The sequence below is a fragment of the Vibrio chagasii genome, assembly GCA_041879415.1.
Lineage (GTDB): Bacteria > Pseudomonadota > Gammaproteobacteria > Enterobacterales > Vibrionaceae > Vibrio.
Genome location: CP090851.1, coordinates 2,016,468 through 2,074,138, shown reverse-complemented (window position 1 = coordinate 2,074,138; position 57,671 = coordinate 2,016,468). Strand labels below are relative to the sequence as shown.

Here is a 57,671-nt window from a genome sequence, read left to right as displayed (position 1 = left end):
GAAGATTTTAACGCGCATCCCTGCGAACTACCCGCACCCGATTGTGCTAGTTCAGCATATGCCTGCGACTTTCACTGCGGCTTTTGCTAGTCGCTTGAACACCTTGTGTAAGATCGAAGTTCGCGAAGCTCAAGACGGAGACGTGTTGAAGCCTGGTGTTGCTTACCTTGCTCCGGGCGGCAAGCAGATGATGGTTGATGGTCGTGCAGGTTCGGCTCGCCTAAGAATTATTGATGGCGGCGATCGCATGAATTACAAACCATGTGTCGATGTGACTTTCGGCTCTGCAGCTAAGATCTACGGCGACAAAGTGTTGTCTATGATACTGACTGGCATGGGCGCAGATGGTCGTGAAGGTTCACGCATGTTGAAAACTGCGGGCTCGACTGTCTGGGCGCAAGATGAAGATAGCTGTGTTGTATATGGTATGCCTCAAGCTGTAGCAAAAGCTGGCATTTCTACCGAAGACCTACCTCTGGACCGCATCGCGGAACGGATCTTGGTTGAAGTTGGGTTAGCTTAGGTAAATCGCGATGATTGTTTGGAGTGTTGCAAACCAAAAAGGTGGTGTTGGTAAAACAACCACGACTGTGACCATGGCAGGCCTGCTTGCTCTAAAAGGGCACCGTGTGTTGCTGGTTGATACGGACCCACATGCATCACTGACCACCTATCTGGGTTACGACTCAGATACGGTGGAGTCTAGCTTGTTCGATCTGTTTCAGCTTAGTGAGTTTTCTGCGCAGACGGTTAGACCATTGACGTTACAAACCGAAGTTGAAGGCATCGATATCATTCCAGCACATATGTCACTGGCAACACTTGATCGTGTGATGGGAAATCGAAGCGGCATGGGATTAATCTTGAAGCGTGCTTTGGCCGCGTTGAAAGGTGATTACGACTATGTGTTGATCGACTGTCCGCCAATTCTTGGTGTGATGATGGTGAATGCCTTAGCGGCGAGTGATCGTATTTTGATTCCGGTACAGACCGAGTTTCTGGCGATGAAAGGTTTAGAGCGCATGATTCGCACGCTAACCATTATGCAGAAGTCTCGTAAAACACCGTTTAAGGTGACGATTGTCCCTACCATGTACGACAAACGAACCAAGGCATCGCTGCAAACTCTCACGCAGCTGAAAGATGATTATCCAAACCAAGTTTGGACATCAGCTGTACCGATTGATACCAAGTTTAGAGATGCAAGCTTAAAGCGCTTGCCAGCCTCTCACTTTGCGTCGGGTAGCCGAGGTGTATTTGCTTATAAACAGCTGCTTATTTATCTCGAAAGGTTGGCGATAAATGAGCGAGAATAAAGATTCAACAATAGCGAGACCAGGTCTATCGAGTGAACAAGCACTAGATGACTACTTTACTGCGCTATTAGGTGATGAAAGCTTTGAAACTGAAGAGTTTTTAGTTGACGAATCTGATGATGAGTCACATTCTGAAGAGCCAGAGCCAGAGCCAGAGCCAGAGCCAGAGCCAGAGCCAGAGCCAGAGCCAGAGCCAGAGCCAGAGCCAGAGCCAGAGCCAGAGCCAGAGCCAGAGCCAGAGCGTCAATTAGCGAGTCATCACTCAAGCTACGCCGAAATACGTGCAGCTGAGTTTGAAGTACCTAATCTAGAGGACGTTCAGAAGCTTCTGAGTCGGCTAGAGGCAACCAATGTTGTTGAGGACCTGAACCTCGATGAACTGATGGACCAGAACACGCAGAAAATCGCTCAGCAAGCAGACATGCAAATGTTTGATGCAGCGGTCGAGTCGGTTCAAGTCTCATTAGAACCAGAGATTCAAGACTGGAATCTTCCGGAACCAGATTTATCGATAGCGACAGAACCTCAAGTGGAACTGCAGCCAATCGAAGAACCAACAGCAGAAGCAGAGCTTCTAGTCGTTGAGCAGCAAGTTTCTGAAATCGAAGCCGATGCTCCTGACATTGAGTCCGCGACTGAGCCAGAAACACAAGCGGGCGGTGCAGGGCATTTTACTTCTTGGGAAAGTACGGCTCGAACAGAAGACTTCCAAGTTTTGTATTTCGATGTCAATGGCGTGACCTTCGCGGTACCGCTAGATGAACTGGGTGGCATCCATCGCCTCGAGGAGGTCAATCATATTATTGGCAAACCATCTTGGTACTTGGGGTTACAAACCAACCGAGATAGCCAGTTAGATGTGGTCGACACCGCAAAATGGGTGATGGCTGAGAAGTTAGCCAGTGACGAATACAAAGAAAACTATCAATATATAGTGATGCTTGGAGAAAGCTTATGGGGGCTTGCAAGCACTGAGCTTAAAGGCACCGAACTGCTGAATACTGACAAAGTACGTTGGCGAGAAATGGCAGGAAAACGCCCATGGCTCGCTGGTATGGTAAAAGAAAAAATGTGTGCTTTGATCCATGTCGAAGCATTAATCGCCATGCTAAATGCAGGGCTAGATGTAAAAGCATTGAGCTAGTACCACGATTGGTACAACAAAAGCATTAAGTTAATAATAGTGGTCGGTAACGACGGCAAGAGGATTATCTATGTCTCAAATGAGTGAAGTTGAAGTAAGAAAAGATCAAACGAATGACGAAGTACTTCAATGGGTAACATTCCAGCTAGAAGAAGAAACTTACGGCATCAATGTAATGCAAGTTCGTGAAGTACTGCGTTACAGTGAGATTGCTCCGGTACCAGGTGCTCCTGACTACGTTCTAGGTATTATTAACCTACGTGGTAACGTTGTTACTGTTATCGACACTCGCTCTCGCTTTGGTTTGATGCAAGGTGAAATCACGGATAACACTCGTATCATCGTTATTGAATCTGAGCGTCAAGTTATTGGCATCCTGGTTGATAGCGTTGCTGAAGTGGTTTACCTACGTTCTTCTGAAATCGATACAACACCAAGTGTTGGTACTGATGAAAGCGCGAAGTTCATCCAGGGCGTAAGCAACCGCGATGGCAAGCTGCTTATCTTAGTAGATTTGAACAAACTACTAAGCGAAGACGAATGGGATGAGATGGCTCACCTATAATGTTTGAAGCGCTTCCTTTAAGCCCTGCTGCACTGATTGCTGGAGTTGGGTTTTTTACGTTATTCATTGTGATTTTGATTAGCAAAGTAAAAAGTGCGATTCAAAAGCAATTGGATCAATCACGTCTGCAAGTCCGAAACTTGGACAAAGAGCTACAAAAGTCGAGTAAGCAATTGCTAGAAGTTCGCTCTGTTGTGGTTGGCCTTGGCCAGAAAGTGACTGAACAACAAGATCTAATCAAACACCTGAATGAACGTATTGTCGAACTGGAACATGCGGATACCGATGGACGTTTGTACACTCGTGCAACGAAAATGGTTCAGCTTGGCGCTGGGATTAACGAGTTAATTGAAGAATGTGAATTACCTAAAGCTGAAGCTGAGCTTATGATGTCTCTGCAGAATAAGCTTGCCGGTAAAGAGAAAATTCCTTCATTACGAAGCGACCCTTCCTCGTTTGATGAGCATCCCACCGCCTCTCGTGATCGCAGGGATCCACCTCGACGCCGTTAAATTGAGCGCTACTCGTGATAAACACATGCTGTTTGTTACACACTCCTCTAAAAAGAAGCTTCGGCTTCTTTTTTTGTGCCTGAGTAACTGTTTATAGAACGATGTTTATAAGTGCTTGTTACTATTGCAATATCTCATTTTTGGTCAAAATGTGTAAATTGTGATGCAGTAGTAACAGTTTCTTACCGACTTTGTTCTACTGAAAACGCCTAGTCCTGTTTTGTCACCATATTGGTGTGCTACTATACCCCTCTCATTACTCGACTAAATTTACCTATGCTAGAAGTCTCAAATTTAACTGCTATTCGTGACGAAAGGGTTCTGTTTGAATCGTTGTCTTTTCAATTGAAGCCAGGAGAACTGGTTCAAGTTGAAGGTCGAAACGGTACAGGAAAAACGACACTCCTTAGGATTATAACTGGTTTAGGTGATCGTGACGAAGGCACTATCTCTTGGGATGGCGAGCCAATCGAATCAAGTCGAGATGTGTATCATCAAAATCTGCTTTTTCTTGGCCATCAAACTGGCGTAAAACGTGAGCTTAGCGCTTATGAGAACCTCAGTTTCTACCAGTCAATCCATTGTGGAGAAACGAACAAGGAAGAGCTTTATCAAGCGCTTGCTCAGGTAGGGCTTGCAGGCCGAGAAGATGTGCCTGCGGGTCAATTGTCTGCTGGCCAACAGCGTCGCGTAGCTTTAGCTCGTCTTTGGTTGAGTAAGCAGATGTTGTGGATTCTCGACGAACCGTTGACTGCGATTGATAAGCAGGGCGTGAAGGTTCTAGAATCGCTTTTTTCTCAGCATGCGGATAACGGTGGGATTGTGCTACTCACTACCCACCAAGATATGTTTGCTGATAGCCCGAAACTAAGAAAAATAAAGTTGGGTGAGTAATATGATCTCTTCAATGACCACGATTATCCGACGTGAGCTGCTTATCGCTTTTCGACGCCAGGCGGATATCTTTAACCCGCTGTGGTTCTTCATTATTGTTATCACGCTTTTCCCTTTGAGTATCGGCCCAGAGCCAAACCTACTTGCACGTATTGCTGCGGGTATTGTTTGGGTTGCCGCGTTGCTTTCTGCATTGCTCTCTCTTGAGCGCCTATTTCGTGATGATTTTCAAGATGGCGCCCTTGAACAGATGATGCTGATGCCCATCCCGTTGCAGTTGGTAGTATTGTCCAAGGTCATAGCACACTGGTTATTGACCGGGTTACCATTAATTTTAATTAGCCCATTGTTGGCTGTTTTGTTGTCATTGGATTTTGACACTTGGCTCTCTGTTGTGATGACTCTGCTTGTCGGAACGCCTGCCTTGAGCTTTATTGGGGCGATTGGTGTTGCTTTGACGGTTGGGTTGCAGAAGGGCGGGGTGTTACTGAGCCTGCTAATTTTGCCGCTGTACATCCCTATTTTGATTTTCGCAACGTCAGCGATTGACGCTGCGGCGTTGGGCGTTGCATACAATGGTCAATTAGCGATTCTCGGCGCCATGTTGATGGGCGCAATGACGCTAACTCCTTTTGCGATCAGTGCCGCACTTCGCGTGAGTGTGAACTGATAACGGTACCAATATCGTATAGCTAAAGTGAACCAAAGTGTTCGATGAGACTCATAGAGTCAGCAAAACAAATAGCAGAACAAATATATTATTATAATTATAGCTTTAGTAGCTGTAAGCAATATGAAGTAAGAGTGAGATTACAACATGTGGAAATGGCTCCATCCCTATGCCAAAGCAGAAACGTCATACCAGCTTGCTGGTAAACTTCTGCCGTGGTTCTCAATCCTAGCGCTATTGTGTCTATCCGTTGGTACGGTGTGGGGCCTTGCGTTCGCACCTTCTGATTATCAACAGGGTGATAGTTTCCGAATTATCTACATTCACGTTCCTTCTGCCATTTGGTCGATGGGCGTATACATGTCGATGGCGATCGCAGCATTCATTGGATTGGTATGGCAGGTAAGACTATCTGACATGGCGGCGTTGGCGATGGCACCGATAGGCGCTGTGTTTACCTTTATCGCACTACTGACTGGTGCAGTTTGGGGTAAGCCAATGTGGGGCGCTTGGTGGGTTTGGGATGCACGCCTAACCTCAGAGTTGATTCTTCTATTCCTATACCTAGGTGTAATTGCACTGCACCACGCGTTTGATGACCAAAAAACAGCAGCAAAAGCGGCTGGTATTTTGGCTATTGTTGGCGTGATTAACCTCCCTATCATTCACTTCTCGGTAGAGTGGTGGAACACACTTCATCAAGGTGCGACGATCACTAAGTTCGCAAAACCTTCGATTTCAAGTGACATGTTATGGCCGCTTCTTCTTAACATCTTCGGCTTCGCTTTTTTCTTTGGCGCTCTGACCATGATTCGTTTCCGTAACGAAATCATCAGCAAAGAAAGTCATCGTCCATGGGTTCGCAAGCTTGCGGCTGATAAAGCGTAGTAGGGTAGGTAATTATGTATTTTGAATCTTTGAGTGATTTCTTTGCCATGGGTGGTTACGCCTCATACGTATGGAGTGCATTTGGAATCACATTTCTCTCGATGATCATCTTACTCGTGGTAAGCGTTCGTCGTGGTAAGCAATTACTAACTGAAGTACAAGCTAAGGTTGACCGTCAAGCTCGTATCGATGCAGCAAAAAATATGGAGAACACTCTATGAACCCAAGACGCAAAAAGAGGCTGGGCATTGTCTTAGCGATCTTTTTTGGTATCAGTGCAACTGTTGGATTGATTGTTTATGCACTTAACCAGAACATGGATCTGTTCTACACACCAACTGAACTTGTTAATGGTAAAGATGGTAAGAAACCTGAAGTTGGTCAACGCCTACGCATTGGTGGCATGGTTGTCGTTGGTTCTGTGAGCCGTGATAACGAATCATTGCGAGTTAGCTTCGATTTAGCTGATGTCGGCCCTAAAGTAACAATCTTATACGATGGTATCCTTCCTGATCTTTTCCGTGAAGGCCAAGGTATTGTTGCTCAAGGTGTCTTAAAAGACGCAACGACAATCGAAGCGTTTGAGGTGTTGGCAAAGCACGATGAAGAGTACATGCCTTCTGAAGTTGCGGAAGCAATGAAGAAAACACATGAGCCTTTGCAATACACGACTGAACAAAAAGAAGGAAAAGCTCAATGATAGCCGAGATCGGCCATTTTGCGATGATCCTGTCCTTGGGACTTGCATTGCTGCTAAGCGTGCTCCCACTGTATGGAGCCGCTCGAAATAATACATTACTGATGAACAGCGCACGACCTTTGTCGTGGGGTATGTTCGGATTCTTAGCGATTTCGTTTTTTATCTTGTGTTACGCGTTTTACACAAATGATTTTACGATTCAATACGTTGCAAGTAACTCAAACAGCCAACTACCTTGGTACTACCGAATTACGGCCGTTTGGGGTGCACACGAAGGTTCATTGTTGCTTTGGGTACTTATCCAAGCAGGTTGGACGGTAGCAGTAGCGACATTCAGCCGTGGAATGCCTCAAGAGTCTGTGGCTCGCGTATTGGCTATCATGGGTTTGATCACTGTCGGCTTCTTGCTGTTCATTATCGTAACGTCTAACCCATTCCTACGTACACTGCCTTTCTTCCCTGTTGATGGTCGTGACTTGAACCCGCTACTGCAAGATCCGGGTTTGATTATTCACCCACCGATGCTTTACATGGGTTATGTAGGTTTCTCAGTAGCATTCTCTTTTGCTATCGCTTCTCTAATGAGTGGTCGTTTGGATACGGCTTGGGCTCGTTGGTCTCGTCCTTGGACAATTGCGGCTTGGTTGTTCCTAACAATTGGTATCGCTCTAGGTTCTTGGTGGGCTTACTACGAACTTGGCTGGGGTGGCTGGTGGTTCTGGGATCCAGTAGAAAACGCATCGTTCATGCCTTGGCTGGCAGGTACAGCGCTAATGCACTCGCTTGCGGTTACAGAAAAGCGCGGCACGTTTAAAGCTTGGACAGTACTACTTGCAATTTCTGCATTCTCATTGAGCTTACTAGGCACTTTCTTAGTTCGTTCGGGCATCTTGGTATCGGTTCACGCGTTCGCGTCGGATCCGGCTCGCGGTATGTTTATTCTAGGCTTCTTAGTCTTCGTTATCGGTGGTTCACTATTGCTGTTCGCAGTGAAAGGTGCATCAGTACGTGTTCGTGGTAACTTCGATCTAGTCTCACGTGAAAACGCACTACTAGGTAACAACATCCTGTTGATTGCTGCGCTAGTGGTGGTGTTAGTTGGTACTCTGCTACCACTCGTTCACAAACAGTTAGGTTTGGGCTCGGTATCTATCGGTGCGCCATTCTTCGACATGTTGTTCTTCTGGTTAATGATTCCGTTCTCGTTCCTGTTGGGTATCGGTCCTCTTATCCGTTGGAAGCGTGACAACCTATCTAAGCTTGTTAAGCCAATGGTTATTTCGGGTGTATTCTCGCTAGGTTTGAGTGCGCTATTGGTGACGGTACTAGCTGATCGCTTCAGTGGTACTGCGTTTGCAGGCTGGGTGATGGCATTCTGGATCATCTTCATGCATGGCTTCGAACTGCATGAGCGTGCGACTCACCGTCATACGTTTATGAAAGGTCTGACTAAGCTACCACGCAGTCACTGGGCTATGGTGTGTGGTCACATCGGTTTAGCGGTAACTGTAATTGGTATCGCGATGGTACAGAACTACAGTATTGAACGTGATGTTCGTCTAGCACCGGGTGAGAGCTACCAGCTTGAAGAGTACGACTTCCTATTTACGGGTGTTCGTGACAAAGATGGTCCAAACTACGATGGCTACATTGCTGATTTTGACATCACAAAAGAAGGCAAGTACATCAACACGCTTCACGCAGAAAAACGTTTCTACACAACAGCTAAGTCTATGATGACAGAAGCGGCGATTGATCGTGGCGTAACACGTGACCTTTACATCGCTATGGGTGAACGTTTAGACGACAACAAATCTTGGGCTGTACGTATCTACTACAAACCGTTTGTACGTTGGATCTGGGCGGGTTCTTTGATCATGTCTCTTGGTGGTGCTATTGCTATCAGTGACCGTCGTTACCGTTTCCGTAAGCCATCTAAAAAGTCGGCTAAAGAGCAGGAGGCTTAACTCGAATGAACAAAAAGATTTTATTCATTCCATTGATTGCGTTCATGGTTCTAGCGGGAATCTTTGCAACGCAATTAGTGCGCAATCAGTCGGGCGATGACCCGACTAAACTTGAATCGGTATTAATTGGTAAACCAGTACCTCAGTTTGATCTAGAAGACTTAGAGCAACCAGGTAAGCTTCACGATCAAGCGATCTTCAAGGGCGAACCTCTACTGCTTAATGTGTGGGCTACTTGGTGTCCTACTTGTTACGCAGAGCACTCATACTTGAACAAGCTTGCTGACAAGGGCGTTAAGATCATTGGTTTGAACTATAAAGATGATCGTAATAAGGCTGTGGGTTGGCTAAAAGAGTTGGGTAACCCATACCTGATCAGTCTGTTCGACGGCAACGGCATGCTAGGTCTAGACCTTGGCGTTTATGGTGCTCCGGAGACTTTCCTAATCGACGCTAACGGTGTCGTTCGCTATCGACATGTGGGTGATGTGAACCCAACGAACTGGGCATCGACACTTGAGCCGATGTACAACGAGTTGTTGGAGGAAGCGAAATGATTAAGAAGGCTCTGATTACTTTATTTGCTACGTTTGCGATTTCAGCGACTGTGTCTGCAGCGCCTATCGAATTTCATGAATTCGATAACGCTGACCAAGAACAGCAGTTTAAAGAGCTGAGCAACACGCTGCGTTGTCCTAAATGTCAGAACAACACGATTGGTGACTCGAATGCTGAATTAGCGGTCGACTTGCGCCAGAAGGTGTACGAGATGACAAAAGATGGTAAGTCGAAGCAAGACATCATCGATTACATGATTGCTCGTTACGGTAACTTCGTGACTTACAATCCGCCACTAACACTTGCGACGTCGATCCTTTGGATTGGTCCATTTGCAGTGGTTGTGTTTGGATTTGGCTTGATCATTTTACGAAGCAGAAAGTCAAAATCACAAGCGGCAACAGAGTCAGATAAAGACTGGAATGCAGATAAAGAAGCACGTTTAAAAGCGTTACTCGACGAAGAGAACGACGGAGATAAACAGTAATGACTCTATTTTGGGTTTCGACCATTATTCTTTCGCTAGCGGCAATCTTGATGATTGTTCTGCCTTTTATCAATAAAAAGGCAAACAACGATGATGTGCTTCGCGATGAATTGAACAAAGCATTCTACAAAGATCGCCTTGATGAGTTAGAAGTAGAAGCAGAAGAAGGTCTTGTTGATAACCAACAGGAGCTGATCGCTGATTTGAAACAATCTCTGCTTGATGATGTTCCTGCTAAGCAAGAGATGAAAAAGACTCATATCTCGACGCTTGGCGTGGTTGTTCCGTCAATCATTTTGGTTGTTGCAGTTACCTACGGTATGTACTTTAAGTTTGGTGCGCTAGACAAGGTTCAACATTGGCAAGAGGTCAGCAATAACCTTCCTGAGCTATCCAAAAAGCTAATGTCATCAGAAGGTGGTACGCTAACTGATGATGAACTTGAAGATTTGACACTAGCACTACGTACTCGCTTGCATTACCAACCAAAAGATTCAACGGGTTGGTTGCTACTAGGTCGTATCGCGCTGGCTAACCGTGATGCACAAACCGCGATTGATGCGATGGAGCGTGCTTATAAGCTAGAGCCTAAAGACGAAGACGTTCAACTTGGTTTTGCACAAGCACTGATGTTGTCTCCAGATGAGGCAGAGCAAAACCAAGCTCGCTTGCTTCTAAGTCGTTTGGTTCAAAACGATTACGTTGATCTTCGTGTGTTCTCGCTACTCGCATTCGATGCATTTGAGCGTCAAGATTACCCAGGTGCGGTTAAGTACTGGAGCATCATGCAACAGATGATCGGTCCACAAGACAGCCGTTATGAAATGCTTTCTCGCAGCATCGAAAGTGCTCAGAAGAAAATGGGCGATGCAATGGGTGTTGACCAAGGCAAGAGTGTAGCAGTAACGCTTGATCTGTCTGCTGATGTGAACGCGGATCCTAATTCAGTGCTAGTTGTCTCTGTACACCGAGCGGATGGTTCGCCAATGCCTATCGCCGCAGCTCGTTACCCGTTGGGCTCTTTCCCTCGTACGGTTGTACTGGATGATGGTAACAGCATGATGCAAGGTCAAAAGCTGTCTAGCCTTGAAACTCTGATGGTTAGAGCTAGGCTTGATACAGATGGTAACGTTTCAACTCGCGATGGTGATTGGTACGGTGAGAGTGAAGTGGTTGAATTGGGTGAATCTGTGACCATTAATATCAATAAGCAATATTAATCATCATTTTGCATAGGTGTTAGCTATTCCGATTTATAAACAAACGGTATAGACTTACGCAAACAATTGAGGCCAGCGATTGCTGGCCTTTTTTATTATTCCTTATGGAAAAGGTGATATGTCTATCAGTGTTTTAAGACTCTCGAGTTTACTCTTTATCACAAGCTTAACGGTGGGCTGCTCTAGCGCGCCAGATGAAAGCAATAATGATAATCTCGAAACCTCTGAATACGTCGAAGAGTCCCACCCGAATGATCCTTTTGAAGGTTTCAACCGAGCGATGTGGAATATTAACTACGAGTATTTAGATCCTTATTTGGTTCGCCCTGTTTCTCTCGCTTATGTTGACTACACTCCTGTGCCGGTGCGTTCTGGTATCTCCAACTTTCTAGCCAACTTAGACGAACCATCAAGTATGGTGAATAACCTCATCATGGGTAATGGTGAGAAGGCGCTCGACCACTTTAACCGGTTTTGGATTAACTCGACATTTGGCCTGCTAGGCTTAATCGATATCGCCAGCGAAGCCGGGATCACCAAATATGATGATAAGTCCTTCTCTGATGCGATCGGTCATTACGGAGTAGGGAATGGTCCGTACTTTATGGTGCCAGGTTATGGTCCTTTAACAACACGTGAAGTGACTGAAACCGTTGATGGTCTGTATGTTCCTCTGTCTTTCTTGAACTTTTGGGCGAGCTTAGGCAAATGGGCTTTCGAAGGTATGGAAACACGTGCTCAGTTAGTTTCTCAAGAAGCGCTGCTGGACGATTCTCCAGACCCATACGCGTTAACACGTGATGTCTACATCCAACGTCGTGATTTTAAAGCTGAGATTGAACCAGAAGAGGTGGATCTTGAAGAAGAAGATTTCATCGATGGTTATCTAGAAGATTACTAGAAACACGATTTAGGAAACCGATAAAAGAAAGGCTCGATGTTGAAAACAACATCGAGCCTTTTTAATGCTTATGACTTTAGGTTAAGTCAATCAGATTAGAAGCGGTAGTTAGCTTGTACACCAACTAGCCAAACATTACCCGTTGTTGTACCAACAAATTGACCGCCAACTGCTTCTGCAGCGTCGTCAGATGCATAACCACGAGACTCAGTGATTGGCGCATCTTTAGCAATGATGTAAGTGAAACCAGCGTCTAATGAAAGTTGCTCAGACCATTGGTAACCAGCACCAATACTTAACCAAGTGCGATCTGTTTCTGGAATCGTGATAGTACGGTTTTTGTCACTTACTGCAGAAGTATCGTAAGCTACACCTGTACGCAGTGCTAGTTTAGGGTCAACTTGGTAAGTCGCGCCTAGAGCTAGTCGGTAGTTGTCTTCCCAGTTTTCTACTTTAACCGTTTGGCTACCGTAGTTGTTTAACTCTGCCTGCAGTTTCTCGAAAGAGCTCCAATCAGTCCAGTTGAAGCTAGCGTGAACGGCTAATGTTTCTGTTAGCTGATGGAAGCTCGCAAGCTCTGCCGTAGCTGGAAGAGCTAGCATCATATGACCGTTGTCGCGTTGACCTGGATTCAAGCCAAAACCAATACCTTCAGCGTGACCTTCTAGTTTAAACTCAACCTCTGATTTATAAGCGAAGCCGATACGGTTGTTCTCATTGATCTGCCAAGCGGTACCAACTTGCCAGCCCCAAGCTGTGTCATCACCTTCCATGTATTTAAGTGTTGTACCTGCAGGTACTGAGATTGGCATCTTGTTTGAATCAAGACCAATAGCATTTTTTGCTGGTGCAGTCGCGCCAAAGCTACCTTCGCCCATCACGTAGCGAATACCACCACCGATACTAACTTGCTCAATCACTTGGTAAGCAAAATTAAGGTTCGCTTCTTTAGTGATTACGCTTGCTTCATTACCGAAGTGAGAAGCATTGAAGTCGTCGCCTAGGTTAGTTTCCATGCCGTAGTTAGTACCAAAGGCAAAACCGATCGCAAACTTCTCGTTGTAACGATGAGAAATGTAAAGGTTCGGAATGATCGCGTCATCAGCGAAATCATTTGAAGATGCTTGGCTAGTACCTAGCGCTGGGTGTGCGTGGTTTACCTCACCTTTGACATCAATGTTTGGGTTTACGTAGATACCACCAACTGAAACTTGAGTACCTTCTAGATAAGTTAGCATTGCAGGGTTACGCCATTGTGCGTCTGCACCGTCAGCCATTGCTGCTTCACCAGCGTATGCACGACCTAGGCCTGTTGCTGAGTATTCTGCCAGTTGAAAGCCTGCTGCTTGAGTCACAGTAGAAGTTGAAAGTAGTCCAACTGCCACTGCAGTAGATAGAAGAGTCTTATTCATTTTCATTATTATGTTCGCTGAATCATAAGTATTTAGTGGCGTGATTCTACTTTTAGAGTCATTACTTTAAAAATGAAATTCGAGTAAAACAGTGTTTTAGGGATTAAATGACAAAATATGACTAATTATTAGGTTAATAGTCTGAATGTTTCGAGTGTGTTATCGGATTTGAGCGTACACTTGTAGCTATAAATAGCCTATGTAGGCTACAGCTGTAAGCTTAAATTGATGTTGGTCAGTAGTTTAGACAATAAAAAAGGGTCGCATAAAGCGACCCTTTGGGGATTTATAACCTAGCTTATATTAGAAGCTGCGGCTGTATTGTAGGCCTAGTAGGATTGCATCAGCGTGCGTTGTTGCGCTAACAGAAGTTGCGCCTAAGCTTTCTTCAACTTTAGTATCATCGCCTAGTAGGTAAGTGAAACCAAAGTCTACGTTAGAGTCGGTATTAATGTGGTATGTGAAACCAGCAGAGAACCACTGACGATCTGAATCTGGTACAGAGATAGAAGTTAGTGAATCTTGTGCACTTGTGTCGTACATGTAACCAGCACGAAGCGTCCAATCAGTGTTCAGGTAGTATGTACCACCAATAGCGTAGTGCCAACCATCTTGCCATTTGTAATCTTTCTGGTATGCACCTGTGCCGCCGCTTAATGCGTAAGCTAGTGTCGATTGAGTAGGATCTAACTTCTCGAAATCAATCGAGTCGAATGCACTCCAGCCAATCCATTGAACAGAGTAGTGAACAGCGAATTTAGTGTCTTCAATTTTGTGGAAACCAGAGAACTCTGCCATATCTGGTAGAGGTAATGTGATTTCTTGACCATTGTCATCTTCTGCAGTGAATTCAGGGCTGTAACGGTAAGATAAACCAAAACGGTTGTTTTCATCGAGCTCGTAAACTGTACCTACGTTGAAGCCAACAGCCCAACCAGTTGCACCATCTACGTCAAGTAGTTTTTGTCCTGCGGCTGGGCCAAAGCCTACACCAGCAGTACGCTTCATTGTGCCTTCACCGTAGATCAGGTCAAGACCTGCACCAAAGCTCCATTGGTCGTTTAGACGGTAAGAGCCTGCAAGACCGAAGTTGATGCTCATTACATCGGTTAAACCGCCATATTCGCTAGCTAGGTAATCATCTGAGAATTCAGTTTTAGTACCGAAGTTAGAGTAAGCGTTAACACCCCAAGCAAATTTTTCGTTAACAGGAACAATGAGGTGGATGTTTGGAGCCACTGAAGTATCACCAACATCATCAACGTTATCTACCGGCATAGCGCCGCCAAGAGTGTTGTAGCTAGCATCTTTTACTTCAATCATTGAAGTGATTGTTTCAAAACCAAGAGATAGCTCGGTTTTGTCAAATAGTGCCATTGCAGCAGGGTTACGTGCCATTACTGACGCGTTATCTGCGATTACTGCATCACCAGCGAAAGCACGGCCAATACCGGTTGCTGATTGTGCGTTAAGTTGGAAACCTGCTGCCATCGCTTGCGAAGACGCCAGTGTAATTGTTACTGCTAAAAGAGACTTTTTAAACAGACGCGTGTTGTTGGTAGTCATTCATTTATTCCTTTATATATCCGCCTCTACAGGGCGATTAATTTGAGCAATTGCTCAATGGTGGCTGATCCTATTCGCAAGTATACGATATACAAATCCGACCATTGGAAAATTTGAGTGGAAAATTATGGAAATGACGCCTATCTGGCACGAAAATGGTGCTAAATGCTGTTTTTTAGAGTTTTAACTCTAGAGTTATTTGTTTTGTGAATGGATTGGCGTTTTATTTATAAATAAAGCCCAGCAATATCAAGAATATAATTGCTGGGCCTTTAATTGAGGGGCTTTGAGAGCTGATTAGCTCATCGGTTTGATCATTTTTGTCAGCTTTTCTGAGATTTTAGAAACATCCTCGCCATTTTCACCAACGAGTATCAAACTGCTGTTATCAATTGGCGTTACCGAACCTGACATTCCTTTTTCGTCAAAGTCGACCGGTTTGTCTGTCGGGATGCTAGTTAGAAATAGCGTAACTTTGCCTTTTTCACCCTGGAATACCATGTGCACTGCGTTAGACTTCCCAAAACCACAATGGTTCAGGTAATAGACGTGGTATGGGAAAGCTTCATCAAACTGAAAAGCAAATGGGTTCATTTTTGCATTGATTTGCTGTGATGTAACTTGTTCATCGATGGTGCTCACAAAGCTTTTTTCATCGATAACATGTTTCATCGCTGTATCAGCCAAGCTTGCTTGTGCTGGAGATACTAATGCATTCCCCCAGTTTACTTGGCCAACCAATAGGCCAGCAACAAACGCTACAGAAGCAGCCATCGCCATTGCACGTCTCGCAAACGTAGGCCTTACGACTTTGCTCTCTTCGCTTGAGGTTTGATTGAACAGAATGCGATCGGCAAGATCATCTGGCACGTCTACATTCATTGCAGAGTGGATCTGTTTATCAAGCGATAGTACGTCATCTAAAAAGTTACTGTTAGCTTCACTGCTCGCGGCTGCATCAACAATATCTTGTGTGCGCTGTTTAGGTTCCGACAATACACGACGACGAAATTCTAAATCATCCATTATGTTGCCCCCTCTCTGCTTCTTCTGTATCCAGCATCTCTTTCAATTGGTTTCGAGCTCTGAATAAACGTGTCATCACCGTGTTTTTGTTGAGATCCAGAATATCCGCGATCTCGTCACCACTAAAACCACCAATCACTTGTAAGAAGAGAGGTTCACGGTAATCAATTTCAAGTTTCATGATCTGGACTTGCAACCATTGGTGTTGATGGTGCGGGTCATCACTGACACTAGCATCATTACCATGATCGTCGATATCAACCAGATCAAACTGTTTGCGTTCAAAACGTCGAGCATTCTCGCGGCGCAAGATAGTAATCAGCCAAGACTTCGCGGCTTTTTCATCTTGTAGGCTATCGAGTGATTTCCAAGCACGAAGGCAAGTTTCTTGCACTAAATCTTCGGCAATGCTTTTGTCTTTGCATAACCAATAGGCGTAGCGAAAAAGGTCACGATGATAGGCACGTACGAGTGCTTCGTATTTTCTTTGTTTGTCCATATCAGAGTTGACCGGACGCTTGGCTTTTTTCTTTCCAAACATTTTTATTATTGACACACGAGCCTCCATAATTGCTCTGCGTATAGCTGTCCTCTATACGTTGTGCTTCGTTTTATAATCTGTTTCGTCTTTAGAGCGAACGAGCGGCAGGAAATCGTAAAATCACATTAAAATTGATCTACTTCAAAATCTAAGACCCTGAAAAAGTTATAGTACACCTTGTCGTCTAGTTAGTCATTCGTGGCTAGCATGTTGAGCAAGACGGCACTTCCTTTTGAAGGCTGACTTTACTTTCTCCTAATCAGGAAACTGATTATTTCAATTGGCGTTAAGTTAATTGCTTTATACACATTCCGACCACACAGTATTGTGTGGTTTTTTTTTGCCTCAAGAAAACCAATCTCCTACACCGCTATAACAGTCTTTACTTACAATAGTTTAGTATCTTACGACAACCTTTCACCCCAAAAGGTTCGCCTGAATTTGCAGTTATATTTTCAGACAGTGAGATACTCGTATCACGTTTATTTAAACGCTCGTTTGATTTAATTAACAACTTCTTTACAATGCTTCAGGTCAGACCTCTTAACTTTAAGGAGAAACCATGGGCAAACAGGAAGTCAAAACGCGTTCTGGAGAACGTGTTGCCGTTGTCGCTGGATTACGAACCCCATTCGCTCGTCAGAGCACAGAATTTAGTCAAGTGCCTGCGGTCGACTTAGGCAAAATGGTTGTGAGCGAAATGCTTGCAAGAACTGATGTCGATCCTGCGCTTATCGAACAAGTCGTGTTCGGCCAAGTAGTGCAAATGCCAGAAGCACCGAACATCGCGCGTGAAATCGTGTTGGGCACAGGCATGGATATCAATACTGATGCCTACAGTGTGACTCGAGCATGTGCGACCAGCTTCCAAGCTGCAGTTAATGTGACTGAAAGCATTATGGCTGGCACGATTGATGTCGGTATTGCTGGTGGTGCAGATTCTTCTTCTGTATTGCCGATTGGTGTATCTAAAAAGCTTGCCGCTAACTTACTAGCGCTGAGCAAAACGAAAACCATGGGCCAAAAGCTGAAAATCCTCAAAACACTTTCAGTGAAAGACTTGATGCCAGTTCCGCCTGCGGTTGCTGAATACTCGACTGGTTTATCGATGGGCCAAACCGCTGAGCAGATGGCAAAGACACACGGTATTACTCGTGAAGCTCAAGATGCGCTTGCTCACCGTTCTCACTCTTTGGCTTCTCAAGCATGGAAAGAAGGCAAGATTAAAGATGAAGTAATGACGGCATTTCCGGCACCGTACAAAAAGTACCTAGCGGAAGATAACAACATTCGTCATGACTCTACGGTTGAAGGTTACGCCAAACTTCGCCCTGCGTTCGATAGAAAATACGGCAGTGTGACTGCTGCGAATGCAACGCCGCTGACTGATGGCGGTGCAGCTGTGATGTTGATGCGCGAAGGCAAAGCGAAAGAACTAGGCTTAGAAGTGCTGGGTTATATTCGTGGCTATGCGTTCTCAGCGATTGGTGTTGAAACGGATATGCTAATGGGCCCGACTTACGCGACCTCGCAAGTATTGAAAAATACTGGCTTAGAGCTATCGGACCTTACACTTATCGAGATGCATGAAGCCTTTGCAGCCCAAGTTCTAGCGAATGTGAAAATGTTTGCTAGTGATGAGTTCGCACAGAAGAATCTTGGTCGTGATAAAGCGATCGGTGAGATTGATATGGATAAGTTCAACGTGCTGGGCAGTTCAATTGCTTACGGTCACCCGTTTGCAGCAACTGGCGCGCGTATGATGACTCAAACATTACGTGAATTAAAACGTCGCGGTGGCGGCTTGGCACTGAATACAGCGTGTGCAGCTGGTGGTTTAGGTGCAGCAATGATCTTGGAGGTAGAATAATGTCTACGACTCTTGATGCAACAACAGAAAAAGAAGTAGTCACTAACGCGGAGTCAACTCCAGTGACTGAAGCACCGAAAAAGAAAGCGACCGCATTCTCTCTTAATATCGATGACCAAGACATTGCTTGGCTAGCGATTGATGTACCAGGCGAGAAAATGAACACGCTACAAGCGGCTTTTGCTGAAGAGATGAAAGCGATCTTTGAACAGCTAAAAGAAAAACAAAGCCGTGTTAAAGGCCTAATTGTTCACTCTCTTAAGCCAGATAACTTTATCGCGGGTGCAGACGTTCGAATGCTGGATGCGTGTAAAACCGCTGATGAAGCACAATCTCTAGCACGACAAGGTCAGGAGATGTTCCAAGCGTTGTCTGATCTTCCTTACCCAGTTGTTGCTGCAATTCATGGTCCGTGTCTTGGTGGCGGTTTAGAGCTCGCATTAGCGTGTGACTACCGTGTGTGTACCGATTCAGATAAGACGCGCCTTGGTCTGCCTGAAGTTCAGCTAGGTTTACTACCAGGTTCTGGTGGTACGCAACGCCTGCCTCGTTTAATTGGTTTGCTACCGTCACTTGACCTAATTCTTACTGGTAAGCAGCTGCGTGCTAAGAAAGCAAAATCGCTCGGCGTTGTGGATGCTTGTGTCCCAGATACGATTTTGCTTGAAGTAGCGAAAAGCTACGTTGAAAAGAATACGGGTAGCAAAAAAGGTAAGCGCCTTGCTTCTAAGAGCCAAGCTTCGACGAAAGAGAAACTTATCTCTCGCAACAGCCTTGGTCGTAAAGTGATTTTCGAACAAGCTGCGAAGAAGACTAATCAGAAAACTCGTGGTAACTACCCAGCAGCTGACGCGATTCTTGATGTGATTCGTTACGGCCTAGAGAACGGCTTTGAAAAAGGGCTTCAGTACGAAGCTAAGCGTTTCTCTGAGCTGGTCATGACATCTGAGTCAAAAGCGCTTCGTTCTATCTTCTTTGCAACCACTGAAATGAAGAAAGAACACGGTGCAGACGCAGAACCAAAAGCGGTTAAGCGCGTTGGTGTGTTAGGCGGCGGGCTTATGGGCGCAGGTATTAGCCATGTGAGCGTAGCTAAAGCAAAAGTACCGGTTCGTATTAAAGATGTATCAAATGATGGTGTCTTGAACGCGCTTAACTACAACTACAAGTTATTCGATAAGCAGCGCAAACGTCGTATTCTGAGCCGTGCAGGTCTTGAAAGTAAGATGCTTCAGCTTTCTGGTGGTATCGACTTTACGAGCTTTAACCACACAGACGTAGTGATCGAAGCGGTGTTTGAAGATCTTGACCTTAAGCAGTCAATGGTTGCAGACATTGAACAAAATGCGAAGCCAGAGACTATCTTCGCGACGAATACTTCATCATTGCCAATCCACAAGATTGCAGAGAAGGCGAAGCGCCCTGAAAACGTGGTAGGTCTTCACTACTTCAGCCCTGCAGAGAAAATGCCACTAGTTGAGGTTATCCCTCATGAAACAACATCAGAAGAGACTATCTCGACGGTAGTAGCATTGGCGAAGAAGCAAGGTAAAACGCCGATTGTTGTTAAAGACACGGCAGGTTTCTACGTAAACCGTATTCTTGCTCCATACATGAATGAAGCGGCGCATCTGCTACTAGCGAATGAGCCGATTGAAAAACTGGATAGTGCACTGCTAGATTTTGGTTTCCCAGTTGGTCCAATTACCTTGCTAGATGAGGTGGGTGTGGATATTGGTGCTAAGATCATCCCGATTCTAGTTAATGAGTTAGGTGACCGTTTCCAAGGCCCTGATGTGTTCGACATTCTTCTGAATGACAACCGTAAAGGCCGTAAGAGCGGTAAAGGTTTCTACACTTACAAAGGTAAGAAGAAGGAAGTCGACAAGTCTGTTTACAAGCTACTTAAGCTACAACCTGAGCCGAAACTAAGTGATAACGACATCGCAATGCGTTGCGTGTTACCTATGCTGAATGAAGCGGTTCGTTGTCTAGATGAAGGCATTATCCGCAGCCCTCGTGATGGCGATATTGGTGCTATCTTCGGTATTGGTTTCCCTCCATTCCTGGGCGGTCCGTTCCGTTACATGGAGCAAATTGGTATTAAGTCACTGGTTGAGATGATGAACGACTTTGCTGTTAAGTATGGCGATCGCTTCGCACCATGTGATGGCCTACTGACACGAGCTGGTCTGGATGAATCTTTCTACAAGTAATTCTCTAGTCAACTAAATATTGAGCCCGTATCAAGCAGTTGATGCGGGCTTTTTGTTTCTGGGCAGTTTGGAATATGTGAGATTCCCGACTCAGTCGTTCCTCCTTCTCGGGAATGACGGGGAGAGTTATTTATTCTGTAAGCTATTGTGCTTTACAGAATGGTAATCAAACGCATCTCAATCAAAACTAACGTCATCTCCTCAAGCGACGAAGGAGCGTAATAGGAGATCTGCTTTTTTATTGTTATCCCGTTAATTAGCCAAGCTCAGTATCTTTCGGGCGCAACTGGAACTCATCAATAGAGCCAATCTCGACACCTGCAGATAGTTTCTCTTCTTCGCTATGAGCGTTTCCGTGAGCGTGCATAATCAGTCGGTTAGCAGTTCGCGGCTTAAGCTGGCTGACCACAAAACGCATCATATCTGAGCGAGTGAGCCCTTTGAGCTCTTCTAGTACTCGTTCTCTCTGATTGAATTCCAAGTCCTTATTACCTATCGCGACCCATAAGCGCTGAGCTCGCCCTCGCAATGTCGTATCTGGTGTTGATATTTGATTCCAAAGACCTCGCTTACTGCTGTGCCATTGGTAGTCGTTCAGTTCCAACAATACCATGTAAAAGGCGTTGAGAAACTCATCGATCGAGACAAGCAAGTCAGCAGGGGCTGCATTCGGTGATTGTACATAAAGCACAATCCCAGGATGTCGATTGAGTGGCATGTTACCGGTGCCAACCATGTAGCCCAGTTGCTGCTTAGTGCGTATTTCATGGAAGAACGTCGCAGACATCAAATGGTTAGCTAACGAATACAGTGCAATATTCTTTGGCGAAATATCTGGGCATTGATAATAAACCACGATCGCCGAATCATCTTGATTGCAGACCACTTCACGTTGGAAACTACCGTTTTCACCCAACATGATCAGTGGACGTAGTGACTCTTCATAAGCCTGATCTTGAACTCGCAGTGCATCCTTGAGTGTTTCAGCCATCTTGTGAGCGTCTGCTTGTCGCCAATCACCATACACAAACATCTCAACATGCAGCTCAGCCAAAATGGATTGAACAAATGAGGAAAGTTCATCAACTTCAATCGTCTCGAGCGCTTCAATGAGCACCGCATAAGGTGGGTTGTTGGGCTGTAAAATACCCGTCATTGCGTTAAACAGTTGCGAAATGGGGCGGTCTTGCGACGCATTATTCCAGTTTCTAAGCAGTTGATGCTTAATGGTGTCGAAGCGTGTTGGACTAAAGTCGCGTGCCTGAAAGCGCTCTAGGATCATATTGAGCAGTTGTGGCTGCTTTTCGCTGAATCCTGAGAGTGTCAGTGTGACGCCACCTTGATGGGTATACATGTTATAACCCATGCCCGCTATTTCTGCTTGATAGGTCTCTTTTTCCAGAGAATCTAAGAACATCTCGACACATAAGCGTGTTTTAACGATATTTCTTGGGCTAGCGACCGAGTGTGGACTATCGATGGCGATATACACCACGCCCTTTGGTACTCTGAACTGGTGATCCTGTAGGTGCCACAGCTTAAAACCATCGAGCTCTTGTAATAGCTGCGGATGCTCAGCGTCGCCTTCAAGTTCTGCTGGGTCTAAGTCGTAGCAAATAAACGGGTTTTTACCGGGTAGCTCAAACTGCCAACCGGGATTAATGCAGGTGAAGCATTGTATTTGCTCACCCGTAAAAGGAGTCACCGAGTAAGGCGTAAAGTACCATTTTGCTTCTCTGTCATATTCAAAACCTTTGGCAATAATGGTCGCACGCATATTGTCGACGGTTAAGTAAGGAAGCAGTGAACGTTGTAGATCTTCGTCGAAATGCGACATTTTATAGTCGCCATACACCACATCTTGTTCTTGATAGTGCTGCATGTTGATAACCAAATGGCTGACGACATCGAGCGGTCTTGCTGGCTCTTGAAAACGGAAAGCGGATTCTAAAACGGCACGTTTTTCAAGGTAACGCCACTCTTCAATGCCTTGTTGTTCAATCAACTTGATATATTGGAACACCGCTTGGATGATGTGGTCTGCTTTGGTTAAGCCTTCGATAGTTAGTGAGCAACTCACCGTGAAATCACGATAGTTACTGCCGCTAGCGCCACCGCCAGCAGAGAGTGATGTTATCCAGCCTTTCTCTTTGAGCTGCATCATCAAACTGCCTTCACCTTCGTAACCTAATAGGTGTGCAAAGAATGACAGTGGTTTGACACCGTAGTGTTCATCCATGCTCGGCATAGGGAAGGTTAAAGTAAGTTTGCGGACATCCTTAATCGGTTCTACGTGTACCTGAACTCCAGTACTCAATTCGCCAACAATTGGCACCTCAACCTTTTTGCCTTGAAGGTTGTGATTGGGGATGGAGCTAAAGCGCTCCTCAACCCAGTTTTGCATCTCATCTAATGATTGATTGCCAGATAGCGTCAGGGTCATTAGGTCTGCAGAGTACTGTTGCTGGTGGAATGTGAGAATTTCTTCGCGAATGGTGACGCCATTTCTGTCACCTAACGTATCGATATTACCGACAGAAAACTTCGAGAATGGGTGGTTGTGATTAACCAGCTCTTTGGTAACTTGATAAAGGCGTCGCGCATCGTCGTTGAGTTTCATCTTGTATTCTGAATCAACGGCTTGGCGCTCTTTATCTAGCGCCTCTTCGTTAAATAGAGGGGCGGTAAAGAATTGGCTAAAGCGATCGAGAGCGGACTCAAAAGCATTCAATTCAACGTCAAAAAAGAAGCAGGTGTGCTCTGTTCCAGTCCAGGCATTATTGCTGCCACCATGTTGGCTGATAAAGCTTTGGAACTCTCCGACCTTTGGATACTTTTCAGTTCCTAGAAATAGCATATGCTCTAGGTAATGCGCTAAACCTTCTCGGTCGGCAGGATCATCAAAATGCCCGACATTAACGGCGAGTGCAGCTGCAGCTTTTTGAGCGCTATGGTCTTGAACCAAAAGTACTCGCAATCCGTTATGTAAGGTGAGGTAACGGTATTGATGTTCATCATTGGGGCTTAAATGCACTGGAGCATCTCCGAAGAAGGTGGTTTTTAAATTATGTACCCGATGGTTCGGCGTGCAAACCTTGTGATCATATTTTGGGATATGAAGTGCTTTTTTGGCGACTTCTGAATCACTTTGTCGATTTTTATCAGTGATTTATTTTCTTTTAACAAGATTGTTAAGAAAGTCGAACTCTTTAGCAAGTGACTTGATATAATTATTTATATAGACTGCGGCTCCCTCTGGATTGAGGGCCAAACGCTAAGTAGCGTATCGCTGATATGGGATATATCGACTTTCGAAATGTTACGTAGACAGGACTGAACATGAAAATATTCATAATGCGCCACGGTGAAGCAGAACATTTTGCTAACTCGGACGCAGAACGAGCGTTAACTAAGCGCGGTAAAATGGCGTCTCTTGCGGTGGCTCAAGCTGCAAACGAGCAGGGCATCAGCCAGTTCGATAAAGTACTAGTGAGCCCATACTTAAGGGCACAAGAAACGTGGTTAGAGATCTCTCAGGCGTTTTCTGGAAAGAAAGTGGAAACCTGCGATGACATCACGCCTTATGGAATGTCTGACGATGTGTTTGATTTGACCGTGGCAATGGCTGAAGTAGAAAAACTAGAGACCATTTTATTTGTTTCTCATTTACCTCTAGTGGGCTACTTAACTGCTGAGTTCGCAACCGGTATGGCGCCACCGATGTTCCCAACATCAGGTTTAGCGTGTATTGAATTCGACCTTGAGACACAAAAAGGCGAGCTGCTGTGGAACATCAACCCATAACTTAGGGTTTGATAGAACATAGAGCGACAGCCAGAATAGAAAAGGGCACCTCAGTAATTGAGGTGCCCTTTGTTATTTGGTGTGATGTGATCACGACTCGTTCTATTTCTCTGGAATAGAGAGCAAAACTAACAGTGCACCATTGCCGCCAAACTCAAGAGGCGCTTGGTGAAAAGCCATTACATCTGGATGTTGAGCCAACCACAAAGGCACTTTCTCTTTTAAGATGTGCTTACCGATGCCGTGCTGAACACAGGCACACGCGACACCTTCTTTGACACAATGTGCGATCATTGCGCCAAGCTCGCGTTTGGCTTCTTGTTGAGTCATGCCATGCATGTCTAGATAGACGTCTGGAACATAGACACCACGACGAAGTCGTTTCACTTCATACTTAGAGACATCGTCACGCGCATAGCGTGTTGGGCCCTCTTCGCTAAGGTGCGGAATGAACTCATCTGAGAAATAAAACTCGCTGTCACTGGCTTGTCTTGCCGTTCGAGTAATTTCTTTTTGTTTGGCATTTCTTTTTGGCTGCTGGATTATGGTATCCTGTTGCAACTTTTTAACGCCCTTTACTGCATCGCTGAACAGGGCGAAATCGTCATCGAAATCGGTGTCTTTTTTGCTCATCAGGTTATGAATTCTAATTTGAAACGTAATTAGCAGTATTGTAGCGCTTTTCGGAGACAATTTTGGATAAGATTTTTGTAGAAGAAGCGGTATCAGAACTACACACGCTTCAAGATGTGATTCGTTGGACTGTTAGCCGCTTCAATGCAGCGGGCCTATTTTATGGTCACGGCACTGATAATGCGTGGGATGAGGCGGTACAACTTATTTTACCAACTCTTTATCTGCCGATTGATGTTCCTTCACATGTATTGAACTCTCGCCTAACGAGCAGCGAGCGTCTACGCATTGTTGAGCGTGTAATCAAGCGTATCAATGATCGCACACCAACGGCTTACCTAACGAACAAAGCTTGGTTCTGTGGCCTTGAGTTCTTTGTTGATGAGCGTGTCCTTGTACCTCGTTCTCCAATTGGTGAGCTTATCGAAGCTCAATTCCAACCTTGGTTAACTGAAGAGCCGACTCGCATCATGGATCTATGTACGGGCAGTGGCTGTATTGCTATCGCTTGTGCACACGCATTCCCGGAAGCAGAAGTTGACGCAATTGACATCTCTACTGATGCATTGCAAGTTGCAGAGCAGAACGTTCAAGATCACGGCATGGAGCAGCAAGTGTTCCCGATCCGTTCAGATCTTTTCCGTGATCTGCCAAAAGAGAAATACAACCTGATCGTGTCTAACCCGCCATACGTGGACGAAGAAGACATGAACAGCCTGCCTGATGAGTTTACTCATGAGCCAGAACTTGGCCTAGCTGCTGGTTCTGACGGGCTTAAACTGGTTCGCCGTATCTTAGCTAACGCGCCAGACTACCTGACTGATGACGGTATTCTTATCTGTGAAGTAGGTAACTCAATGGTTCACATGATGGATCAGTACCCAGAGATTCCATTCACTTGGATTGAGTTCTCTAATGGTGGTCACGGTGTATTCATGATGACTCGCGAGCAGTTAGTTGCTTGTGCTGATGAGTTCTCGATCTACAAAGACTAATTAGCACAATGATTGAATTAAAGCCGCACTGAGTAGTGCGGCTTTTTTGTTTTTGGCGAGTCATGCTTGGTTTGTCTCTATCTTTGAACAAAGGCTTTACTATTTTTTATGGGGTTAGAATATTACGCTACTGGTTTGACGATTTTATAATGTGAAGTGCCGTTCATTACGAACGAAAGCAGTAGGGTGAAGTTGATCAAGTTGCACATCTAATTCATATTGGAGCTTAAAACTATATATTCTAGTGAGTTAAGGAGAATTCACGATGAGCTTTGATACATGGATTTACTATCTGCTAGCCGTGCTGATCTTGACGGCATCCCCAGGCCCAAGTTCTTTATTGTGCATGACCAAAGGTGTGCAATCGGGCTTCAAATTGTCGATATTTACAGCCTTGGGTAGCCTAACGGCGATTACCGGAATCCTCACGCTATCGTTTACGGGACTCGGTGTAATTATTGCCTCTTCGGAAGTGGTATTTAACGTCATTAAATGGACGGGTGCTGCTTATCTTATTTTCCTTGGATGGAAGTCGTTACGCTCGAGCCAGCAAGATTATGACCAACTACCGGGTCAGGAATCAGATTCTAAAGCTGTTACAGAGAGTATCCTTTCTCACTACGTAAGTGGTTTTATTGTTGGCGCCAGTAATCCTAAAGCCATTCTGTTTTTTACCGCACTTTTCCCACAGTTTATTGACCCATCACTCGCGTTGTTACCACAGTTTGCCGTCTTTGCCTCAACCTTTGCTGTGATGGAGCTGTCTTGGTTATTGGTGTACGCGTATTTAGGTGCTAAGTCGTCGAACTGGTTGTTTGCTAAAGGTCGTGCCAAGGTTTTCAATCGTGTGACAGGGGGCGTGTTTATTGGAGCTGGAGCGCTGCTTTCAACGACAAGTCGAGCTTAACTCTATGATTTATCAAAGAGGTGAATAGTTACATAAACTTCTTGGTGCTGTCATAAAAGGTTAACATTAATATGCTTGCTGCTTTTGACAAAAAGCCGATATATTGTAGTTACACCATCACGTTCTCAAGGAGAGGCATATGCAGCATCAAGAAATGATTCAACACAGCAACTTTGGCGTTATCAGCCGCACTTGGATTTTCTCTACTCTTTCTCTAGTGGGTATTCTTGCTCTAATGTAGTCAGCTTAATGGCTCTATATTTCCAGTTTTTATTATGAACATACTTGTAAAAAAGTTTTCAAAGTTAGAACTCTGTCTTCGATAAATGTGGCTTTTCTCAACAGCTTAGCCACTTAACTTCTTCTAAATTGCTTCTTTCCTTTAGCAAAGCCTTTCTCTTAATCGATCAAGCAAGCAACCTTCTCAGAAATTATCTATCCCTATAACCTGATCTGAAGTTGTTACTAAACTGTGATAATCTTAATTTATCTTTTATCTACAGTGTATCTCTCATGTCTGTCTGGGATTCTATTTCATTTAACAATCGATTTACTGCACTGCCTCGGCTGTTCTATACCCCAATCCAACCAACACCGTTAAGCAATGTCCAATGGCTCGCATGGAATAATAACCTTGCAACTGAACTCGGCTTTCCGTCATTTGAGAGCGCTTCAGAAGAATTGCTGGACACCTTATCTGGCAATGTTGAACCAGAGCAATTTTCTCCGTTAGCTATGAAATACGCAGGCCATCAGTTTGGCGCTTATAACCCTGATTTGGGCGATGGAAGAGGATTGTTGTTAGCTCAAGTTGTCGCTAAAAGTGGTGAAACGTTCGATTTACACCTTAAAGGTGCGGGTAAAACACCATACTCGAGAATGGGGGACGGGCGTGCGGTTATCCGATCGACTGTGCGTGAGTATCTATGCAGTGAAGCGATGGCGGGGCTGAATATTCCAACCACTCGTGCGTTGGCAATGATGACCAGTGACACGCCGGTTTATCGAGAGAAACAAGAGTGGGGCGCATTGTTGGTGCGTGCTTCTGAATCACACATCCGTTTCGGTCACTTTGAGCACCTGTTTTACACAAATCAGGTGGTTGAACATAAATTGTTGGCCGACAAAGTCATCGAGTGGCACTTCCCAGAGTGCTTAGATGAAGAAAAACCATACGCAGCTATGTTTAATCAAATTGTTGACCGCACCGCAGAGATGATTGCGTTGTGGCAAGCAAATGGTTTTGCTCACGGTGTGATGAACACGGATAACATGTCGATCATTGGACAAACCTTCGATTACGGTCCATTTGCCTTCCTAGATGAATATGATCCACGCTTGATCTGCAATCACTCCGATTACCAAGGGCGCTATGCCTTTAATCAACAGCCAAGAATCGGGATGTGGAATTTATCGGCGTTGGCACATGCGTTATCACCGTTAGTGGAGAGAGCTGATTTAGAAGCGGCATTGGAACAGTACGAGCCACAAATGAATGGTTACTTTAGTCAGTTGATGCGAAGAAAGCTCGGTTTGCTTTCCAAGCAAGAAGGTGACAGCCGCTTGTTTGAATCTATGTTCGAGTTAATGTCGCAAAACAAAGTGGATTACCCTAGGTTCTTTAGAACTCTGTCGAATCTAGACACTGTGCCCGCTCAGGAAGTCATTGATTTAGTCATCGACCGTGATGCTGCGAAGTTATGGGTAGATAACTATTTGCAACGTTGTGAGCTTGAAGATAGTTCATCTACAGAGCGCTGCGAAAAGATGAGGCAGGTAAACCCTAAATACATTCTCAGGAACTATTTGGCTCAACTTGCGATTGAAAAGGCCGAACGTGGTGATAGCAGCGATGTTGATGCTCTGATGGTGGTACTCGCGGACCCATATGCAGAACACCCCGACTACGAATACTTAGCAGCCTTGCCACCGGAATGGGGCAAAGGCATGGAGATCAGCTGTTCGTCTTAAATCGGCTTATCAGTACAAAACCAACAGATAGCGGTCGCTTAGTTGTGATCTCTATCTGTTTGTTCTTCTAATTTTACAAACATATCAATAATCAAATACTCGACCTGCCTATACACTATGTGAATAAGTTGTAAATTTTATAGGTTTGGGCGATGCCAACAAATACTCGAATTCTCGTGGTGGATGATGATCAAGAAATCCGCGAGTTACTGGAAGAGTACCTTTCAAAATCGGGCTTCGATGTCTCTTCGGTTGGAGATGGGGCTGAACTAGAAACTCATCTACAAAGCCAAGGTTATCCTGACCTTATACTTCTAGACGTGATGCTTCCTGGTGACGATGGGTTTACCTTGTGTCAGCGCGTTCGTAAAAACTCTAATGTGCCCATCATTATGCTGACTGCGGTATCGGATGAAACTGATCAGATCATTGGTTTGGAAATTGGTGCCGATGACTACATCGCCAAACCGTTCAGTCCCCGCCAGTTAATGGCTCGTATTAAGGCCTTGCTACGACGTGTTCAAGTGGTCGATGACAAGCCGAGTAACACATTACCTAAACAGATCATCTTTGGTGATTGGACGCTCGATACTCTTGCGCACCGAATCTCACACAATGAAAGCGCTGAAGAGATGGATTTATCGGGCAGTGATTTTTCACTGTTAATGCTGTTTCTAACTCGCCCAAATGAGGTGTTAGACCGAGACACCATCTCTTTTGCGACCAGAGGACGTGAAGCACTGCCTTTCGAGCGCGGCATTGATGTGCAGCTTAGTCGATTGAGAAGCCGACTAGGTGATAGCGCTAAATACCCACACTACATCAAAACCATGCGTGGCAATGGCTATATATTGGCTGTACCTGTGCATTATGAGCACTGAGTAGAAGAACTGCGTATGAAGTGGTTGAGAAGCTTAAAGCCAAATTCTTTGGTTGCTCGAACCTTACTTTTGACCTTGCTAGCCGTCGTCATTGCACAAGGCATTGCAACGTCGATTTGGTATAGTGAATCCAAACAGAAAGAGTTAGAAGGTATTCGTTCGGCTTCATCGAGCATGGCGAACATGTTTGCTTCAACAGTGACCTTCTTTCAGTCTTTGCCCGTCAAGTATCGCCACATCGTGTTAGACCAAATCCGCAATATGGGTGGGACGCGATTCTTCGTCTCTTTCAATAAAGAGGCATTGATTGTTGAACCAATCCCCGATACCCGTTTAAAAACCGCATCGATAGAAGCGATAGAGAGTGTCTTGAGTAGCAAGCTCAATAAGGTGGAATCGGTGCGCGTCGATTTCTCTCGCCCAGAGCATCTTCGCTTACTTAAAAATGATATCTACTTGAGCGATCTCCCGCGATCGTGGGCCCATCATACCTTAACCTTAGAGCCTCTTAATCCGCCGATTCTGGTTGTTCAGATTGAGTTAGCCAGTCATGAATGGGTTTACATCGCGGCGCTGTTACCTGCACCTTACGTAAAACTCGATGACACTATTCTCGGTCGTGAGCAGGTGATCTTCTTACTCTCATCAACGCTGATTCTACTGGTGTTGACTTACCTAATGATTCGCCGCCAAGTGCGCCCGCTTAAAAAGCTCGCAAGGGCCGCCAACGAGATGAGTATGGATATTCAGCAGCCGCCACTTAACGAAGAGGGGGCGACTGAATTGGTCACTGCGACTCGGGCGTTTAATCGCATGCAGCAGCGTATTCGTCGTTATGTAGCAGACAGGGAGCATCTCTTCTCAGCTATTTCTCATGATTTAAAGACACCCATAACTCGACTGAGGCTCAGAGCTGAGCTGTTGGAAAGCGAAGTTAAGAAAGAGAAGTTCAACAAGGATCTGGATGAGCTAGAGATGATGGTCAAAGGTGCTCTGCAAGCAGTAAGAGATACGGACCTTCATGAAAACAACGCCGTTATCGACCTTAATGACATGGTTGCCTCTGTTATTGAATCGCATAACCAGCACCAAACCTTAGTGGAGTTTGAACCCATTGTAGTTGAGCCGTTAGTCGCAAAGCCGTTAGCGATTAAACGTGTGCTGACCAATCTTATCGACAATGCAGTGAAATACGGTACAGCCGCTAAGGTCGATATCAATAGCGACTCTGTGTGGGTCATCGTGACGATTCAGGACCGCGGCAAAGGAATCCCAGTAGACAAACTTGAGTTGGTATTTGAACCCTACTTTAGGCTCGCGACCGACGATCAAGGACACGGTTTAGGGCTTGGAATCTGTCGAAATATCCTGCACGGACACGGCGGAGATCTCATTATTCGCAACTCCCCTCAAGGTGGCTTAGAAGCCAAAGTCTATATCCCGCGTGGCCTAGAAGTGTAATGTAACAATTGCGTTACATTGGGCTTACCTTTTGTTTCAATCTTATAAATCAGAATAAGTAGACTCTTTATTGAACCGGGCGTCGAGTCCGCTAAACATGGAAGATTATAATGAAAATCAATAAAACCCTACTTACTCTATCTCTTCTTGCTGCCTCAACATTTTCTCAAGCTGGTGAAGTGGAAGTGCTTCACTGGTGGACTGCTGGTGGTGAAGCTAAATCCGCTGCAGTACTTAAAGAGATGATTGAAGAGCAAGGTCATACTTGGAAAGATTTCGCTGTTGCTGGTGGCGGCGGTGAAAGTGCGATGACCGTTTTAAAAACACGAGCAGTATCTGGTAACCCGCCATCTGCCGCGCAGATCAAAGGTCATGATATTCAGGAGTGGGGTGGTTTAGGTTTTCTAACGTCTCTCGATGCAACCGCGAAACAAGAAAAGTGGGATGACTTACTGCCCGCTGTCGTCACCAAAGTAATGAAATGGGACGGCGAGTACGTAGCGGTTCCTGTGAACGTTCACCGTGTTAACTGGCTTTGGGCAAACCCAGAAGTACTCGAAAAATCGGGTGTGACGGTTCCAACGACATTAGATGAGTTCTTTGTTGCTGCGGACAAAATCAAAGCTGCAGGTTTTATTCCTCTAGCGCACGGCGGTCAACCTTGGCAAGACGCGACAGTCTTCGAAGCGGTGGCACTTGATGTACTTGGCAGTGAAGACTACAACAAGGCGTTCGTTGATTTGGATATGGACGTTTTATCTGGCGAAAAAATGGTGGAAGTGTTCACCAAGTTCAAAAAGATGCGTGACTACATCGACAGCAATTCTCCAGGTCGTGACTGGAACGTAGCAACTTCAATGGTTATCAATGGTGAAGCGGCAATGCAAATCATGGGTGACTGGGCGAAGGGCGAGTTTACCGCTGCGGGCAAAGTGCCAGGTAAAGACTATATCTGTGCACCAGCTCCGGGTACTGACGGCCAATTTACCTTCAATATCGATAGCTTTGCTTTCTTCGAGCTAGGCGATAAAGAGAATCAAAAAGCGCAACAAGATCTTGCGAAAACCATTCTTACTAAAGACTTCCAAGAGGTCTTCAACCTAAACAAAGGCTCGATTCCAGTTCGTCTCGATATGGATATGTCTAAGTTTGACCAATGTGCGTTGGACTCAATGGCAACCTTCAAAGCGAGTGCGGAATCTGGTGACCTTGTACCGAGTATGGCTCACGGCCTATCTACAACAAGCTACGCTCAAGGTGCCATCTATGACGTTGTGACTAACTTCTTCAACGAAAAAAATGCTGATCCTAAAGAGGCAGCAACTAAGTTAGCGAAAGCAGTAAAAGCGGCTATCTAAGATAGCTTGGTAAGCAACATGAACAGAACGCGAGTTGCTGATTATGTCGCTTATCCCTAACCCCCAGGGTGGGTAGGTTCGTAGGGAACCTATCCGCTCTTCACCTCAATTCTGATATGCGTGATGCTGATGTGGTGCCGAGAGGTAAGCCATTGGCTCAATTGTGCAACAAGGAAAAGTTATGGAGCATGTTTTGACTGAGTCGACTCCAAAACCGACAAGGAGCCAGCCTGCACCAAAGCCCAGTTTTGCTGACAGGTTACAACATTGGTTACCTAAGATTGTGCTGGCACCGACCGCGTTGGTGACCGTGGTATGTATCTACGGCTATATATTCTGGACGGCAGCGCTGTCGTTTACTAATTCTCGATTTCTACCTAGCTTCAATTTTGTTGGCTTTGCTCAATATGAAAAGCTGATGGAGAACGATCGCTGGATAACCTCAATCACCAACCTCGGTGTATTTGGGATCCTATTCATGGTGATTGCTATTGTGTTGGGTGTCGGTTTAGCGATTTTGCTTGACCAGAATATCCGTCAAGAAGGTGCGATTCGTACCATTTACCTTTACCCAATGGCACTGTCATTCATTGTGACGGGTACGGCATGGAAGTGGATTCTGAATCCAGGTCTAGGTATTGAAAAGCTGATGCAAGATTGGGGCTTTACCGATTTTAAATTTGACTGGTTGGTCGATTCTGAAATGGCGGTTTATACCTTAGTGATTGCCGCACTTTGGCAGTCGTCAGGCTTTGTGATGGCGATGTTCTTAGCTGGTCTGCGAGGTATCGACTCTTCGATCATTAAAGCGGCGCAAATTGACGGTGCAAGCTTACCCACTATTTATCTCAAAATCATTTTACCTTGCTTGCGACCTGTGGTTTTCAGCGCGGTGATCATAACTTCTCACATTGCGATTAAGAGCTTCGACCTTGTGACAGCGATGACGGCAGGTGGCCCAGGTTATTCATCGGATCTTCCAGCGCTATTTATGTATGCACACTCATTTACACGCGGACAAATCGGCCTCGGTGCGGCCAGTGCCATAATGATGCTAGCCGGAATTCTAGCGATTTTGGTGCCTTATCTTTACTCAGAGCTTAGGGAGAAAAAGTCATGATGAGCAACATCAACTTTGCTCGAATGTTTATCTATTCGGTGCTGTTTTTCTTCTGCTTGGTTTATCTAATGCCGCTGTTCGTAATGGTACTAACCTCATTCAAAACCTTGCCAGATATTAAGGCAGGTAACTTGATGAGTTTACCCAAAGAGTGGGTGTTCGATGCTTGGTATAAAGCGTGGGACAGCGCTTGTACTGGCGTGAAGTGTGAAGGGGTGAAAGGCTATTTCTGGAACTCGTTCCAAATGGTGATTCCTGCGGTCGCTATCTCAACACTACTAGGCGCATTCAATGGCTATGTTGTCACTAAGTGGCAGTTCCGTGGCTCAAACCTGTTTTTTAGTTTGCTGCTGTTCGGTTGTTTCATTCCATTCCAAGTGGTGCTGTTACCTATGGCTACAGTGCTGGGCAAGATGGGTTTAGCAAACACAACAATTGGACTGGTACTTGTGCACGTTATCTATGGCATGGCGTTTACGACGCTGTTCTTCCGTAACTTCTATATCTCGATTCCAGATGAATTGATCAAAGCAGCAAAACTGGATGGTGCAGGCTTCTTTACCATCTTCTTCAAGATCTTATTACCGATCTCAACACCTATCATCATGGTGACGGTGATCTGGCAGTTTACCGCTATCTGGAACGATTTCTTATTCGGGGTGGTGTATTCCGGCTCAGAGACTCAGCCTATCACCGTAGCATTAAATAACTTAGTCAACACCAGCACGGGCGTTAAAGAGTACAACGTCGATATGGCTGCTGCGATCATCGCCGCACTGCCAACATTGTTGGTGTATGTCTTCGCAGGAAAATACTTTGTTCGTGGCCTAACGGCAGGATCAGTAAAAGGATAATTACCCATGGCAACATTAGATTTAAAACAGATCCGTAAAACCTATCGCAACGCGGACAACGAAACGTTAAAGGGCATCGACATTAGTATCGATTCGGGGGAGTTCTTGATACTTGTCGGCCCTTCGGGGTGTGGAAAATCCACCCTAATGAACACCATTGCTGGGCTTGAAAGCATTAGCTCGGGTGAAATCGTGATTGATGGTGTCGACGTGGCTCAGGTCGAACCTAAAGACCGCGACATCGCGATGGTTTTTCAATCTTATGCGCTATATCCAAACATGACGGTTCGCGACAATATCGCCTTCGGCTTGAAGATCCGCAAGATGCCGCAGGACGAGATCGATGCCGAAGTGAATCGAGTTGCTGAAATGCTGCAAATCGAACAACTGCTGGACCGCAAACCATCACAGCTATCGGGTGGTCAGCGTCAGCGTGTGGCGATGGGGCGTGCGCTGGCGCGTCGTCCTAAGTTGTACTTGTTTGATGAGCCGCTTTCTAACCTAGATGCCAAGCTGCGTGTGGAAATGCGCCATCAGATTAAGCGCCTACATCAAAAGCTCAACACTACGATTGTTTATGTAACCCATGACCAAATCGAGGCGATGACGCTGGCTGACCGTATTGCAGTAATGAAAGATGGTGAACTGCAGCAACTCGGTACGCCGCAAGAGATCTATACTAAGCCAAGCAACATGTTTGTGGCGGGCTTTATGGGTTCGCCATCGATGAACTTCATCAAGACTATGGTGGATCTCGATGAAGAGCAGAACCCGATCATCAAGGTTATTGGTACAGCGGATCAAGAGCATCATATTCGACTGCCGAAAAGCATGCGAGAACAAGATGGTAAAGAAGTGGTGATCGGCCTACGCCCTGAACACATTACTGAGCAGCAAGGAGATGACCTGTCGGCAACCACTAAACTAGACTTGCAGTTGGAAGTGTTAGAACCGACAGGGCCAGATACGATTGCGATGGTGAAGGTAAATGACCAAGAAGTGGCGTGTCGCTTATCACCGGAATTTGAAGTGTCGGTAGGGCAGATGGCACCGCTGCATTTCGACCTGTCGAAAGCGGTATTCTTTGATGCGCAGACTGAAGCGAGAATTGATTTCTAGTTTTTGAGTCGGTCGCTCAATTAAAGGCTAAGCTTAAAATAAGGCAGTATCACCAATTCGTAATTGATAATGTGATGCTGCCTTTTTGTTGTTTTAGCTCGTTTTATTTCCTCATGAAAACAGAGGGATAAACGAGATAATCAGATTAACTGAAATAATATCGCCAATTAGTCACGGTTAGCTCTATAAAGCGGACTGAGAACAGCGTAGGATCGCGCTACTTTAGACCCAATACTAGGTGCACTTTTGTGCATAGACAGAATAAAACATGAAACTAACAGCAAAACCCTCCGCTAGTAACGCTCTACTTATCTCTATTACGACACCCGATTTTAAAGGTGACGAAGCAAAAGAGTCTCTTGCTGAACTTGCTCGATTAGTGACAACCCTAGGGTTTAAAGTGGTCGGTACTCAGTCACAACACCACAGTTCAACCCAACGACAAAACGTGCTGGGTGCCGGTAAGCTTGCAGAAATTGCCCACCTAACCGGTTACCAAGGTTCGATTCAAGAAGTGGAAGACGAAGATTTCATCGATGAGTCTTTTGATTTTCATGCTGGGATTGATGAGCTCGATTTTGACGACCTGCCATCTGAAGAGATGGAGTTTGGTACCGCTGATGTTGTGGTATTTGACTGTGATTTGAGCCCTTCTCAATTGCGTAACGTGGAAGCTCACTTGGGTGTCGAGGTGTTTGACCGAACCGGTATCATCATCGAAATTTTCAGTCGCCACGCTCGTACTCGTACTGCACGTCTGCAAGTTGAAATCGCTCGCCTAAATTACTTAGTACCTCGACTTCGTGAAACCGCCGACGGTGACAAAGAACGTCAAATGGGTCAGGGTGCTGGTGAAACCTCACTAGAGCTTGACCGTCGTAAAGTACGTGACCAAATTGCTGCGCTTAAGCGTGAGCTGGTAAGCGTACAAGATGAAATGAAGAACCGACGCACAAAGCGTTCGGAGCTTTTCACCGTTGCTCTAGTCGGTTACACCAATGCGGGTAAATCTTCGATGATGCGTGCAATGACCGCAACCGAAGTGAGTGGTGAAGACAAGCTGTTCGCAACCCTAGATACTACAGTTCGTGCGCTTCAGCCGATCACTCAGCCGCGTATTCTTGTGTCAGATACGGTTGGTTTCATCAAGAAGCTGCCACATGATCTGGTTGCTTCATTCCACTCAACGCTCGCAGAAGCGCATGATGCGTCCTTGCTGCTTTATGTGGTTGATGCATCTGATGCTTCATTCCGCGCTCAGCTCGATGTAGTACACGAAGTATTGGCGCAAGTTGGCGTTGAAGACAGTGAAAAACTCTTGGTACTGAACAAGTGCGATAGATTGAGTGAGGAGCAGCAGCTTGCGTTGATGGACGAATTCCCAGATGCGATGCTGACGTCAACTCGCGACCCACTGGATATCACCAAGCTTCATAAGTACATCGTGGGCGTGGCAGAGCAAGGGATGATTGAAGAAGAGATCACGATTCCTTATTCTGGACAAGGCATCATCGGCGAGATCCGCTCAAACATGAGCGTGGTGAAAGAAGAGTACGACTACGAGTGCATTAAGCTGACGGTACGTTCAAGTGCCATTGATTTAGCACGACTTAAAAAGCGTATGCAGAACTCGTAATCATCTGATTCAGACAATATTTCAATATCCTATTGAGATAGCCAGTTCTAGAGAATCTCTATTAAGGCTGCCACTTTGTTGACCGAAGTGGTGGCCTTTATTTTTCCTCCTTACCTCAATTTGTCCTCTAAACCTCTATTTCATCATTGATAGTTTGGTCAACTCTCACCCATTTATAAATATTTTATGGGTCATTTTCCACCCATTAATATTATTAGCTGAGCTGCTTGGTGAGCGACTCGATATTGCTAAGCCTTATGGTTAAAGGATTGTTAATGGTTTGTGTCAATGTGGCGCACTAATTGCCTTAGTGAAAGCACGCAGTTCCCATTGAAGGGCTGCTTTGTTTACTAAGGAGAATAATAATGTTTAAGCCTCTTACCCTGCTGTCTGTATCTGCTCTGGCACTCACCAGTTTTAATGCTGCTGCAAACTGTGACCCAGGTGAAATCGTGATTAAATTCAGTCACGTAACCAACACGGATAAGCACCCGAAAGGCATCGCTGCTTCTTTACTTGAAGAGCGAGTAAACACGGAAATGAATGGTAAAGCTTGTATGCAAGTTTTCCCTAACTCGACGCTTTACGATGATAACAAGGTACTGGAAGCCCTGTTAAATGGTGATGTTCAAATGGCGGCACCTTCGCTGTCTAAATTTGAGAAGTTCACTAAGAAATACCGCATTTTTGACCTTCCGTTCCTGTTTGAAGATGTAGAAGCCGTTGACCGTTTCCAAAACTCAGAATCTGGTGAAAAGCTGAAGAACGCAATGAAGCGTCGTGGCCTTCAAGGCTTGGCATTCTGGCACAATGGCATGAAGCAGATGTCTGCTAACAAACCGCTTATCAGCCCTGAAGATGCGGAAGGCTTGAAGTTCCGTGTTCAAGCATCAGACGTATTGGTGGCTCAGTTTGAGCAGTTAGGTGCTAACCCACAGAAGATGTCTTTCAAAGAAGTGTACGGTGGCCTGCAAACTAAGGTTATCGATGGCCAAGAAAACACATGGTCAAACATCTACGGTAAGAAGTTCTTCGAAGTACAAGACGGCGTGACTGAAACCAATCACGGCATTCTGGATTACCTAGTCGTAACGTCAAACGACTTCTGGAAAGACCTACCTGAAGATGTACGCAAACAGCTTGGCACCATCGTTCAAGAAGTCTCTGAGACGCGTAATGCGGAATCTTCAAAAGTTAACCTAGCCAACAAAAACAACATCATCGAAGCTGGTGGTGAGGTTCGTACGTTGACGCCTGAACAGCGTCAAGCATGGGTAACGGCACTTCAACCAGTATGGAAGAAGTTTGAAAAAGACATCGGTTCAGATCTTATCGATGCAGCATTAGCTTCAAACCAATAACACCGCTATAGGGTGGCGGCTCCCTACCGCTGCCCTTTATTAAAACAATTATAAGCGGAGAATTTTATGGAACAGTCTCAAATGGAACAGTCTTTATTTTCCAAAGTCGGAAGAGTCACCGATTTAATTGAAGAGTCTTTAATAGCCTTCTTTCTGGGTGCAATGACCCTACTTACTTTTGCGAACGTGGTCTTTCGATACGCGTTCAACGACAACATTTTATGGGCATTAGAACTGACGGTATTCATGTTCGCATGGATGGTATTAGTAGGCGCTTCTTACGGCGTTAAAAAGCACTTTCACATTGGTGTTGATGTCATCATTAACCTTGCCCCTGAAAAGTTACGTAAAGTGTACGCGTTAATTGCCGTCACTAGTTGCCTTGCCTTTTCAATCTTACTTCTCATTGGTTCATGGAACTATTGGTACCCATTCGCGACCGATCGCGCATGGTATGAAACCGATGATATCCCAATGCCAGAGATGCTGCAGTTTCTTGCTGACTGGCTGAATGAAGGCGAGCGCTACGAAAAGTTGCCACGCTTTATTCCTTACATGGCACTGCCAATTGGTATGGCATTACTAACGTTCCGATTCATCCAAATTGCTTACCAAGTTGTGACGGGCAAACTCGATCGCATGATTGCAGGTCATGAAGCCGAAGAAGAGCTGGATGCGTTGAAAGCGGATGTGCTTGCGGGTTCTGACGAAGACGCGACTGCAGTATTGGATTCGACTACGAACAACAAGACTAACGTGTCGGGTACAAAGCCTAACGGTAAGGAAGACTAATCATGGCAATGTTATTTCTATTTTTGATGGTAATTGCTTTTATGTTGGTCGGTGTGCCAATTGCGATTTCCTTAGGTTTATCAAGCATCCTGTTTTTGTTGATGCATTCAGATGCTTCATTGGCATCGGTCGCACAAACACTGTTTAATGCCTTTGCAGGTCACTACACACTATTAGCGATTCCTTTCTTTATCTTGGCATCTAGCTTTATGTCTACTGGTGGCGTGGCGAAACGTATTATTCGTTTCGCTATCGCTATGGTTGGCTGGTTCCGTGGTGGCTTGGCGATGGCGTCGGTTGTGGCATGTATGATGTTCGCTGCGCTGTCTGGCTCTTCACCTGCTACGGTAGTGGCAATCGGTAGTATCGTTATCGCAGGTATGATTAAAAATGGTTACTCAAAAGAGTTTGCTGCAGGCGTTATCTGTAATGCCGGTACTTTGGGTATCTTGATTCCGCCATCGATCGTAATGGTGGTTTACGCAGCAGCAACCGATGTATCGGTAGGTCGTATGTTCCTTGGTGGCGTGATTCCGGGCTTACTGGCTGGCGTGATGCTGATGATTGCTATCTACATTGCAGCTCGCATTAAGAAGATCCCAGCTCAGCCGTTTGTGGGTTGGGGCGAGATGTTCGCAGCTGCTAAAGATGCAAGCTGGGGGCTGCTACTGATTGTCATCATTCTTGGTGGTATCTACGGCGGTATCTTTACTCCGACCGAGGCAGCGGCAGTGGCAGCGGTGTACGCCTTCTTTATTGCCAACTTTATCTATAAAGATATGGGGCCGTTCGCTGATAAGAACAACACCAAGCCAGCGATAGTTAAAGTGTTCCAAACCTTCTTCCATAAAGACACTAAAGATACGCTTTATGACGCAGGTAAGCTGACGATCATGCTGCTGTTCATCATTGCGAACGCTCTGATTTTAAAGCACGTTCTGACAGAAGAACGTATTCCACAAATGATTACCGAGTCGATGCTATCGGCGGGTCTTGGCCCAATCACCTTCTTGATTGTGGTGAACGTACTGCTGTTGATTGGTGGTCAGTTTATGGAGCCATCTGGTCTATTGATCATTGTTGCACCACTGGTTTTCCCAATCGCGATTGCACTCGGTATTGACCCAATCCACTTAGGTATCATGATGGTGGTGAACATGGAGATAGGCATGATAACGCCGCCTGTTGGGCTTAACCTATTTGTGACCGCTGGTGTCGCTAAGATGTCGATGATGAATGTGGTGAAGGCGGCGCTGCCGTGGGTTGGTGTGATGTTCTTGTTCTTGATAATCGTAACTTACGTGCCTTGGGTATCAACATGGCTACCTACAACATTGATGGGACCGGAGATAATAACTAAGTAGTTGTTTGAACGTTTCATTGGCATGGAATTCAACCCATAAAAAATGAGGAGGTCTTTAGACCTCCTCATCTATATGTCGTCCTCGCTTAACATGAGGATTGATCTGTTCGTATAGCGCTCTTTTCGCTTCTAATTCTGGCGTGTTTAAGTCGAGATGTTCATCGGTATAATAAATGCCATCTAGCTCGAAAGTATCGCTAATCGAGGGAACTCTAGTTTTCTCACCCATAGCCATATCCTTATTACATTTGTTGCATAACGTCCTGTTATTGAAATAAGTATAGGTGATCTTGCTCGCAAATCTAATTTAGTTTGATTCTACCTTAAATGACTCTTTGGATAGCTGATGTTTTTGCATCTTATCGTAGAGTGTTTTTCTTGGTAGTTGCAGCCTTTCCATAGTCTCTTTAATACTACCGTTACATTCGATAAGCACCTGCTTTAACGTGTTTTTTTCAAATTCTGATACCAACTCGGCCAAAGACAATTCTTGGGCGTTTGAATTGGTGTTATCTGATAAGTGAGAAAGCTTACCCAATAGTACAAAACGCTCGGCAGTATTACGCAATTCACGGACATTTCCCGGCCAATCATGCGCTAAAAGGGCGTGTAGTTCGGCTTGTGGAAGAGCTGGGGCGGTTTTGCCATAGCGAGCGGCAGCCACCAACAAGAAGTGGTGGAAAAGGGCTGGGATGTCTTCTTGTCTGCTTCTTAACGGTGGTAAATCTAAGGTCACAACGTTAAGTCGATAATAGAGATCCTGGCGGAAAGTACCTTCTTCAGCAGCCTTCTTTAGGTCGACTTTAGTGGCCGCAATCACGCGGATATCCAGAGGTACTAATCCGTTTGAGCCCACCCGCTCGATAACGCGTTCTTGCAACACACGTAGTAGGCGTATCTGTGCTTGCATCGGCATGGACTCTATTTCATCCAAGAACAGGGTTCCTCCTTGAGCAAACTCAAATTTACCCACACGTTTGCTCTCGGCGCCTGTGAATGCGCCTTTTTCATGGCCGTAGAGCTCACTTTCAATTAGGTTTTCAGGAACGGCACCACAGTTTACAGCGACAAAGTTTTGTTCTCTGCGGCTGCTTTGCTCATGCAGGGAGCGCGCGACCAGCTCTTTACCTGTGCCTGTCTCTCCAAATAACAAGATATCGGCGTTGGTGTCGGCGACATGGGTAATCACAGAGCGAAGCTCAGTCATGGACTGAGTATCACCAATGATTCTCGGCCCAAGAGTTTTACTGGCTTTGAGTGAGCGCTTGAGTTCAAGGTTTTCCAAGGTCAGCTGGCGCTTTTCAATGGCGCGTTTGGTTGTCTCGATTAAGCGCTCATTGGCAAAAGGCTTCTCGATAAAATCGTAGGCGCCGTCTTGAATCGCTTGTACCGCCATCGAGATGTCACCGTGTCCTGTGATCATGATGACGGGAATCTCTTTGTCTTTATGCATGACAGTGTTGAGCAAGTCATGGCCAGAGATACCGGGTAGACAAATATCGGTAATGATCACATGAGGTAACCCGTTCTCTTGAATCGCAAGCAAAGCTGATTCCGCATCGGGAAAGAATTCGGCGTCAATATCCGCGAGCTCAAAGCTCTGCTCAATCGCTATTCTTAGGTCAGATTCATCATCAATGAAGTAGACGTGACACATAGTTATTCCTTTACTCTTTTCTACTAATTATTGCTGAGTTCTTAGTTCGCTCTTAATTGGTGGGCGAATCTCAGTCTGTTGTTTTTGCTTCGCGTGTTGGTGCTTATTCTTTTGTCTTTGCAGTTCTTGCTCTTACTATTGCTCAATAACGGGTAACTCTATGCTAAATCGAGCACCACCTTGTGGACTGGTTCCTGTCGTGAGCTTGCCGTTAATCCCACTGATGATTTGCTGAGATATCGATAAACCTAATCCAAGTCCGTTCTTCTTTGTCGTGTGGAAAGGCTCGAAAAAGTTACCGCTTGATGAAGACGTAAAGCCAGGCCCGTTGTCATCAATGTGAATCAGTAGCGTGCTAACTTTAACCTCATCCGTTTCTTTGAGTTCTAACAATATGGCTAATTGCTTATCGTCTTGGCTTTCCATTGCCTGAACTGCATTGGTGAGCAAGTTGATAATCACCTGCTCCAGTTGAATAGCGTTAGCGAGTACACAGGCATCAAAAGTTTCAGGTAGCTCATTAAGATTAACTCGCTCGCTTTTGAATTGTGGCTTCATCAGCTCTTTAGAAGAGTGAAGAACAGGAAGTATTTGTAAGGTGTGCAGCTCTTCGGCGGTCGACTTTTTAGCAAATGAACGAAGCTGGTGGCTGATTTTCGCCATGCGATCGGTGAGTGCAGATATCCGCGACAAGTTGTCATCGACTCGATCGATTTTCTCTTTAGCCAGAAACAGTCGCCCATTGTCGGCGTAGCTGCGAATGGCCGCGAGAGGGTTGTTCAACTCATGGCTAATACTGGCTGACATCTGACCTAATACTGCTAGCTTGGCTGCTTGAATGAGCTCGTCTTGGGTGTGTCTCAATACTCGCTCGGTCTCGATACGTTGCTTGATCTCTCCATGCAACTCTGAGGTTCTTTCGAGTACTTGAAACTCTAGCTTTTGGTTAGCTTCAGACTGTAGTCGGTCTATCTGAGCGCGTCGGTGTTGGCGATGGAGGTTAAGCTGGATGACCAGATAAATGATCGCAAATACTAAGCTCAATACCACCATGTAGGCGACCAAATCCCACCAAACCAAGTGTGTGGGAGAGAAGACCCTGACCGTTAATCCAGGGTCAGGCAGAAAGCGTGAAGAGGTAAAAAACTTTTCTCTAACTAAAGGATGAGATGAACGAATGCTGCTGGTCGCTCCCTCTAGATCGCCAGAGAAATGAAGGCTTTCAATCTGGGTATCGAGATATTGCTGGTTCTCGCGGATGCGAGCCTGTTGTGCATTATCGAGAGGCTGAAGACTTTTGAATAGCCATTCAGGGTTGCTCGACATAAAGATAATCTGATCTTTATCATCCGCGACAAAAAAACTCTGTTTACCCTGCCAGCTTGCTTCTATCGAAGATAAATCCATTTTTACCACAATTACGCCAATGATTTCAGCAGCATAAGAGACCGGATAAGAGTAATAGTAGCCTCTCTTTCCTGACGTCGAACCTAAAGCAAAGTACTGCTTTTCATGCCCTTGAATGGCTTGTTGGTAATAAGGGCGAAAGGCAAAGTTACGCCCAACAAAAGAATGTTTTAGGTCCCAGTTACTGGCTGCGATAGTGGTACCGATGCTATCCAATAAATAGGTGTCAGACGCCTGAATCACAGTGTTGACGTGCTCTAGATAACGATTGGTGAGTTCTATTTGAGCAGTGTTGCTTGGCGAGTGTAGGGCATCAATCAGCTCTTTATCCTTCGAAAGCAGCTCAGGGATATGAGCGAACTTATCCAATTGGCTGGCAATGTGGACGGAAAAGCGGTCTAAGTTAGATTGGTGATCATTTAACAAACTTTGATGGCTCGTATTCCATACCCAGTGACCACCAAGGATCATCAAGACGCTGTAGGCGATCAATAATAGAATACGAATTCTCGAAGCTTGAAACATGCTGGTTCTCCGCTAAATCGGGGCGACAATATAAAGCCTGCTTTCTCTCATTCATCACAGCAATTAGCGGTAGTTTTTGCTGAAAATAGAGAGCCAGCAGATGGAATTAGGTTAAGGCTTTGTAACGGAGATTGTTGAAAAAGTTATCGACTCTGAGGGGTAAAACAAGAGCAAGATCTCTTTTTAAGGTTTTTAGCAAAAAAAGCCCTCGATTCCCTTGAAAAAGTCGCTATTGTCCCCATTTCTGTTGTGCTAAGTGATGTTCTGAACGTTTTTGTATCATTTAGTTGGACGAATTTAGAGCATTCATCATCAAGCAGAGGTGAACGGCTCGACAGAGATTAAACAGATCGCTAGAATGTCGCGTCTAAAATTTCTGTCCTGAGGCTAATCGGAGATACCTTTCTTGTTTCCGAAAACAAGCTTCGCTGCTTTTTAATAGCGAGTGAAAACTGAGCTCTTAACAAGTATGTGAAGATGAAGATATCGCTGATTAGTCTGGTGTTTGGTTGAATGATCAATTCAAACATCAATGCTCGATTTTAAATTAGGTGTTCGGATAGAGCACTACACAAGGATGCAGCCAACAACGCCGGCTTTTGAATTAAAGCTAAGTTACGGCTCATATGCTCAGATTACTGAGCCAGTTTTGAGGTTTATATAATGCAAGTTACTGTTGAAACGCTAGAAGGCCTAGAGCGCCGTCTTAATATTACTGTTCCTGCTGCTAACATCGAAGATGCAGTTACAGCTGAACTACGCAACATCGCGAAAAACCGTCGTTTCGATGGTTTCCGTAAAGGCAAAGTGCCAATGAAGATGGTTGCTAAAATGTACGGCAAAGCAGTACGTCAAGACGTGATGGGCGAAGTAATGCAACGTCACTTCATCGAAGCGATCGTTAAAGAGAAAATCAACCCAGCTGGCGCACCAACTTTCGCACCAGTTGAAAACAACGAAGGCGCTGACCTAGTATTCAACGCAACTTTTGAAGTTTACCCAGAAGTTGAGCTGAAAGGTCTAGAAAACATCACTGTTGAGAAGCCAGCAGTAGAAGTTAAAGACGCAGACGTTGAAGAGATGATCGAAACTCTACGTAAGCAACAAGCAACTTGGACTGAAGTTGACACTGCAGCTGACGCTGGTTCTCGTACAACTATCGACTTCGTTGGTTCTATCGACGGTGAAGAGTTCGAAGGCGGTAAAGCTGAGAACTTCCCACTAGAGATGGGCGCTGGTCGCATGATCCCTGGTTTTGAAGACGGTATCGTTGGTAAAACAGCAGGTATGGAATTCGAAATCGACGTAAACTTCCCAGAAGATTACCACGCTGAAAACCTAAAAGGTAAAGCAGCTAAGTTTGCAATCAAAGTAAACAAAGTTGAAGCTCGTGAACTTCCAGAACTAAACGAAGAATTCGTTGCTAAGTTCGGCGCAACTGACGGCGTTGAAGGTCTTAAAGCTGAAGTTCGTAAGAACATGGAGCGTGAGCTTAAGCAAGCTGTTAAGAACCGCATCAAAGAGCAAGCTATCGACGGTCTAGTTAACGAAAACAACATCGACGTACCTTCTGCTCTAATCGATCAAGAGATCGGTGTTCTACGTCAACAAGCTGCTCAACGTTTCGGTGGCAACACTGAAGCTGCTGACCAACTTCCACGTGAGCTGTTCGAAGAGCAAGCTAAACGTCGCGTAGTTGTAGGTCTTCTACTTGGTGAAGTAATCAAGACTGAAGAGCTAAAAGCTGACGACGAGAAAGTTAAAGCTATCATCGAAGAGATGGCTACAGCATACGAAGATCCATCTGAAGTTATTGCTTACTACGAGCAAAACGAGCAAATGATGAACAACATGCGCAACGTTGCTCTAGAAGAGCAAGCTATTGATGCAATCATCGCTAAAGCTCAAGTTTCTGATAAAGAAGTTAGCTTCAACGAGCTAATGAATCAGCAACCTGCTTAATATAGTAATATCTGACGTAGAAGGTTGACGTACGGTCAACAATTCTGCTAACAATGGTCCGTATGATTTTATCATTCGGGCCATTTATTTTAGGGACATAAGAATATGAGCTACCAAGAAAAAAATACAATGCCATCGATTATGGACGCACTAGTTCCTATGGTGGTTGAACAGACTTCCCGTGGTGAACGTTCTTACGATATTTATTCTCGTCTATTAAAAGAACGAATCATTTTCTTAACAGGTCAAGTGGAAGACCACATGGCAAATCTTGTCGTGGCTCAACTGCTTTTCTTGGAATCTGAAAACCCAGACAAAGATATCTACCTTTACATCAACTCGCCGGGCGGCAGCGTAACAGCTGGTATGTCAATCTACGACACAATGCAGTTCATCAAGCCAAACGTGAGCACAGTATGTATGGGTCAAGCTTGTTCTATGGGTGCATTCTTACTAGCGGGTGGTACTCCAGGTAAGCGTCACGTGCTTCCAAACTCACGCGTAATGATTCACCAGCCACTTGGCGGCTTCCAAGGCCAAGCGTCTGATATTCAGATTCACGCGCAAGAGATCTTAACGATCAAACAGAAGCTAAACAAGCTATTGGCAGAACACACTGGTCAGCCTCTAGAAGTTGTTGAGCGTGATACAGATCGTGACAATTTCATGTCTGCTGATCAAGCAGTAGAATACGGTTTAGTGGATTCAGTTCTTAATCACCGCGGTCAATAATTGCAGGGCAATTGTTTGACGCAAAGTGATGCAAATTGATATACACTCAAACCATAGAGAGTAAAGGCTAAGAGGTTAGCGAATGACAGATAAAAGCAAAGAGGGTGGTAGCGGTAAACTGCTTTACTGCTCTTTCTGTGGCAAAAGCCAGCACGAAGTTCGCAAGTTAATCGCAGGTCCTTCTGTTTACATTTGTGATGAATGTGTCGATCTTTGTAACGACATTATTCGTGAAGAAATCAAAGATGTTCTTCCTAAGAAAGAATCTGAATCGCTGCCAACGCCGCGTGAGATTCGTGAGCACCTTGATGACTATGTAATCGGTCAAGAATACGCGAAAAAAGTGCTAGCAGTTGCAGTATATAACCACTACAAGCGTTTACGTAATGGTGATACGACAGCTGAAGGCGTAGAACTAGGTAAGAGTAACATCCTTCTTATCGGTCCTACCGGTAGTGGTAAAACGCTACTGGCTGAAACACTGGCTCGTTTCCTAGACGTTCCTTTCACAATGGCAGACGCAACTACGCTAACCGAAGCGGGTTACGTGGGTGAAGATGTTGAAAACATCATCCAGAAGTTGCTTCAGAAGTGTGATTACGACGTAGCGAAAGCGGAACGCGGCATTGTTTACATCGATGAAATCGACAAGATTTCTCGTAAAGCTGAAAACCCATCAATCACGCGTGACGTGTCTGGTGAAGGTGTGCAGCAAGCTCTACTAAAACTTGTTGAAGGTACAGTTGCTTCTGTTCCACCACAAGGTGGTCGTAAGCATCCACAGCAAGAGTTCTTGCAAGTGGACACGTCTAAGATTCTATTTATCTGTGGTGGTGCATTTGCCGGCCTAGATAAAGTGATTGAACAGCGTGTAGAAACAGGTTCAGGTATCGGCTTTGGCGCTGAAGTGCGTTCAAAAGACGAAACTAAAACTATTGGTGAACTGTTCACTCAAGTAGAACCTGAAGATCTAGTGAAGTACGGTTTAATCCCAGAATTCATTGGTCGTCTACCTGTTACGACAACACTGACAGAGCTTGATGAAGAAGCGCTAATCCAAATCCTTTGTGAGCCGAAGAATGCACTGACTAAACAGTACGCAGCATTATTTGAGCTAGAGGATACAGAACTAGAATTCCGCGAAGACGCGTTACGTGCGATTGCTAAGAAAGCGATGAGCCGTAAAACGGGTGCTCGTGGTCTACGTTCTATCTTGGAGGGTGTTCTACTAGAAACGATGTACGAACTGCCATCTTCAACTGATGTAAGCAAAGTTGTGATTGATGAGTCGGTAATCAATGGTGAGTCAGAGCCACTGTTGATTTACAGCAACTCAGACAATCAAGCAGCTGTTGCTGAGTAGGTCTTTTTTAGACAAGTCGCTCAAATTGAAAAAGGAGGTAAGCAATTACCTCCTTTTTTTTATTCTTCCATTGAATCCAGTCGTTTAAGCCCCATATACTGCTTTATAAGTTAAAGCGGAAGAGAGAAATATATGAACTTGGAACGTTCCGAGCGTATCGAAATCCCCGTGCTACCTCTACGTGATGTAGTGGTTTACCCACACATGGTTATTCCATTGTTTGTTGGTCGTGAAAAATCGATTACTTGCCTAGAGTCGGCAATGGAAGCTAACAAACAAGTACTACTTGTTGCGCAGAAAGAAGCGGACACTGATGAGCCTTCAATTGACGACCTATTTAAAGTAGGTACCGTCGCTACCATTCTTCAGTTACTTAAGCTCCCTGATGGTACGGTTAAAGTACTTGTTGAAGGTCAGCAACGTGCAAAAATTCACGAGTTCAAAGAGAGTGAATTTTTCCTAGCGGATGCCGAATACGTTGTTACCTCAGAACTTGACGAAAAAGAACAAGAAGTGGTTGTTCGCAGCGCGATCAATCAATTCGAAGGCTTTATTAAGCTAAACAAAAAGATCCCGCCAGAGGTTCTAACCTCTCTGAATGGGATTGATGAAGCTGCTCGTCTTGCAGATACCATCGCAGCACACATGCCACTTAAACTGGTAGACAAACAGCACGTACTAGAGATTCTAGATGTGACTGAGCGTCTAGAGTTCCTGATGGGCCAAATGGAATCAGAAATTGATATCCTGCAGGTTGAAAAACGCATCCGTGGCCGTGTTAAGAAGCAGATGGAAAAATCTCAGCGTGAGTACTACCTGAATGAGCAAATGAAAGCGATTCAGAAAGAACTTGGCGAGATGGACGACGCTCCAGACGAATTTGAGACTCTGAAGAAGAAGATCGAAGAGTCAAAAATGCCTCAAGAAGCTCGTGAAAAAACCGAGCAAGAACTGCAAAAACTGAAAATGATGTCGCCAATGTCTGCTGAAGCAACAGTAGTACGTAGTTACATCGATTGGATGGTTGGCGTTCCTTGGGCTAAGCGCTCAAAAGTTAAGAAGAATCTAGCGAAAGCGGAAGAGATCTTAAACGAAGACCACTACGGTCTAGAGCGTGTTAAAGAACGTATTCTTGAGTACTTGGCGGTACAGAACCGCATCAATAAGCTGAAAGGTCCAATCCTTTGCCTTGTTGGTCCTCCAGGTGTGGGTAAAACATCACTGGGTCGCTCTATCGCAGCTGCTACAGGTCGTAAGTACACACGTATGGCACTAGGTGGCGTTCGTGATGAAGCTGAGATTCGTGGTCACCGTCGTACCTACATCGGTTCTCTTCCGGGTAAATTAATCCAGAAGATGTCTAAAGTTGGTGTTAAGAATCCACTGTTCCTATTAGATGAAATCGACAAGATGTCTTCTGATATGCGTGGCGACCCATCTTCAGCACTACTAGAGGTACTCGATCCAGAGCAAAACAACGCGTTTAACGATCACTACCTAGAAGTAGATTACGATCTGTCAGACGTTATGTTCGTTGCGACTTCTAACTCGATGGACATTCCTGGCCCGCTACTGGACCGTATGGAAGTGATCCGTCTGTCTGGTTACACAGAAGATGAAAAGCTGAATATTGCTAAGAGCCACTTGCTAGACAAACAAGTTAAGCGCAATGGTCTTAAGCCTTACGAAATTGAGATTGAAGACTCTGCAATCATCGGCATTATCCGTTACTACACGCGTGAAGCGGGTGTACGTAGCCTAGAGCGTGAAATCTCTAAGATCTGCCGTAAAGCAGTGAAGAACATCCTGCTAGACAGCGACCTTAAGTCTGTAACGGTTAACATGGATAACCTGAAAGAGTACTTAGGCGTTCAACGTCATGACTTCGGTAAAGCGGATGAGAGCAACCGTATTGGTCAGGTAACAGGCCTAGCGTGGACTCAAGTTGGTGGCGATCTGCTAACTATCGAAACCGAAGCAATGCCAGGTAAAGGTAAGCTGACGCAAACCGGTTCTCTTGGCGATGTGATGAAAGAGTCGATTCAAGCTGCGATGACCGTGGTTCGTTCTCGTGCTGAAAAACTGGGTATCAACTCAGATTTCTACGAGAAACGCGATATTCACGTTCACGTACCAGAAGGTGCAACACCGAAAGATGGCCCAAGTGCGGGTATCGCGATGTGTACTGCACTTGTCTCTAGCTTAACGGGTAACCCTGTGAAAGCTGAGGTAGGTATGACAGGTGAAATTACCCTGCGTGGTGAAGTTCTACCTATTGGTGGCTTGAAAGAAAAACTGCTTGCTGCGCACCGTGGTGGCATCAAAACAGTACTGATTCCGAAAGACAACGAGCGTGATTTGGAAGAGATTCCAGACAACGTAATCGCTGACTTGAAGGTGATCCCGGTTCAGTGGATTGATGAAGTACTGAAAGTCGCGCTAGAACGAGATCCATCAGGGGTCGAGTTTGACGTGAAAAAATAGTGATGCATAGCAAAAATAAGTAAAGAATTACGCTGATAGGCCCGAAAAGGCTTGTCAGCGTTTTTTTTGGACGCTAAGTTATTGATCAAAGCGGCAGCCCTTTTGCAATAAGGCTTGCGGCTAAATTAAAACCAAAATGGAACGTACAGTCATCGAGAAGTAGTCACAGATGACACATAGGGGAAAAACAGTGAATAAAACACAACTAGTAGAATCAATCGCAGAAAACGCAGACATCTCTAAAGCTTCAGCTGGCCGCGCTCTAGACGCATTCATCGAAGCAGTTGGTACAACACTACAATCAGGCGATCAAGTTGCACTTGTTGGCTTCGGTACTTTCAGTGTTCGTACTCGTGCAGCTCGTACAGGTCGTAACCCAAAAACTGGTGAAGAGATCCAAATCGCAGAAGCTAAAGTACCTGGCTTTAAAGCGGGTAAAGCACTTAAAGACGCATGTAACTAATTTCTACTGCTGAAACCTCTATTTGAAAGAGGGGAAGGCAGTAAAATGCGTTTACTGTTTGAAAAATGATGTTTCATTCTTAAACAGTATATGTGCGAAGCACATTGAACTAATTTAAATTATGCGCATCCTACTGATGCGCATTTCTTTTTCTGATAATATCGCGTGAATAGATTTTTATTTTGAAGCCAATGCTTCATATCCGGAGAGCACTTAAATTATGATGGATCGATTACGCGAAGGCGTGAATAGCATCGCGGTAAAAATTATCCTTGGGTTGATTATCCTGTCATTCGTATTCGCAGGTGTAGGCAGCTACATCACCGGTGGCGGTAACAACGCAGCAGCTAAAGTTGGCAATACAGAAATCGGTCGTGGTGAGTTCGAACAAGCTTACCAAAACGAACGTAATCGCATGCAATCTCAGCTTGGCGATTACTTTGCTCAAATGCTTGCAGACCCTGCATACGTAGAGTCTTTCCGTAAATCAGTACTTGATCGCATGATCAACGACGTTCTACTTGAGCAGCAAGCAGAGTCTCTAGGCCTGCGAATCAGTGATTCTCAAATCCGTACAATGATTCTAGAAATGCCTCAGTTCCAAACTGCTGGTCAATTCGACCAAGAAGTTTACCAAGCAGCACTACGTCGTGCAGGTTTCAGCGCAGAAAGCTTCGCTGAATACATGCGTCGTGACCTAATGCGTAATCAGCTTGTAACTGCACTTCAAGGCAGTGAGTTTGTTCTTCAAGGCGAAATCGACACACAAAGCAAGCTGATTGCACAAACTCGTGATATTCGTACAGTAACCCTTTCTGTTGCTGACCTTGCGAAAAACGTTGAGCTAACTGACGAGCAAATCGAACAGTACTACACTGAAAACCCTCTAGCGTACACTCGTCCAGAGCAAGCTAAAGTGTCTTACATTGAACTTTCTGCTGAAGCACTTAAGTCTCAGCTTGAAGTAAGCGACGAAGAAGCACAAAAATACTACCAAGAGCACTTAGATAAGTACTCAACGGCAGAGCAACGTAAAGTTAGTCATATCCTTGTTGAAGGCGACGACGAAGCGAAAGCGCAAGCAATCCTAGACGAGCTAAACGCAGGCGCTGATTTTGCTACGCTAGCGGAAGAGAAATCTGACGACTTCGGTAGTGCAGACGTTGGCGGTGACCTAGGTTGGATCGAACGTGATGTTATGGACCCAGCATTCGAAGAGGCAGCTTTCGCACTTCAGAACGTTGGTGATACTACTGGTTTGGTTAAGTCTGACTTCGGCTACCACATCATCAAGCTAGACGAACTAAAAGCGCCTGAATCTCAGCCATACGCAGAAGTAGCAGCGGAGATTAAACAAGAACTTCTAGACCAACACGCAGTAGACCAGTTCTACGAAATGCAAACTGAGCTAGAAAAAGTAGCGTTTGAATTCCCTGACTCACTAGATGATTCTGCAGAAGCTATCAACGCTAAGATCACAACAACAGATTTCATCTCTCAAGTAGATGCACCTGAAGTGTTGAAGACGCCTGCAGTAATGCAAGCTATCTTGAGCCCTGAAGTGAAAGAAGATGGCCTAAACTCTGAAGTTATCGAAGTCGCTCCTGAGCACGTAATCGTTGTACGTGTTGAAGAGACTCGTGATGAGACAGTTCTTCCTCTTGAAGAAGTACAAGATCAAGTTGTAGCTGCGCTATCAGCTGTTAAAGCGGAAGAGCAAGCTGTTGAGCTAGGTGTTTCTCTAGTTAACGACCTTAAAGCTGGTAACGAAGCAGTACTAGCTGAAAACAACCTTGAGTTCACTGAGCTTGAGACAATTGACCGTAACTCTCCACTAGCTGCGTCTGTGTTCGCTCTAGCGAAGCCAGAAGAAGGCAAAGTGGTATTCGGCCAATCTAAAGACCAAAACGGCAACATCGTTGTTGTAGAGCTGTCTAAAGTAACGGCTGAAATTAACCCTGCATACAGCACTCAAATCGGTGCTCAGTTAGAGCGTGTTGGTAATCAGCAAGATCTGACTAACGTATTAAACGTACTACGCAAAAACGCAGACGTTGAATACTACGTTGTAGGCCAAGGTCAATAATCATCAATTATCTCGCTAGTTGAACTCCAAAACAGATTTGTGAGCCAACAAGCAAGCTGATGAAAATAAGATGTATAACAAAGCGGGTCACTTAGGTGGCCCGCTTTATTTTTATCTGGCGATCATGTTATCTCTTGCTGCAAATGCATAAGTTACCTTTTTTCATAAAGGAATGGATTATGCGCACCTTATATTCAACACTACTTCTTTCATTTTTGATTTTCTTAAGCCCTGCCGCATTTGCAGACAGCCCAACCAAGGCTGAACTCTACGAAGGTATTGAGATTACAGTAAACATTAATACCGCGACCGCAGAGGAACTATCAGCGTTACTGGTAGGTGTAGGTGACAAGAAGGCTAAAGATATTGTCGACTACAGAACTGAGCACGGCGCGTTTGCTAGTGCTGACGACTTGGTGAGTGTGAAAGGGATTGGTGAGGCTACGGTTGAAAAGAATCGCGAAAGGATCCTGCTTTAGTTCGCTTTTTTACTCATGAAAAATGAAACAATAGCCATGGACCCGCCTGCCAGTGCACCTGCTAGGTGGGCTTCAATGGCCACTCTCGCGTTAATCAGTTCACCAGTTGTGCTAGAAGGACCAATAAGCTGCTCCCAAGCGATTTTAGCGACTAATCCTAAGACCAACAGCCAACTCGATTTCCTGCCGTTTAACGCCTCTCTGAGAGCGAATAAACCAAACAATCCGTGCAGTGTTCCCGACAAGCCTACATAAATCTGAATACTTGAAAGTAACAGAGCCAATCCTGTGACTAAGCTGATTAAAGCTAACGCAGAGATAAGTTGTTTTCGTGTCGGTTGAAATAGGTAGCTGATGATCCACAGGCCTGCTAGATTCATTAGCAGGTGTGAGTAGTTGGTATGTGAAAAGTTTCCTGTTAGGATCCGCCACCATTGTCCATCGACAATCGCACTTTTATCCCAAACGACCCAAGCTTGCACTGGCTCTAGTTGGAATATGACGCATAAAAGTGAAGTGAAAATTAAAACAGGGTACACATTACATCCATGTCTCGTTATTGCCCCCAATGCAGCAAGGCTTTGAAAGCTTGTATTTGTCAGTGGGTTACACCACTAGAATCGAACGTTGAGCTTATCATTCTTCAGCACCCATCAGAAGAGCATCGTCCGATGGGAACCGCGCGTATTCTCTCGTTATCTTTAAAAAACAGCGTAACGATCGTCGGTGAGGATTTTTCAGACAATGAGCAACTGAATGCGATGTTGGCTGATGAGCAATATCAGCACGTGATTTTGTACCCGAGTGAACATTCTGTGTCTGTCGAGTCTGTAGCACGCCCTAATAAAAAGCTGCGTGTGATTCTGTTGGATGGAACTTGGAAGAAGGCATTCAAGATGTGGCGAGTGTCTAGCAATTTGCATGCGCTAAGTACCGTCCATCTACCAAAAGATCTCAAAGGCAATTACCGAATCCGTAAAGCGCCAAGCGAAAATAGTTTGTCGACGGTAGAAGCTGGGTACCATTTGCTGAACTTATTAGAAGGTGACCGAGATTTCAGTCCACTGCTAACGGCATTTGACCAAATGATTCAGTTTCAAATCAATCAAATGCCGCCGGGCGTATTTGAGAAAAACTACTTAGCGTAATCTCACCAATACTTGTCTGAATGTGCTGAGTCCAAGTAGCGCAAGTAAGTCTAGAACTCGGTATGTGCTGAAAACAGCTGTTGGTGCATCTTCTGAGCAAGGTCATCGGTCATTGATGAGATGTAATCGGCGATCACGCGCATCTTTCTTGATTCGTCTTGATGTTGTAGCCACTGTTTCTTAATCGGAAGTGGCAACAGGCGTTCAGGATCGGCGCTGAAGGCTTCAAACATATCCATGATGATCTGCTGACCTTTGTACTCAATAACTTGAACCTGCGGCACTTGAATCACGAATTCGCTGACGAAGTGTTTCAGCTTATCGAGGGTAGCATCCATGCTTGGCTCCAATACGGCATTGTAGGCAAGCAGTGCGTTCTCAAAACTTTCATCAACGGGCTTAATCGAGATACTCGTCAGCAGCGCGTTTACAATCCCACCAATGGCATCTTTTCGGCGGTACTGCTCGCCAGAGAACAACATTTCTGTAATGGAGTCTAGGTGCTCACAGATCCACGGATCAGCCATCTCTTTTAACTGCGGATAAGCCGATTCAACCCACTGCGCTTTAGTCACTGAACCCAGCACGATCGCATCTTCCAAGTCATGTACACCGTAGGCGATGTCGTCCGCAAGCTCCATGATGGAACAGTCGAGTGACTTGTACTTGGTCTTGTTATGTTCAAGTGGCTCTGTGTGTGATTTTCTCTTCTGTTTGAGAAGTTGTTGATCGTTAGCAGAAAGCGGCTCAAGTACCCAGTTGAAGAGTGCTTCGTCATGGTCGTAGATACCTTTCGCAGGCATCCAATCTTTGGCACGGAGCTGTCGTTGATGTTTAACTGGCTCTGGTTGCTCTTTTGCCTCAACCTCACTGAGTAGCGAAGGGTATTTGATTAGCCCTAATAGCGTGCGTCGAGACAGGTTCATTCCGTGATGTTCAGTATAAGGTTCTAGCTGCGTGACAATACGAAACGTTTGGGCATTGCCTTCAAAGCCACCGTGTTCACGCATCATGTAGTTGAGTGCGACTTCACCACCATGTCCATAAGGTGGGTGGCCGATGTCGTGAGCCAGGCATAAAGAATCAATTAGGCTATCGGAAGGCAGTAGGTCTCGAAACTCAGGTTGTTTTTTCTTGAGCTGCGCAACAATACCAGTGCCAAGCTGTGCTGCTTCTAGCGAGTGGGTTAAGCGCGTGCGGTGAAAGTCATTAACCGTGGTACCGTGCACTTGAGTTTTTGCTTGTAGTCGACGGAAAGCGGCAGAATGAAGCACGCGTGCTCGGTCGCGTTGATAAGGGCTGCGGTGATCATCACGTCTTATTTTGTGTTCATCGTCATTTCGATGTTGCCACTCTTGTTCGAGTACAAAAGAAGGTTCGAGTTGAGAATTCAAAATATCACCTATCAAATTGATTTTATTTAACTAATTACAAGCAACTTATACCCAGCTAGCTTATCTCGTCTAGTGATAATTCAAAGCTTGGGGCAAAGGTGGTGAGAAAGTAGTCCATTTCAGGACTTTTGCGCTGTTCGAGAGTCTCTTCTAGCCGACGTTTGGCTTGTTCATACTCATGGTTGCCCGCACTGAGCTCTTCTAAACATTTGAGATACGCACAGATAGTGTCGGCTTGTTTTACGATGTTTTGCTCTTCTTTACTGGCGGTGCCAGAGATTAAGAAGGGGGCGAAGTCGTCTTGAAACTCTTCTGGCAGCATCGAAAGCAGCCTTTGTTCTGCAGCGGCTTCTATCTTCTTATACTCTTGGGCGATATCAGGGTTGAAGTATTTGACTGGAGTAGGCAAATCACCAGTCAGTACTTCACTGGTGTCATGGTACATCCCGATTAGGGCAATGTGTTCTGGATTGAGTTTGCCATCAAACTTTTTGTTTTTGATAAGTGCCAAGGCATGGGCAACGAATGCGACCTGTAGGCTATGTTCTGAAATATTCTCGCTTGAGACGGAGCGCATCAGAGGCCAGCGCTGGATAAGCTTCATACGTGCGAGGTGGGCGAAGAAATGGCTCTGTTTCATAAGTGTCCTATCTAGAGAGTGCTCCACTCGTACGTTTTGTTTGTTACAAACTGCACGAGACAGCGGATACAAAAAAGGCTCCTAAACTGGAGCCTTTTAAGCATAGAAGTGAATGAATACAAGTTAAAGTCTTTTAAAACAGCAAATTGTAGCCATCTCTCTTTGTGCTGATTAACCTTCGATAAGGTCGTCTTGATTGTAAGTCTGCAAGAAGCGCTCTAGACGACCAATTGCGACTTCAAGGTCTTCAATGTGTGGCAGAGTCACAATACGGAAGTGGTCAGGCTTAGGCCAGTTGAAGCCCGTACCTTGTACTAACAGTACTTTTTCTTGCTTTAGGAAATCGAGTACGAATTTCTGATCGTCTTTGATGTTGTACATCTCGGTATCGATTTTCGGGAACAGGTACATCGCGCCCTTTGGCTTCACACAAGAAACACCAGGGATCTTGTTAATCAGTTCCCATGCTCGGTCACGCTGCTCAAGTAGGCGGCCGCCAGGCAGGATCAGTTCATTGATACTCTGATAGCCACCCAATGCCGTTTGGATTGCGTGCTGCATTGGTACGTTGGCACACAAACGCATAGAGGCAAGCATTTCTAAACCTTCAACATAACCTTTGG

At 45.2% G+C, this 57,671-nt stretch carries 52 protein-coding genes (2 of these 52 cut by a window edge); 39 read left to right on the top strand and 13 right to left on the bottom strand.

The genetic code is table 11. The annotated features are described in order from the left end of the window. The 15 genes from L0991_09285 to L0991_09215 form a co-directional block, all read left to right on the top strand. On the top strand, positions 1–523 hold the final stretch of the coding sequence (locus L0991_09285; protein XGB61631.1) for a chemotaxis response regulator protein-glutamate methylesterase. Its footprint begins 596 nt before the window's first position; only the last 523 of its 1,119 coding nucleotides appear in the window; its start codon lies beyond the left edge, outside the window; the stop codon is at positions 521–523. 10 nt (positions 524–533) lie between these two features. Then, on the top strand, positions 534–1,316 hold the full coding sequence (locus L0991_09280; GenBank protein ID XGB61630.1) for a ParA family protein: 783 nt from the start codon (positions 534–536) through the stop codon (positions 1,314–1,316). Continuing rightward, positions 1,303–2,460 (top strand): chemotaxis protein CheW, encoded by a 1,158-nt coding sequence (locus L0991_09275; GenBank protein ID XGB61629.1) that lies wholly within the window; start codon positions 1,303–1,305, stop codon positions 2,458–2,460. Before L0991_09280 ends, L0991_09275 begins: the two co-directional genes overlap by 14 nt. A 70-nt stretch (positions 2,461–2,530) precedes the next feature. Continuing rightward, complete coding sequence (locus L0991_09270) at positions 2,531–3,025, top strand: chemotaxis protein CheW (GenBank protein ID XGB61628.1); 495 nt, start codon at positions 2,531–2,533, stop codon at positions 3,023–3,025. Beyond that, positions 3,025–3,537, top strand: coding sequence for a DUF2802 domain-containing protein (locus L0991_09265; GenBank protein ID XGB61627.1), 513 nt, complete (start codon positions 3,025–3,027; stop codon positions 3,535–3,537). The genes L0991_09270 and L0991_09265 overlap by 1 nt, the downstream gene beginning before the upstream one ends. A 276-nt stretch (positions 3,538–3,813) precedes the next feature. Continuing rightward, positions 3,814–4,431 carry a cytochrome c biogenesis heme-transporting ATPase CcmA gene (ccmA, locus tag L0991_09260; protein XGB61626.1) on the top strand — a complete coding sequence of 206 codons (618 nt, stop codon included), beginning with the start codon at positions 3,814–3,816 and terminating at the stop codon, positions 4,429–4,431. 1 nt (position 4,432) lies between these two features. Continuing rightward, complete coding sequence (ccmB, locus tag L0991_09255) at positions 4,433–5,101, top strand: heme exporter protein CcmB (GenBank protein ID XGB61625.1); 669 nt, start codon at positions 4,433–4,435, stop codon at positions 5,099–5,101. 147 nt (positions 5,102–5,248) lie between these two features. After that, positions 5,249–5,989: a heme ABC transporter permease gene (locus L0991_09250; protein ID XGB61624.1), complete on the top strand. Its 741-nt coding sequence runs from the start codon at positions 5,249–5,251 to the stop codon at positions 5,987–5,989. Between the two features lie 14 nt (positions 5,990–6,003). Beyond that, complete coding sequence (gene ccmD / locus L0991_09245; GenBank protein XGB61623.1) at positions 6,004–6,210, top strand: heme exporter protein CcmD; 207 nt, start codon at positions 6,004–6,006, stop codon at positions 6,208–6,210. Further along, on the top strand, positions 6,207–6,689 hold the full coding sequence (gene ccmE / locus L0991_09240) for a cytochrome c maturation protein CcmE (GenBank protein XGB61622.1): 483 nt from the start codon (positions 6,207–6,209) through the stop codon (positions 6,687–6,689). The genes ccmD and ccmE overlap by 4 nt, the downstream gene beginning before the upstream one ends. Continuing rightward, positions 6,686–8,656 carry a heme lyase CcmF/NrfE family subunit gene (locus L0991_09235; GenBank protein XGB61621.1) on the top strand — a complete coding sequence of 657 codons (1,971 nt, stop codon included), beginning with the start codon at positions 6,686–6,688 and terminating at the stop codon, positions 8,654–8,656. The genes ccmE and L0991_09235 overlap by 4 nt, the downstream gene beginning before the upstream one ends. 5 nt (positions 8,657–8,661) lie before the next feature. Next, the gene (locus tag L0991_09230) at positions 8,662–9,213 is read left to right on the top strand and encodes a DsbE family thiol:disulfide interchange protein (GenBank protein XGB61620.1); all 552 of its coding nucleotides are present in this window, start codon (positions 8,662–8,664) and stop codon (positions 9,211–9,213) included. Then, a complete protein-coding gene (locus tag L0991_09225) occupies positions 9,210–9,701 on the top strand; it encodes a cytochrome c-type biogenesis protein CcmH (GenBank protein ID XGB61619.1) in 492 nt (163 codons plus the stop codon). The genes L0991_09230 and L0991_09225 overlap by 4 nt, the downstream gene beginning before the upstream one ends. After that, positions 9,701–10,921, top strand: coding sequence for a c-type cytochrome biogenesis protein CcmI (ccmI, locus tag L0991_09220; GenBank protein XGB61618.1), 1,221 nt, complete (start codon positions 9,701–9,703; stop codon positions 10,919–10,921). Before L0991_09225 ends, ccmI begins: the two co-directional genes overlap by 1 nt. A gap of 118 nt (positions 10,922–11,039) precedes the next feature. Continuing rightward, positions 11,040–11,822, top strand: coding sequence for an MlaA family lipoprotein (locus L0991_09215; GenBank protein XGB61617.1), 783 nt, complete (start codon positions 11,040–11,042; stop codon positions 11,820–11,822). Between the two features lie 95 nt (positions 11,823–11,917). On the opposite strand, the gene L0991_09210 is transcribed toward L0991_09215, so the two are convergent. The 4 genes from L0991_09210 to L0991_09195 form a co-directional block, all read right to left on the bottom strand. Continuing rightward, complete coding sequence (locus tag L0991_09210) at positions 11,918–13,240, bottom strand: outer membrane protein transport protein (protein XGB61616.1); 1,323 nt, start codon at positions 13,238–13,240, stop codon at positions 11,918–11,920. Positions 13,241–13,537: 297 nt separating this feature from the next. Next, a complete protein-coding gene (locus L0991_09205; GenBank protein ID XGB61615.1) occupies positions 13,538–14,800 on the bottom strand; it encodes an outer membrane protein transport protein in 1,263 nt (420 codons plus the stop codon). A gap of 297 nt (positions 14,801–15,097) precedes the next feature. After that, a complete protein-coding gene (locus tag L0991_09200; protein XGB61614.1) occupies positions 15,098–15,826 on the bottom strand; it encodes a DUF3379 domain-containing protein in 729 nt (242 codons plus the stop codon). Beyond that, positions 15,819–16,367 (bottom strand): sigma-70 family RNA polymerase sigma factor, encoded by a 549-nt coding sequence (locus L0991_09195; protein ID XGB63878.1) that lies wholly within the window; start codon positions 16,365–16,367, stop codon positions 15,819–15,821. Before L0991_09195 ends, L0991_09200 begins: the two co-directional genes overlap by 8 nt. Before the next feature lie 562 nt (positions 16,368–16,929). Here L0991_09195 and fadI point away from each other — a divergent pair. Further along, on the top strand, positions 16,930–18,237 hold the full coding sequence (gene fadI / locus L0991_09190) for an acetyl-CoA C-acyltransferase FadI (GenBank protein ID XGB61613.1): 1,308 nt from the start codon (positions 16,930–16,932) through the stop codon (positions 18,235–18,237). Next, positions 18,237–20,453: a fatty acid oxidation complex subunit alpha FadJ gene (gene fadJ / locus L0991_09185; GenBank protein XGB61612.1), complete on the top strand. Its 2,217-nt coding sequence runs from the start codon at positions 18,237–18,239 to the stop codon at positions 20,451–20,453. The genes fadI and fadJ overlap by 1 nt, the downstream gene beginning before the upstream one ends. A 256-nt stretch (positions 20,454–20,709) precedes the next feature. Here the strand turns inward: fadJ and L0991_09180 are convergent, their stop codons facing one another. Continuing rightward, the gene (locus tag L0991_09180; GenBank protein ID XGB61611.1) at positions 20,710–23,487 is read right to left on the bottom strand and encodes an insulinase family protein; all 2,778 of its coding nucleotides are present in this window, start codon (positions 23,485–23,487) and stop codon (positions 20,710–20,712) included. Positions 23,488–23,792: 305 nt separating this feature from the next. Between L0991_09180 and sixA the strand changes: the two genes are divergently transcribed. Further along, entirely contained in the window at positions 23,793–24,257 is a 465-nt protein-coding gene (gene sixA / locus L0991_09175; protein ID XGB61610.1) for a phosphohistidine phosphatase SixA, read from the top strand. Positions 24,258–24,359: 102 nt separating this feature from the next. On the opposite strand, the gene smrB is transcribed toward sixA, so the two are convergent. Continuing rightward, complete coding sequence (gene smrB, locus L0991_09170) at positions 24,360–24,890, bottom strand: endonuclease SmrB (protein ID XGB61609.1); 531 nt, start codon at positions 24,888–24,890, stop codon at positions 24,360–24,362. A gap of 62 nt (positions 24,891–24,952) precedes the next feature. Between smrB and prmB the strand changes: the two genes are divergently transcribed. From prmB to L0991_09105, 13 genes are all read left to right on the top strand, one after another. Beyond that, complete coding sequence (gene prmB, locus L0991_09165; GenBank protein XGB61608.1) at positions 24,953–25,885, top strand: 50S ribosomal protein L3 N(5)-glutamine methyltransferase; 933 nt, start codon at positions 24,953–24,955, stop codon at positions 25,883–25,885. A gap of 265 nt (positions 25,886–26,150) precedes the next feature. Beyond that, a complete protein-coding gene (locus L0991_09160; protein XGB61607.1) occupies positions 26,151–26,792 on the top strand; it encodes a LysE family translocator in 642 nt (213 codons plus the stop codon). A 513-nt stretch (positions 26,793–27,305) separates the two neighbouring features. Beyond that, on the top strand, positions 27,306–28,763 hold the full coding sequence (locus L0991_09155; GenBank protein XGB61606.1) for a YdiU family protein: 1,458 nt from the start codon (positions 27,306–27,308) through the stop codon (positions 28,761–28,763). 152 nt (positions 28,764–28,915) lie between these two features. Next, the gene (locus L0991_09150; protein ID XGB61605.1) at positions 28,916–29,644 is read left to right on the top strand and encodes a response regulator; all 729 of its coding nucleotides are present in this window, start codon (positions 28,916–28,918) and stop codon (positions 29,642–29,644) included. A 15-nt stretch (positions 29,645–29,659) separates the two neighbouring features. Further along, on the top strand, positions 29,660–31,105 hold the full coding sequence (locus tag L0991_09145) for an ATP-binding protein (protein XGB61604.1): 1,446 nt from the start codon (positions 29,660–29,662) through the stop codon (positions 31,103–31,105). A 110-nt stretch (positions 31,106–31,215) separates the two neighbouring features. Next, positions 31,216–32,463: an ABC transporter substrate-binding protein gene (locus L0991_09140; protein XGB61603.1), complete on the top strand. Its 1,248-nt coding sequence runs from the start codon at positions 31,216–31,218 to the stop codon at positions 32,461–32,463. 181 nt (positions 32,464–32,644) lie between these two features. Further along, entirely contained in the window at positions 32,645–33,583 is a 939-nt protein-coding gene (locus L0991_09135) for a sugar ABC transporter permease (GenBank protein XGB61602.1), read from the top strand. Continuing rightward, positions 33,580–34,437 carry a carbohydrate ABC transporter permease gene (locus tag L0991_09130; protein ID XGB61601.1) on the top strand — a complete coding sequence of 286 codons (858 nt, stop codon included), beginning with the start codon at positions 33,580–33,582 and terminating at the stop codon, positions 34,435–34,437. Before L0991_09135 ends, L0991_09130 begins: the two co-directional genes overlap by 4 nt. A 6-nt stretch (positions 34,438–34,443) precedes the next feature. Next, on the top strand, positions 34,444–35,556 hold the full coding sequence (ugpC, locus tag L0991_09125) for a sn-glycerol-3-phosphate ABC transporter ATP-binding protein UgpC (protein XGB61600.1): 1,113 nt from the start codon (positions 34,444–34,446) through the stop codon (positions 35,554–35,556). A 268-nt stretch (positions 35,557–35,824) separates the two neighbouring features. After that, complete coding sequence (gene hflX, locus L0991_09120) at positions 35,825–37,192, top strand: GTPase HflX (GenBank protein ID XGB61599.1); 1,368 nt, start codon at positions 35,825–35,827, stop codon at positions 37,190–37,192. Positions 37,193–37,557: 365 nt separating this feature from the next. Further along, positions 37,558–38,553, top strand: a complete 996-nt coding sequence (locus tag L0991_09115) for a TRAP transporter substrate-binding protein (protein ID XGB61598.1) — start codon at positions 37,558–37,560, stop codon at positions 38,551–38,553. A gap of 66 nt (positions 38,554–38,619) precedes the next feature. Further along, positions 38,620–39,345 (top strand): TRAP transporter small permease, encoded by a 726-nt coding sequence (locus L0991_09110; protein XGB61597.1) that lies wholly within the window; start codon positions 38,620–38,622, stop codon positions 39,343–39,345. A gap of 2 nt (positions 39,346–39,347) precedes the next feature. Then, the gene (locus L0991_09105; protein ID XGB61596.1) at positions 39,348–40,709 is read left to right on the top strand and encodes a TRAP transporter large permease; all 1,362 of its coding nucleotides are present in this window, start codon (positions 39,348–39,350) and stop codon (positions 40,707–40,709) included. A gap of 54 nt (positions 40,710–40,763) precedes the next feature. Here L0991_09105 and L0991_09100 read toward each other — a convergent pair whose 3' ends face one another. The 3 genes from L0991_09100 to L0991_09090 form a co-directional block, all read right to left on the bottom strand. Then, positions 40,764–40,937 (bottom strand): hypothetical protein, encoded by a 174-nt coding sequence (locus L0991_09100; protein ID XGB61595.1) that lies wholly within the window; start codon positions 40,935–40,937, stop codon positions 40,764–40,766. Between the two features lie 78 nt (positions 40,938–41,015). Next, complete coding sequence (locus L0991_09095) at positions 41,016–42,365, bottom strand: sigma-54 dependent transcriptional regulator (protein XGB61594.1); 1,350 nt, start codon at positions 42,363–42,365, stop codon at positions 41,016–41,018. 135 nt (positions 42,366–42,500) lie between these two features. Further along, positions 42,501–44,297 (bottom strand): ATP-binding protein, encoded by a 1,797-nt coding sequence (locus tag L0991_09090; GenBank protein XGB61593.1) that lies wholly within the window; start codon positions 44,295–44,297, stop codon positions 42,501–42,503. 663 nt (positions 44,298–44,960) lie between these two features. Between L0991_09090 and tig the strand changes: the two genes are divergently transcribed. From tig to L0991_09055, 7 genes are all read left to right on the top strand, one after another. Next, positions 44,961–46,259 carry a trigger factor gene (gene tig / locus L0991_09085; GenBank protein ID XGB61592.1) on the top strand — a complete coding sequence of 433 codons (1,299 nt, stop codon included), beginning with the start codon at positions 44,961–44,963 and terminating at the stop codon, positions 46,257–46,259. Between the two features lie 105 nt (positions 46,260–46,364). Then, on the top strand, positions 46,365–46,991 hold the full coding sequence (clpP, locus tag L0991_09080; protein ID XGB61591.1) for an ATP-dependent Clp endopeptidase proteolytic subunit ClpP: 627 nt from the start codon (positions 46,365–46,367) through the stop codon (positions 46,989–46,991). 82 nt (positions 46,992–47,073) lie between these two features. Then, positions 47,074–48,354, top strand: a complete 1,281-nt coding sequence (gene clpX / locus L0991_09075; protein XGB61590.1) for an ATP-dependent protease ATP-binding subunit ClpX — start codon at positions 47,074–47,076, stop codon at positions 48,352–48,354. A gap of 132 nt (positions 48,355–48,486) precedes the next feature. Then, on the top strand, positions 48,487–50,838 hold the full coding sequence (gene lon / locus L0991_09070; GenBank protein ID XGB61589.1) for an endopeptidase La: 2,352 nt from the start codon (positions 48,487–48,489) through the stop codon (positions 50,836–50,838). Positions 50,839–51,028: 190 nt separating this feature from the next. Further along, on the top strand, positions 51,029–51,301 hold the full coding sequence (locus tag L0991_09065; protein ID XGB61588.1) for an HU family DNA-binding protein: 273 nt from the start codon (positions 51,029–51,031) through the stop codon (positions 51,299–51,301). Positions 51,302–51,521: 220 nt separating this feature from the next. Further along, complete coding sequence (gene ppiD, locus L0991_09060) at positions 51,522–53,387, top strand: peptidylprolyl isomerase (protein XGB61587.1); 1,866 nt, start codon at positions 51,522–51,524, stop codon at positions 53,385–53,387. A 179-nt stretch (positions 53,388–53,566) separates the two neighbouring features. Next, on the top strand, positions 53,567–53,866 hold the full coding sequence (locus L0991_09055) for a helix-hairpin-helix domain-containing protein (protein ID XGB61586.1): 300 nt from the start codon (positions 53,567–53,569) through the stop codon (positions 53,864–53,866). Here the strand turns inward: L0991_09055 and rrtA are convergent. Beyond that, positions 53,863–54,405, bottom strand: a complete 543-nt coding sequence (gene rrtA / locus L0991_09050; protein ID XGB61585.1) for a rhombosortase — start codon at positions 54,403–54,405, stop codon at positions 53,863–53,865. The two genes, L0991_09055 and rrtA, sit on opposite strands and share 4 nt — an antisense overlap. Positions 54,406–54,414: 9 nt before the next feature. Between rrtA and L0991_09045 the strand changes: the two genes are divergently transcribed. Beyond that, entirely contained in the window at positions 54,415–55,014 is a 600-nt protein-coding gene (locus tag L0991_09045) for a DTW domain-containing protein (GenBank protein ID XGB61584.1), read from the top strand. Positions 55,015–55,064: 50 nt separating this feature from the next. On the opposite strand, the gene L0991_09040 is transcribed toward L0991_09045, so the two are convergent. The 3 genes from L0991_09040 to L0991_09030 all read right to left on the bottom strand — a co-directional run. Beyond that, positions 55,065–56,408: a deoxyguanosinetriphosphate triphosphohydrolase family protein gene (locus L0991_09040; GenBank protein ID XGB61583.1), complete on the bottom strand. Its 1,344-nt coding sequence runs from the start codon at positions 56,406–56,408 to the stop codon at positions 55,065–55,067. Positions 56,409–56,463: 55 nt separating this feature from the next. Beyond that, positions 56,464–57,048, bottom strand: coding sequence for a 5'-deoxynucleotidase (yfbR, locus tag L0991_09035; GenBank protein ID XGB61582.1), 585 nt, complete (start codon positions 57,046–57,048; stop codon positions 56,464–56,466). Positions 57,049–57,219: 171 nt separating this feature from the next. Further along, positions 57,220–57,671, bottom strand: partial view of a pyridoxal phosphate-dependent aminotransferase gene (locus L0991_09030; protein XGB61581.1) — the final stretch only. Its footprint extends 781 nt past the window's final position; only the last 452 of its 1,233 coding nucleotides appear in the window; its start codon lies off the right edge, out of view — the gene reads right to left on this strand; the stop codon is at positions 57,220–57,222.

Bases quoted from the DNA above. Each gene is read 5' to 3' on its own strand.
- L0991_09275 (XGB61629.1), top strand. From the start codon at position 1,303: ATGAGCGAGAATAAAGATTCAACAATAGCGAGACCAGGTCTATCGAGT.
- L0991_09115 (XGB61598.1), top strand. From the start codon at position 37,558: ATGTTTAAGCCTCTTACCCTGCTGTCTGTATCTGCTCTGGCACTCACC.
- L0991_09200 (XGB61614.1), bottom strand. From the start codon at position 15,826: ATGGATGATTTAGAATTTCGTCGTCGTGTATTGTCGGAACCTAAACAG.
- ccmI (XGB61618.1), top strand. From the start codon at position 9,701: ATGACTCTATTTTGGGTTTCGACCATTATTCTTTCGCTAGCGGCAATC.
- L0991_09270 (XGB61628.1), top strand. From the start codon at position 2,531: ATGTCTCAAATGAGTGAAGTTGAAGTAAGAAAAGATCAAACGAATGAC.
- fadI (XGB61613.1), top strand. From the start codon at position 16,930: ATGGGCAAACAGGAAGTCAAAACGCGTTCTGGAGAACGTGTTGCCGTT.
- sixA (XGB61610.1), top strand. From the start codon at position 23,793: ATGAAAATATTCATAATGCGCCACGGTGAAGCAGAACATTTTGCTAAC.
- ugpC (XGB61600.1), top strand. From the start codon at position 34,444: ATGGCAACATTAGATTTAAAACAGATCCGTAAAACCTATCGCAACGCG.
- L0991_09130 (XGB61601.1), top strand. From the start codon at position 33,580: ATGATGAGCAACATCAACTTTGCTCGAATGTTTATCTATTCGGTGCTG.
- L0991_09210 (XGB61616.1), bottom strand. From the start codon at position 13,240: ATGAAAATGAATAAGACTCTTCTATCTACTGCAGTGGCAGTTGGACTA.
- L0991_09155 (XGB61606.1), top strand. From the start codon at position 27,306: ATGTCTGTCTGGGATTCTATTTCATTTAACAATCGATTTACTGCACTG.
- L0991_09095 (XGB61594.1), bottom strand. From the start codon at position 42,365: ATGTGTCACGTCTACTTCATTGATGATGAATCTGACCTAAGAATAGCG.
- L0991_09250 (XGB61624.1), top strand. From the start codon at position 5,249: ATGTGGAAATGGCTCCATCCCTATGCCAAAGCAGAAACGTCATACCAG.
- tig (XGB61592.1), top strand. From the start codon at position 44,961: ATGCAAGTTACTGTTGAAACGCTAGAAGGCCTAGAGCGCCGTCTTAAT.
- L0991_09135 (XGB61602.1), top strand. From the start codon at position 32,645: ATGGAGCATGTTTTGACTGAGTCGACTCCAAAACCGACAAGGAGCCAG.
- clpX (XGB61590.1), top strand. From the start codon at position 47,074: ATGACAGATAAAAGCAAAGAGGGTGGTAGCGGTAAACTGCTTTACTGC.
- L0991_09225 (XGB61619.1), top strand. From the start codon at position 9,210: ATGATTAAGAAGGCTCTGATTACTTTATTTGCTACGTTTGCGATTTCA.
- L0991_09090 (XGB61593.1), bottom strand. From the start codon at position 44,297: ATGTTTCAAGCTTCGAGAATTCGTATTCTATTATTGATCGCCTACAGC.
- L0991_09160 (XGB61607.1), top strand. From the start codon at position 26,151: ATGAGCTTTGATACATGGATTTACTATCTGCTAGCCGTGCTGATCTTG.
- L0991_09195 (XGB63878.1), bottom strand. From the start codon at position 16,367: ATGTTTGGAAAGAAAAAAGCCAAGCGTCCGGTCAACTCTGATATGGAC.
- L0991_09045 (XGB61584.1), top strand. From the start codon at position 54,415: ATGTCTCGTTATTGCCCCCAATGCAGCAAGGCTTTGAAAGCTTGTATT.
- clpP (XGB61591.1), top strand. From the start codon at position 46,365: ATGAGCTACCAAGAAAAAAATACAATGCCATCGATTATGGACGCACTA.
- L0991_09280 (XGB61630.1), top strand. From the start codon at position 534: ATGATTGTTTGGAGTGTTGCAAACCAAAAAGGTGGTGTTGGTAAAACA.
- fadJ (XGB61612.1), top strand. From the start codon at position 18,237: ATGTCTACGACTCTTGATGCAACAACAGAAAAAGAAGTAGTCACTAAC.
- L0991_09205 (XGB61615.1), bottom strand. From the start codon at position 14,800: ATGACTACCAACAACACGCGTCTGTTTAAAAAGTCTCTTTTAGCAGTA.
- smrB (XGB61609.1), bottom strand. From the start codon at position 24,890: ATGAGCAAAAAAGACACCGATTTCGATGACGATTTCGCCCTGTTCAGC.
- ccmA (XGB61626.1), top strand. From the start codon at position 3,814: ATGCTAGAAGTCTCAAATTTAACTGCTATTCGTGACGAAAGGGTTCTG.
- ccmE (XGB61622.1), top strand. From the start codon at position 6,207: ATGAACCCAAGACGCAAAAAGAGGCTGGGCATTGTCTTAGCGATCTTT.
- L0991_09105 (XGB61596.1), top strand. From the start codon at position 39,348: ATGGCAATGTTATTTCTATTTTTGATGGTAATTGCTTTTATGTTGGTC.
- L0991_09140 (XGB61603.1), top strand. From the start codon at position 31,216: ATGAAAATCAATAAAACCCTACTTACTCTATCTCTTCTTGCTGCCTCA.
- L0991_09145 (XGB61604.1), top strand. From the start codon at position 29,660: ATGAAGTGGTTGAGAAGCTTAAAGCCAAATTCTTTGGTTGCTCGAACC.
- L0991_09215 (XGB61617.1), top strand. From the start codon at position 11,040: ATGTCTATCAGTGTTTTAAGACTCTCGAGTTTACTCTTTATCACAAGC.
- L0991_09265 (XGB61627.1), top strand. From the start codon at position 3,025: ATGTTTGAAGCGCTTCCTTTAAGCCCTGCTGCACTGATTGCTGGAGTT.
- hflX (XGB61599.1), top strand. From the start codon at position 35,825: ATGAAACTAACAGCAAAACCCTCCGCTAGTAACGCTCTACTTATCTCT.
- ppiD (XGB61587.1), top strand. From the start codon at position 51,522: ATGATGGATCGATTACGCGAAGGCGTGAATAGCATCGCGGTAAAAATT.
- L0991_09150 (XGB61605.1), top strand. From the start codon at position 28,916: ATGCCAACAAATACTCGAATTCTCGTGGTGGATGATGATCAAGAAATC.
- L0991_09100 (XGB61595.1), bottom strand. From the start codon at position 40,937: ATGGGTGAGAAAACTAGAGTTCCCTCGATTAGCGATACTTTCGAGCTA.
- L0991_09230 (XGB61620.1), top strand. From the start codon at position 8,662: ATGAACAAAAAGATTTTATTCATTCCATTGATTGCGTTCATGGTTCTA.
- L0991_09055 (XGB61586.1), top strand. From the start codon at position 53,567: ATGCGCACCTTATATTCAACACTACTTCTTTCATTTTTGATTTTCTTA.
- ccmB (XGB61625.1), top strand. From the start codon at position 4,433: ATGATCTCTTCAATGACCACGATTATCCGACGTGAGCTGCTTATCGCT.
- lon (XGB61589.1), top strand. From the start codon at position 48,487: ATGAACTTGGAACGTTCCGAGCGTATCGAAATCCCCGTGCTACCTCTA.
- yfbR (XGB61582.1), bottom strand. From the start codon at position 57,048: ATGAAACAGAGCCATTTCTTCGCCCACCTCGCACGTATGAAGCTTATC.
- L0991_09110 (XGB61597.1), top strand. From the start codon at position 38,620: ATGGAACAGTCTCAAATGGAACAGTCTTTATTTTCCAAAGTCGGAAGA.
- ccmD (XGB61623.1), top strand. From the start codon at position 6,004: ATGTATTTTGAATCTTTGAGTGATTTCTTTGCCATGGGTGGTTACGCC.
- L0991_09235 (XGB61621.1), top strand. From the start codon at position 6,686: ATGATAGCCGAGATCGGCCATTTTGCGATGATCCTGTCCTTGGGACTT.